This is a genomic window from Streptomyces sp. NRRL S-1813, assembly GCF_000719605.1.
Lineage (GTDB): Bacteria > Actinomycetota > Actinomycetes > Streptomycetales > Streptomycetaceae > Streptomyces > Streptomyces decoyicus.
This window is the reverse complement of the sequence record NZ_JOHB01000048.1, coordinates 1-42,935: the sequence shown is the minus strand read 5'-3', so window position 1 is coordinate 42,935 and position 42,935 is coordinate 1. Positions and strand designations below refer to the sequence as shown.

The following is a 42,935-nucleotide window of genomic DNA, read 5'->3' as shown; positions in this document are numbered from 1 at the left end:
GACCTGGCCGCCTACACCCACCAAGACGTCCCCTTCGAACGCCTCGTCGAACTCCTCAACCCCACCCGCTCCCTCGCACACAACCCCCTCTTCCAGGTGGTTCTGGGACTTGAGTCGGCTTCCGACGGTGAGTTCGCCATGCGGGGGCTGTCCGCCGAAAGCGCGGGCGTCGATACCGGTGTGGCCAAGGTCGACCTGGCCGTCAACCTCCTGGAGGTCTTCGGTGAGGGTGGTGAGGCCGTCGGCATACGGGGTGTGGTCGAGTTCGCGACCGACCTCTTCGACCGGCGGACCGCCGAGAGCATCGCGCTACGGCTGGAACGCCTGCTGCGTACCGCCGTCGACGACGCTTCGCGGCCGATCTCGGAGCTGGACATCCTCTCCGTGGAGGAGCGTGAGCTGCTGCTTCACGGCTGGAACGACACCGCACACGACGTTCCCGACGCCACCCTGCCCGAACTCTTCGAGGCCCAGGTGGCCCGTACCCCGGACGCGCCCGCCCTGGAGCACGAGGGCATCCGGCTCACCTACACCGAGCTGAACACCCGCGCCAACAGGCTCGCCCCTCACCTCATCGCCCAGGGCGCGGGGCCCGAAAAGTACGTTGCCGTCGCCCTGCCCCGCAGCATCGACTTCGTCGTGGCGATCCTCGCCATCGTCAAAGCGGGCGCTGCCTACGTCCCCCTCGACCCGGACTACCCCGCCGACCGCCTCACCCACATGCTCGACGACGCCCGGCCCACCCTCCTCGTCACCGACAAGAACACCGCGGCCGACCTGCCCGACACCGACCTGACCACCGTCATCCTCGACACCGGCACCGAGACCGGCAGCGACACCAGCCGTCCCGCCCCCCGCAACCCGGACAACTCCCACCGCACCACACCCCTGCTCACCACCCACCCTGCCTACCTCATCTACACCTCCGGCTCCACCGGTCAGCCCAAGGGCGTCGTCGTCTCCCACGGAGGAGTGGCCAACCTGTCGGCGCATCAGACGGCCCGGCTGGGTGCGGGACCGGGGTGCCGGGTCTCCCAGCTGGTCTCTCCGAGCTTCGACGTGTCCGTGGCGGAGCTGTGCATGGGCCTGTTGTCCGGGGCCTGTTTGGTACTGCCCCCTCGCCCCCTCGCCGGGGAGGAGCTCGCGGAGTTCCTGGCCGAGCGGGAGATCACGCACGCGCACATGCCGGCGTCGCTCCTGGTGGGCATGCCCCGTCGGGAGCTGCCCTCGCTGGCGTCGCTGATGGTGGGGGCCGAGGCGTGCCCGCCCGATGTCACGGCGTTCTGGTCGGCGGGGCGGCGCATGGTCAACGCCTATGGTCCGACCGAGGCCACGGTGGACACCTGCTTCGCGGTCTGCTGCCCTGAGCAGGGGACGGGCCCGACGCCGATCGGCCGGCCGGTGTTCAACACCCGGCTGTACGTCCTCGACTCGGCGCTCCAGCCGGTACCGGCGGGGGTGCCCGGGGAGCTCTACCTCTCCGGTCCGGGGCTGGCCCGGGGCTACCTCGGCCGTCCGGAGCTGACCGCCACCCGCTTCGTCGCCGACCCGTTCAGCGCCGGGGGCGGTCGCATGTACCGCACGGGTGACCTCGTCCGCCGCCGCGCCGACGGACAGCTGGAGTTCATCGGCCGGGTCGACCACCAGGTCAAGGTCCGCGGCTTCCGCATCGAGCTCGGCGAGATCGAGAACGTCCTCGCCGCCCAGCCTGCCGCCGAGCAGGTCGCGGTGATCGTGCGGGAGGACCGGCCCGGCGACCGGCGCATCGTCGCCTACGTCGTGCCCGCCGGGGCGAACGGCGCCGAGCTGGAGGGGGCGGAGCTGCGCAGCCGGGTGGCGGAGGTGCTGCCGGAGTACATGGTGCCCTCCGCGTTCGTCGCCCTGGACGCACTGCCCCTCACACCGAACGGCAAGCTCGACCGTACGGCGCTGCCCGCCCCGGAAGTCACCGGTGCCGCGGACGGCAGGGGCCCGCGCGACGCCCACGAGGAGAAGCTGTGCGCGATCTTCGCGGAGGTCCTCGGCGCGGACCGGGTCGGGATCGACGACAACTTCTTCGACCTGGGCGGCCACTCCCTGCTCGCGACCCGGCTCACCAGCCGGATCCGTGGTGAGTTCGGCGTCGAACTCACCGTGCGCGAGGTGTTCGGGGCGCCCACCGTCGCCGGTCTCGCCCGGCGGACCGGCGGGGGCGCCGGGGACGGGGGCCAGGACGACGGCCTGGACGTGCTGCTGCCGCTGCGCGCGTCCGGGGCCGGCACCCCGCTGTTCTGTGCGCACCCGTCTGTACCGCTGAGCTGGTGCTACACCGGCTTGTTGGGGGTGCTGGCCGCGGACACTCCCGTCTACGGCCTCCAGAGCCGTGGACTGGCCGGGGACGGCGCCCTCCCGGAGACCTTCGCGGAGATGGTCGTGGACTACACCGCGCAGATCCGGCGGGTCCAGCCGGCCGGCCCGTACCGCCTGCTGGGCTATTCCCTGGGCGGCAACATCGTGCACGCGATCGCCACCCGGCTCCAGGACCTGGGCGAGGAGGTGGAGCTGCTGGCCGTTCTCGACGCGTACCCCGGGGGTGACGTCGAGGCCGCACCGCTCGACGACGGTCAGGTGCTCGCCAGGTTCCATGCGGACCTGGGCCAGGGGAACGGCGAGGGGTACGACGAGGCGCGGCAGCGGGAGCGGGTGATCGACTCGCTGCGGACCGGGCTGCCGGGGAACTTCACCCCGGAGCAGCTCGCCCGGATTCTCGACGCGATGATCAACGGTGTCGGCAACAACAGCCGTTATGAGCCCGGAACGTTCAAGGGTGACCTGCTGCTCTTCACCACGACGGTCGGCCGGGCGGACCCCGCCGCGATGCCGGAGGCATGGAGCCGTGTGATCGCCGGTGGTATCGAGAATCACCGCATCGCCTGCCCGCACGATGATCTGCTGGAGGGCGATCCGCTGCGCGCGGTGGGCGCCGTCCTGTCCGAGCGGATGCGGGAACTGGACGCGCGCGGAGCGCTCCTGACGGGAGGCGGCGCGGCCTGAAACCCGGGTACCGGCCGGTCCGGGCGGCACGCCATCGCCGTGCCACCCGGACCCCGGCCGGCCGGGAGGGTGACCGCGCGGTTCGTGCCGCGGGTGAAGTTCCCGATAACGAAAGAGAATTGCGGCCTCGTACGGTCTCTGGCACCTGTTCACAGTGATTCAGAGAGCGAGACGATGGCCGGAAAACATCTTTCCGACATACCCGAGATACACCGTCGCCGACTGCTGGGGCTCGGAGCGGCGGTGGCCGCCCCGGCGATGCTGGGACTCGGCATGCCCCGGGCGCGGGCTGCCGTGGTACCCGACCGTGCCGCGCCCGCCCGCTCCCTGCTCGCCTCGCGCGGCGGACTGGCGGAAACCAGCATCACCGACCTGCTCAAGCAGCTCGCCGCCGGCAAGCTCACCTCGGTGCAGCTCACCCGGTTCTACCTGGACCGGATCGCCGAGCTGAACCTTGCGGGCCCCGCGCTGCACGCCGTCCTGGAGACGAATCCGGAGGCGCTGAAGCTGGCCGCGCAGCTGGACGCCGAGCGCAAGGCGGGCAAGCTCCGCGGCGTGCTGCACGGCATTCCGCTGCTGATCAAGGACAACATCGGCACCGCGGACAAGATGCACAGCACCAATGGCCTGCGTGCGCTGATGGGTGCCCGTCCGGCCCATGACGCCACGGTGGTCGCCCGGCTGCGGGCGGCCGGTGCCATCCCGCTGGGCAAGGCCAATCTGACCTCGCTGGTCAGCTCGTCGAGCGGGTACAGCCAGCGGGGCGGCCAGACCCGCAACCCGTACAAGCTGGACCGCTCGCCCAACGGTTCCAGCGCGGGCCCCGCCGCGGCCACGGCGGCCGGCCTGTGCGCGGGTGCCATCGGGACCGAGACGATCGGGTCCATCCTGGGCCCCTCGGGCGCCAACAGTGTGGTCGGTATCCGGCCCACCACCGGACTCACCAGCCGCACCGGCATGTTCCCGGGGGCCCGGAGCTTCGACACCATCGGCCCGATCTGCCGCACGGTGGCGGACGCCGCCCTGCTGCTCGGTGTGCTCACCGGGGTGGACCCCACCGACACGGCCACCGCGGCCAGTGCCGGCAAGTTCCACTCGGACTACACCCCCTTCCTGAAGCCGGGCGGGCTGAAGGGTGCCCGGATCGGCATCACCAGGGAGGTCTTCGCCGGCTACAGCGCGCACGCGGACGCCGTCGCACAGCAGGCCGTCGAGGTGCTGAAGAACGCCGGGGCGGTGGTCGTCGACAACGCCAACATCCCCACCGCGGAAAAGATGATGTCGGATCTGGACGCCGCCTTCATCGTCCAGATCACCGAGATGAAGCACGACATCGAGTCCTACCTCGCCCGGACTCCCGGAGATCACCCCCGCAGCATCGCCGAGCTCGTCGCGTACAACAAGGCGCACGCGGACACGGAGCTGGAGTACTTCGACCAGAACATCCTCCAGACCGTGGCCGATTACGCGGGCAAGCCCTCGGATGCCGAGTACAAGAAGGCGGTGGCCACGGTGCGCCGGGTCGCCCGGGACGAGGGCATCGACGCGGCACTGAAGAATCACCGGGTGGACGCCCTGATGATGCCGACGGGCGCGCCCACTTGGAAGATCGACCTGGTCAACGGTGATCCGCAGATCATGGGCAGCGCGATCCCCGTGGGCTACGCCGGCTATGCGGCCATCAACGTCCCCGCCGGGTTCGTGCACGGGCTGCCGGTCGGCATCACCTTCATGGGCACCGCCTGGAGCGAACCGCAGCTGATCCGCTTCGCACACGGCTTCGAGCAGGCTCACCCGGCGCGGCGCGCGCCGACGTTCACCCCGCCCGGCGTAGGCCTATAAGTTACGGGGGTTGGGGGTGTCCCGTCCCGCACGGTGACACCCCGACTCCGGGCGGTACACATCCCTCATCTCACTTCGACGCTCCGGCACCCCACTGCCCGCCCGCGCGGGGTCGCACAGCCCTCAGGGAGGATCTTCATGTTCCGTCGGTCTCGGCATCCCAGCTCCGGTCGGGCCGAGGGCGAGGAGAGTCCGGCACTCCCCGATGCCCGCCTCGGGGGACAACAGCCCCTGCCGGCCTCCGAGTACCTCCCGGGGGAACCCGCGGTGACGCTGCGGGACGTGCACAAACGGTACGGGCGCGGGAACAGCGCCGTGCACGCGCTGCGTGGGGTCAGCATCGCTTTACCCCGCGCCAGTTTCACCGCGGTGATGGGCCCGTCCGGATCGGGCAAGAGCACCTTCCTGCAATGCGCCGCGGGGCTCGACCGGCCGACCTCGGGCTCGGTGCTGCTCGGCGACACCGATCTGACGAAGCTGCGCGAGAGCAGACTGAGTGACCTGCGCCTGACCCGTCTGGGCTTCGTCTTCCAGCACTTCAACCTGCTGCCCGCACTGACGGTCCATCAGAATATCCGGCTGCCGCTGAAGTTGGCCGGCCGGCCCGTAGACCGGGGTGCCATCGAGCAGATGCTGGCCCGGGTCGGACTGCCCGACCGGGCGCGGCGCCGCCCGGGCGAACTCTCCGGCGGACAGCAGCAGCGCGTCGCCATCGCCCGTGCCCTGATCACCGACCCGGACGTCATCTTCGCCGACGAGCCCACCGGGGCACTGGACACCACCACGGCGGCGGAGGTGCTCACCCTGCTGCGGGAAGCGGTGGACAACCTGGGCGCGACCGTCGTCATGGTCACGCACGAGCCCAGCGCCGCCGCCTGGGCGGACCGGGTGCTGTTCCTGGTCGACGGAGAGGTCTCCGACGAACTGATGCTGGGCGACCCGGAGGAGATCTCGGCCCGTATGCGGGTGCTGACCTCGGCCACCGACCGCCCGCAGTCGGCGGCGCCCGGGATGCGGGGCAGGGGATGAGCAACGGCCTCGCCTTCGCACAGATCCGTTCCCGCCCTTCGGCGTTCCTCGGCACCTTCATCGCGCTGCTCTTCGGCGCCGTGGTGATCATCTCCAGCGGCACCCTGCTGCTGGCCGCGGCGACCGCGTCGCCGCAGCCGGTGCGCTATCGCCCGGCCCCCGTGGTCGTCGCCGCGGACCAGTTCGTGGGCGGGCAGCAGATCCCGGACCGGGTCCGTCTCGGCACCGGTCTCGCGGACCGGCTGGCCGCGCTGCCCGAGGTGTCGGATGCCGTGGCCGACACCGTCTTTCCGGCCACCGCCACCGCACCGGGCCGCACGGCGGTCACCCTGGACGGCCAGCCGGCCTCCTCGGCCCGGCTTCTGGCGGCCCGGGACGGCGCAGCGGGGAAAGTGACGCCGCGCCCGGGGCAGACGGTGCTGGACACGCGGACGGCCAAGGCGTTGGGGGTTTCCCGGGGCGACACCGTGACGCTGACGAGTCCGGCCGGGACCGCGTCCTTCGAGGTCGCCGGCGTGCTCACCGCCCGGACTCCCGGCGCCTGGTTCGAGAACGCCGAGGCCGGGCGGCTGTCCGGCCACCCGGGGAAGGCGGACGCGATCGCGGTGCTCCCCGAGGAGGGGGTGTCCACCGCGAAGCTCGCCGAGCGGGTGCGCGCGGCCGCGGGTTTTGCCAAGGTGTTCACGGGCGACGGGCGCGGCGAGGTGGAGAACCCGGGCTTCGCTCCGGCCCAGGAGAACACCGTCGGCATGTTCGGTGCCATGGGCGGACTGAGCATCTATGTCTCGGTCTTCGTGGTGGCCAACACCATGTCGCTGTCGATCTCGCAGCGCCGGCGGGAGACCGCGCTGCTGCGCGGCATCGGGGCCCGGCCGGGCCACATCCGGCGGATGGCCGCTGCCGAGGCCACGCTGGTGGCCGTGCTGGCGGTGGCGGCCGGCAGCGCCCCGGGCCATCTGCTGGCCCGGCTGGTGTTCGACGCCATGGATGCCCGCCATCTGCTGCCGCCGGGCACGGAGCTGACGTTCAGCTGGCTCCCGGTCGCCGCGGCCGCCCTCACCGGTCTGCTCGCCGCGGTGCCCGGCAGCCTGATCGCCTCCCACCGTGCCGCCCGCAGCCGCCCGGCCGAAGCCCTGAGCGAGTCGATGCTGCCCCGCCGCGGCATCGGTCCCCTGCGCCTGCTGCTCGGTCTGGTGGCGCTGGCCGGTGGTGCGGTGCTGGCCGTCCAGGTGCTCGCCCTGGGAGGCGCGACGGCCAACAAGGCCGCGCCCTTCGTCCTGTTGCTGTTCCTGGTCTCGGTGTCCCTGCTGGGGCCGTTGCTCGCCCGTGCCGCCACCGAGATTCTGGGGGTGCCGATGCGGCTCTTCGGCGCCACGGGGGAACTGGCGACCCTCAACGGCCGGGCCAGGGCGCGCCGTCTGTCCTCGGCGATCGTGCCGGTGGCGCTGGTGGTGGCCTTCGGCGTGACCAAGATCGGCCAGCAGACCACCCTGGCCCATGAGAGGAGCACGCAGAGCGCGGCGGCGCTCACAGCGGACCGCGTCATCGAGGCGCCGGGCGGCCTGCCCGGCCGGGTGGCCGACGAGGTCGCCCGGCTGCCCGGTGTGCGGGCCGCGACGGGAGTGACCGAGGTGGGACTGCTGGCCGGCCCGGGGCGTCCGGGCGCGAAGCCCGGTGACGGCACCGTCTCCGGCAGCGCCTTCTCCGGCACCGGTGAAACGCTGGCGCGGAACCTCGACCCGCAGGTCCGCTCCGGAGCTCTGTCCGGGGTCCGGGCCGGTGGCACCGCGGGTTCCGGGGACGGGACGGTGGCCGTCGACCAGCGGGTCGCCGACCGGGCGGAGACCGGCGTGGGCCGGCGGATCACGCTGTGGCTCGGTGACGGCACCGTGGTGCGGCCGGTGGTGGCGGCCACCTACAGCCGGGGGCTCGGCGTGGGCGAGGTACTGCTGCCGCGGGCCACCGTCGCCGGCCATTTGACCCACCAGCTCGACGACCGCATCCTCGTCCGTGCGGACTCCGGCGACGGGGGTGCGCGGCTCGATCAGGAGCTGCGCACCGTCGCCGGCGCCTCGCCGGGTGCCACGGTGCGGACCGACGCGGCGTTCGCCGAGGCCCGCAGTGCGGCGGACGAGTCGTTCACCTGGCTGGAGTTCATGGCGTTGAGCATGATCGCCGGCTTCGCGGGCATCACCGCTGCCAACACCCTCGCCATGGTCACTTTCGAGCAGCTGCGCGAGGTCTCGATGCTGCGGCTGATCGGCACGAGTGTGCGGACGGTGCGCCGGACCGTCCGGCTGGAGGCGTTGACGGTGGCGCTGACCGGTCTGGCCGCCGGTCTGACGATCGCTCTGGTGACCCTGACACCGCTGGTCGAGGACAGTACCGGGGCGGCGTTCCCGTATCTGCCACCGCAGTTGCTGCTCCTCGTCGCGGCCGGCACGGTCGCGCTGAGCCTGCTGGCCACCGGTATCCCCCTGCGGCTGCTGCTGCGGGTACGCCCGGTGGAAGGCGTCACCCGGCGGTCCTGAGGAAGGCGGCAGGCGCGCACACGGCGATCGGCCCCGGCAGCTGTGCCGGGGCCGATCGCGGCGGTGAGGCTGTGCGCCCGGGTGCCTCAGGAAGCCTTGTTGCGGCTGCGCCGTGAGTCGCCCTCGACGTGCTGGAAGGCCCTGCACAGCGCCACCAGCAGCAGGACGAACACGGGCACCCAGAGCAGGCGGACCAGGACCCAGGCCCAGGCGTCGGGTGCGGTGTGGAGGCCGAAGAGCGGGCCGGTGAGGGCCAGGGTGACCGCCGTCGTCGAGAGCATCGCGGTCTGGTGCCAGAGGAAGATCGTGATCACCGAGAGGTTCATCAGCGCCACGAGCGCCCAGGCGAACTGGCCCGGTGTGGCCGACCGCCGGCCGCCGGACGCGGGGGCGGCGGCGGACCGCGGCTGTCCGACGAGGCGGCGCAGCGGGCCGCTCAGCAGCAGGGCCGCGCCGCACTGGGCCAGACCGAAGGTGACGGCGGCGAGCGAGAGCGGGTTGAGGTTCGACATGGCGGCGCCGGGGACCCCGACCATACTGGCGGGATAGCCGCCCCACACGATCAGTGCGGCGGTGGCCAGGAGTCCGGCGACGAGCAGGAGGGCCGCGGGGCGGCGGCGGGCGAAACCGCCGGCGGCCCACACCGCGCCCAGGCAGTACGGAACCAGCCAGCCCGCGAGGACATTCACATTGCGGACCGTCTCGACCCAGGCGACCCCGCCGGTGGCGAAATGTGCCACGTCCAGCACGGCCACCACGGCACACGCCACGACGGCGATCCGTCCCGGCGCCCGCCGCACGAGGGGTGTGGCGGCGGTCAGCACGAGGAACACCAGCAGGAACCACAGGGGCGAGACCACCAGATTCAGCAGGGTGCTGATCGTCTCGTGAGCGACACCGGCGCCGGCCAGGCCGAGCACCACCAGCATCCACAGGAACAGCAGTGTTCCCACCGGCCGCAGCAGCCGGCGCAGCCGCTTGGCCAGCCAAGGGCCGTACTCCGGGCGTGCGGTCCGGGCCGTGGCATAGCCCTGGGCCGCGACCCGGCCGCCGACGAAGAAGAAGATCGCCAGGGGCTGGAGCACCCAGGAAACCGGCGTCAGGGCGGGCATGTGGCGCAGCGGGCTGTCCCCCATGAGGTGGCCGTCGGCCCGTAGCGTCACCGCGGTCACCAGCCAGTGGCCGAGTACGACGCCCACGACGGACAGGGCCCGCAGCACATCGATCGCCCGGTCGCGGTCGGCCGGGGTCGCCGCGTCGATCCGGAGTACCAGTGCGTGCAGCCGGCCGGCGATCCGCGGGCCGGTGGGCACGCGGGCGGGTATCGGGGCGCCGAGGGGTTCGACCGGGGGGCGCAGGCGTACGTCAGCCACGGGAGACCTCCGACGTCCGTCCCGCGGCGATCAGCGCGAGGTTGTGCAACGGAAGGCTGCCCGGCGCGAGATAGTCACTGTGCCCGCCGTTGCCCGCGGCGAACGGCTCGGCACCGAAGGACCCGGACACCGGATCGGCGCCGAAGCCCAGCGTCCCGCCGAACGCGGAGAGGCTGATGTGCGGAGCTCCCGCGATCCAGTCCCGCGCTCCCCGCCCGGCCCACACCGGGACGCCGGAGAGGTCGGCCGCGGACTCCACGCCCATGCCGGGGCTGCCGAAGACCGCGAGGCCGGCGAGGGAGGAGGAGGCCGCACGGTCCATGCCGCCGACGGCGCTGCCGCAGACCGCGGAGCCGTACGAGTGGCACAGGAGCGTCACCCGTGCCGCGGGGTGCACGGCCCGCAGCTCTTCCAGCAGGCGCTGCAACCGGCCGCCGCCTTCGGTGGCGCGTGCGGTGCTCACCACGTCCCGGCTCATCGTCCGGGGTGCGCGGTAGCCGTACCAGGCCACCACGGCCACCGGGGTACGCGAGACGCGGCGCAGTTCGTCGTGGAGCGCGCGGGCACCGCCGCCGAGCGAGGCCCGGCGCGAGCCGAGGTAGTCGAAGGTGTCGATGGTGGTGTCCGACCCCGGTACCAGGACCGCGATCCGGCGGGCGGCGGCGAGGTCCCCGAGGACCTCCACCGCCTGGCCGTCGCCATCGGCACGGAAGGAGAGGAAGTTCCTTCCGGGAGCGGCCAGTTCGTGCAGGTGGCGTTCCCGGTCGCGGTCGCCGATCCGGTGCGCGGCACGCGCGGACGCGGCGATGGAGGCGCGCATCACGGCGTAGCGTGCGTCCAGCGTGCCGGCCTTGACCGCGGGGAGACGTGGCGGGGCGGGGGTACCGGGGACGGCGGACCGGGCAGCGGCGCTGACCGACAACACGAGGGTTGCGGCAACGGCCACCAGCAGCCCACGTCTCCCCCATCTACGAGCTCGCATCGACAGCCGTTCCTTTCCCGTCATTCGCTCAACTGACGGGAAGGCTAGATTTCCGCGCCCGGGAAATCGTCACGCTGAGGCGCCAACTCCGTTTGTAGCTCTCAGGTATGACCGGGCGCCGGAAATCGGCATCAAGAGCTATCGCTCATCCGGCAGGCCCAGCACGACCGCCGAGATTTCCGTGGCTCCGTGGTGGACGTGCCGCAGCGTCAGTCCGGCGCCGCCGGCCAGCTCGGCCCACTCCTGCCGGGTCCGTTCCTGTCCTCCGGTCATGGCCATCATCCACATGTCGCCCATGCGACGCGTGTCCGGGCCGGAATCGGCCAGCACCCTTTCCAGCAGGATGAGTTCACTGCCCGGGATCATGGCATCCGCGCAACGGCGCAGAATCACCGCGGACTCGTCATCGGGCCAGTCGTGCAGCACACTTCCGAGCAGATAGGTGCCGTATCCCTGGGGAATTCCCTCCTGCATGTCGCCGGCCTCGACCGAGAATCGGTGGCCGTACCGTCGCAACAGGTCCGGCGGGACGAGTCCGATGACTTCGGGCAGGTCGGTGAGGGTGACCCGGAGGGTTTCGCTGCCCTCCAGCAGGAGTTCGCTGAGCCCGCCCGTACCACCCGCCAGGTCCACGACGTCCTCGGCGCAGCGCCGGAGGAGAAAGGGAAGCAGCGAGCGGTACATCTGCATGGCACGCATTCGCATGTGCTCGTGGAACGTTTCGAGCGCGTGGGCGTCGCCACTCATGCTGTCGAAGATTTTCGTGCCGTTGGCGATTTCGTAGCTGGGAAGGCCACCGCGCACCGTGTCGGCGAACGGGCCCCAGGAAGTGAAGAGGTCGTTGTCGGAGAATTCGGCGCGCAGACTTCCCGGCTGGTCCGACCGCAGCAGTGTTCCGGCCGGTGTGAGACGGACCGTGCCCGCCTCGTCCACCCGGAAGATTCCCAGTGATTCGGCGGCCCGCACGAGACGCGACAGGCGCCCGGCGTCCGTGCCGAGGGCAGCGGCGATCTTCTCCACGGCGATGCCCCCGGGCGGCACGCGGTCGGCAACACCCAGTGCGGAGACGGCGTACAGCACCCGGCTCGGCGCGATGTCGAAGATCTCGGCGAGCCGACGGCGTTCCTGGTCAAGCGTATTCACTGGCTTCCCTCTCCGCCTCGGCGCGGGCCGTCTCGTAGATCCGGCCCCACGGTCCGGCAGTCCCCTCGCCGAACAGCCCGTGCCATACCCGCAGATATGCGAGCCGTTCCTCCGCCGGAATCGCGGGGAAGGTCAGAAAGAGAATGTCGGTGACCACCATGGCACGGACGGCGAGCACCGGATGGGGGCTGACCAGGGGGCGGAACGTCTCGCTGTGAATTCCCGGCATCGGATGGCCGGGGTAGAATTCCCCCACCATCTTGCCGGCCTCGACGGCTTCGGCCTTCAATTCCTGCTGGACTTCGAGAATCCGCTCACGGCGCACCTCGGCGGATGCCCCCACCGGGACCATGACGAAGGCGTTGTACACGCTGTCGGGAGCACTGCGGTCCCCGAGCCGCGCCAAGGCGGAACGGGCGGTGGTCGCCAACCGTCCCGTTCCGCGCGGCCCGCTGATATCCACGGAACTGAGCGCGGTACGCCCGAGTTTCAAGGACTGCTCCATGAAGGGGCACACCGCACCCTTACGGCCGAGATCAGGATGCGCATGGGTGAGAAAGGAGCGAAGCCAGTGCGCGATCTCGGTAAGGATCTGCATGTCACCCTGCCCATGCGACTCCAGGACTATGTCCGACGGATCGTCGTGGCTGAGATACATACACCCCCACCTCCCTGTGCCCGGCGGAGCCGATACACCGATGAGAAATCCCGGGAATATCGGTCTCCGCGAATGAGAATGTCCTGCCCGTCGGTCCGGCGGTTCGAGGACCGGTGGCGGCCGGCGGACGGAGACCCTCGGCGAGGGCCGCGCGCGTCGAAGTCCGCGTCCCCGCGAACGGCACCGGGAGGCCGCAATGGCCGGACGCGTCGGACCACGGGAGCCACTGCTGACTTCACGCATCGCCGGGTGGACGCTAGGGGGCGGCCTTATCGCGGGACTATCACCCCTTTAGCGGGCGACGGCCCGCAGAGCCGACGCGCCCCCGGCCGGTCCTCCCGCGGGCGTCTTCCACCCCTCGGACGACGTCAGACGTCCGTAGGATGAGCCGGTGATACCGGACATCGAGAGCCCGCCGCAGCGTTCACCCCGCCGGACCGGCGGCGCGCGGCCCCTCTCCGCCGCCACGTTGCGGGCGCTGCGACACGACTTGTTCGCCCTCTCCTCCCTCTCCGCCCGCTCCGCGCCGTTCCTGCCCCGCGTGCGCCACCGTGTACTGCGCAAGCTCCCGTTCGTGCTCGCCGCGTTCTTCGCACTGGATCTGGCGGTACCCACCGCCCTGGCCGCCTCCGAGCGGCTGCATCTGGTCTGGGCGGGCGCCGCGGCCCTCGGCTGCGCCCAGGCCCTGCCGGTCGTGCTGGCGCTCCGGTGGCCCATCGCGGCCTGGTGGCTGTCGCTCGTGGCGATGCTGCCGTACGGGATCGGCCTGGCCGCCATGGGTGGTTCCGCACCGGCCGATGCCCCGTGGCCGTGGACGGAGACGGGGCTCATCGCGCATCTGACCGTCACCCTGCTCGTCGCCTGGCGGGCGAAGCCCCGGGTGTACCTCGCGCAGTGGCTGATCACCGTGCTGGCCGGCGGCCTGCTGACCGTTCTGCTCACCCCCGTGTCCGACGACAACGACCTCTTCCTCCTCGCCCTGCTCTCCGCGTTCGGGCTGGCGGTCATCGCGGTCGTCCGCGGGCGCAGCGAGGCCGAGCACAAGTTGCGGGAGCAGGAGGTCCTCACCGAGTTCGAGCGGACCCGGCGGGCGCTGCTGGAGGAGCGCACCCGCATCGCCCGCGAGCTCCATGACGTCGTCGCCCACCACATGTCCGTGATAGCCGTGCAGGCGGAAGCCGCACCGTACCGGGTGACGGATCCGCCCCAGGAGCTCAGCGACAGTTTCGCCAGCATCAGGGGGAACGCGCTGGCGGCCCTCACCGAGATGCGGCACATCCTGGGCATGCTGCGGTCACAGGAGCAGCCCTCGGACGGCCGGTACACACCCCAGCCCACCCTGGAGAACATCGAGGAGCTGGTGGCCAATGTCCGGGCGGCCGGACTGCGCATCGAGTCCGTCGTCTCCGGTGCCTCCCGGCCGCTGCCCAAGCGCGTGGAGCTGTCGGCGTTCCGGATCGTCCAGGAGGCACTGAGCAATGCCCTGCGCCATGCCCCGGGATGCCAGGTGGAGTTCGAGCTATCCTACGGCCGGGCCGATATCCGCCTACGCGTCTCCAACAGCCCGGCAACCGGTGCGCGACGTCAGGCGGGGAGGGGGCACGGCGTGTTGGGCATGAGGGAGCGGGCTTCCACGCTGGGCGGCACCCTTCGGATCGGGCCGCGGGAAGACGGCTGGTACGAAGTGACGGCTACTCTGCCCACGAACGAGGGGGAGGGTGTATGACCATCCGCGTACTGGTCGCCGATGACCAGACCATGATCCGGGAGAGCTTCGGCATCCTGCTCAATGCGCAGCCGGACATCGATGTCGTGGGCGAGGCGGTGAACGGCGAGGACGCGGTCCGCCAGGTCGGTGAACTCTCGCCGGACATCGTGCTGATGGATGTGCGGATGCCGGTTCTCAACGGGCTGGAGGCCACGCTCCGGATCACCGAGGACGATCCCGACGTCAAGATCATCATTCTCACCACCTTCGATTCGGACGAATACGTCTACGAGGCACTGCGGGTGGGCGCGAGCGGCTTCCTCCTCAAGGACTCGTCGGCCCATCAACTCGCGGACGCGGTACGGACCGTCGCGCGGGGCGGAGCCCTGCTGGCGCCGACGGTCACCAAGCGTCTGATCGAGGAGTTCTCGCGGATGCACACGCCCCGCCTGCGCAGCGAGCGCGTCGCGGACCTCAGCGAGCGCGAGACCGAGGTGCTCCGTCTGATAGCCCAGGGTCTGTCCAATGCGGAACTCGCCGCGCGCCTGGTCATCGCGGAGCAGACGGTGAAGACCCATGTCAGCCGCATTCTGGTGAAGCTCGGCCTGCGCGACCGTACGCAGGCGGCCGTCTTTGCCTACGAGGCCGGCCTGGTCGTCGCGGGGCAGTGAGGCCCGGCCCGTGGTGGCGGCCGGCAACGGGCCGTGGAATGCGGCCGATACGCAGGCGATAAGCGTGCTTCCTAGCATCGCCCGCACCGATGCTGCCGAGACTGTCCCGGGAAGGCGTTACATGCTCACCACTGGTCTTTCCACGGGGCCCGTACGTGCCGGCTCCGTCCGGGCCTCCCGATGACCGCCGCGATCCAGGTCGACGGCCTGGTCAAGGAGTTCGGCTCGTCCCGGGCCGTGGACGGGGTCACGATGGAGGTGCCGGCCGGCAGCGTGCTGGGACTTCTCGGGCCCAACGGAGCGGGGAAGACCACCATCGTCCGGATGCTGGCCACGCTCGCGCGTCCGGACGGCGGCCGGGCGCGGGTCGCGGGCTTCGATGTCGTCGAGGAGGCCCACCAGGTCCGTGGACGGATCGGCCTGACCGGCCAGTACGCGTCCGTGGACGAGACCATCCCGGGCTGGGACAACCTCTATATGATCGCCCGTCTCCACCGGCTGCCGTCCCGGCGCGCAAAAGCCCTGGCCGACGAGTTGCTGGAACGGTTCAGGCTGACCGATGCCGCCCGGAAGCTGCCGCGCGACTACTCGGGCGGTATGCGGCGCCGGCTCGATCTGGCCGCCAGTCTGGTCGGCGAGCCCGAGGTGCTCTATCTGGACGAGCCCACCACGGGCCTCGACCCGCGCAGCCGGAACCAACTGTGGGACATGGTACGGGCGTTGGTCGGCAAGGGGACCACGGTCCTGCTCACCACGCAGTACATGGAGGAAGCCGAAGCCCTCGCCGAGAACATCGTGGTGATCGACCACGGCCGGGTGATCGCCGAGGGGACGCCCGCCGAACTGCGGGGCCGGATCGGCGGTCAGGTGCTGCGCATCAGGCCGGACCGCGGCGCCGACCTCGCCGAGATGGCGCGGCAGCTGACCGGCACCGGCGGCCTCACCGCCGTCGCGGACCCGGTCGAAGGGCTGATCACGCTGCCGGTCGCCGGCCAGGCGGACCTGACGGCCGCGGTGCGGATGCTCGCCGCCTCCGGTGTGCCGGTCGACGGCATCGATACCCATACCCCCAGCCTCGACGAGGTCTTCCTCACCCTCACCGCGGGCGACCCGGCCGACGACACACGGAGAACGGCATGACCGCCGCACTGCTCGCCCCGCCCGGACCGGATGTGAAGCGGGGCCCCACCCGCTCCCGTGTCGACCTGCGGACCGCGGTGGGCCAGTCGCTGGCCATCGCCCGGCGCAACCTGATCCAGATCAAGCACGATCCCTCGCAGCTGCTCGACGCCACCCTGATGCCGATGGTGTTCACGCTGGTCTTTGTGTACGTCTTCGGCGGGGCGATCGGCAACGGCCAGGCGGACTACCGGCAGTACCTGATCCCCGGCATCATGGTGCAGACCGTCAGCTTCGCCGCGCAGGTCACGGGTACCGCTCTGAACCTGGACTTCAGCAAGGGAGTGATGGACCGCTTCCGGTCCATGCCCATCGCGCGCTCCGCCGTGCTCTCCGGCCGGATCCTCGCGGATGTGTGCCGGCTGGCCCTCGGGCAGGCCGTCATCCTCGCCTTCGCCTTCCTCATCGGATTCCGCGTCCGCACCGATGTGGCGGGCGTACTCGCCGCTGTGGGTCTGCTGGTGCTCTACGGAGTCGCCCTGTCGTCCATCGCCGCGTATATCGGTCTGGTGATCCGCAGTCCCCAGGCGGTCCAGTCGGTGGGCTTCCTCTGGATGATCCCGCTCCAGTTCGGCAGTTCGATGTTCGCCCCGCCGTCGACCATGCCGGGCTGGCTCCAGGCATTCGTCGAGGTCAATCCGACCACGCTGGTGGTCGATTCCTGCCGCGGACTGCTGGTGGGCGGCCCGGTGGCCGGGAATGTGGCCGGGTCGCTGCTCTGGATCGGCGGTGTGCTGCTGGTCTTCGTTCCGCTGGCGGTACGCCAGTACGGGCGCCGCGCGCTCTGAGGCTCCGCCCCCGGAGGACGCGCCCCGGTGCCGGCCGGTTCGCGACGGGCTACCGGCCGGCGGTCAGCGAGGTGTGCGGCCGGACGTCATCGGCGAAGTCACGGACGCGCCGCGACCGGAGAGCTCTGTGGAGCCGGAGGAGATGACCGATCTCGCGGCACATGGTGGAGTCGTCGGCCAGCCCCTGGGGCAACAGGCCCTTGTCGGCGCCGAGATGACGCTTGGGCACACCCGCCACCGCCTCCCGCCGCGTCGCCTCGATCCAGCATGCGGTGGCGGTCAGCCGCCGGTTCTCAGGGGCACCGGGGCCGGCGGCACACCGCCACGCCTCCTCCAGGAGCCGCGGTGACGCCCAGCCGTCGTGCAGATACGTGATGCTGTCACGGATGTCGATGACACGCTGGTGGAGCTGCTCCCAGGCGTGCGTGAGGTCGAGGAGGTCCGCACCGCGCGAGGGCGGTGGCACCACCATGAGTTCCGGGGTCGCCTGACGGAGCAGCAGCCACAGCGCGCGCAGCCGTTGTCTGCGGTGCCAGTGCAGGAGCGCCTTCATCGGCGGCTCCAGGGCGGCGAGCGAGCAGCCCAGCGCCACCAGGACGAAGCGCGCGAACGAGCACCAGAATCCGGTCAGGGCAAGCTCCGGCGTGCTGTCGGGAGTGATCCACCTGATCGTACGGACCACCAGATACGGCACTTCCGCACTGGTGCCGAGGGCGAGCGCCAGCACGCTCACGCGCAGGGCGGGGCTGCGCATGGTCAGGCCGTGTTTCCAGAACAGGGCCCCTGCTCCCACCGCCGTCAGCAGGCCGTAGGCGATCCAGGCGATCATGTAGCCGGTCCACCCTCCGCGGGCCTGCTCGCCGAAGCGCTCGGCGGCGGGCGTCACGGCGAAGAAGAACAGCGCGAGGGCGGCCATCGTGGCGCCGCTCGCCCACGGAGCGTGGCGCAGCCAGGCGGGGCCGGAGTACCCCGCCGTGTGCAGCCGTATCGCGAACCACCAGACGGCCGCGAAATCGGTCAGCGCCACCAGGGCGACGGCGAGTTCACCGGCCTTGGCGATGCCGGTCGTCGCGTCGATCCACCGGCCCACCGGGGCCTGGATGACCAGCGACCCCAGCGCCAAGGCGACCAGCACGTACCAGACAGGGCGCCGCCGCGGATGCCTCAGTGCCGGAATGCGCAGGATCAGTACGGACCACACGACGAGGAGGAGTACCCCGCGCGCCTTCTCGACGAGGTCAGGCGCGTCGAGCACAAGGGACCCCCAACAGCTCCTGTGCCCGGCTCTCCACGACGCCGACTCCCTTGTGCCGCATGCGGCCTGCCCGCTTCAGCACCATGGCGGAGAAGGTCTCCGCGATTTCCTCTTCGGTGTTGTGGCACTTCAGGACCTGGCCCTGCCCGCGGACGAAGGGGCCGGCGGAATGCGCGGCCGCGAGATCACGAGGTGCCACGCCGTGGCCGGCGAGCATATGGCAGATCTCGTGCAGGATGATGTGGTCCCGGTAATACCCGGAGACCGACGAGCCGTAAAAGATGTGGTCGCTTTCCCCGTCGCCGTACCAAAAGCCGGACGGCATAGCGGGTATGTCCACCGGATACAGCGTCAGGGAACGCCGCCGGGAGCGTTCCAGCGCGCGGCACAACTCCTCGACGTCCCACGGCTGGGGAAGATCCGGAAGTCGCAGGACGAGCTTCTTGGCGATCACTCGCACGTGCTTCCTGGCTATGGAATCGCTCCTTCCCCTCGACCGTGGGCACCGCCGGCTCATCGCTCCCCCATGGATGGTGTGACCGTGCGGCCCCGCCGGCTACCCGACTCCGCCGCCTCTTTCCTCCTTGACCATCTGGAGGGCCTTCTCGATCGCCGCCAGCTCGTCCGGCTGCAAGGAGGAGAAACGAAAGGCCAGGGCCTCCCACCGGCGCTGCCCACCCGCGCAGGAGTGCGCCGCGGGGGGAACGAAACGGGCGGGCGGCAGCCCGAAGAAGCGCGCGAGCATCTCCCGCGTCTTGTCCGTGATATTGGGTGCCTCACCCTTGAGGATGTTGTGAACGTGACTGTGCGAGATCGTGGCACTGTCATTCGCTTCACGAATAAGCTGAGTGAGCTTCCTGACGGAGGGGACATTCCCCTGTCCGTACTTGTCTTCCAAAAGGCCCCAGACCGCACTGGCAAGCCAGACCCCGGGAGCGTCATCCGACGCCGTGTTCATGCTCGGCGACCTCCCGTCAAGCCTCTGCATGTCAAGCCGAGTGTACATGCCAGATAAAGAGAGAGGAATAGCCCGATACTTCTGGAAAAATCAGGAAGGATCTTGATGCCTCCCCCGGCCGAGCGGGCAGGGGGCAGCGGCGTAAGCCCGAGGGGTCTTGCGGCAGTTGAGCGGGCAGACCGGGAACAGATGTCCGCGGCGGGCCCGGAGATGTCGCGGGCAGCGGCCGACGACCTCCAGGGGAGCGCCGCCCCTGGTCACGACGCCGGCCCACGCGCCGCCCCCGGCTCGATGCCGGTTGTGGACGGGCGCGTGGGCCGGAACGTCTCAGCTGCGCTGGCAGGCGACCGCCGGCCGGACCACCAGCTCGGTCAGCTCCCGGCTGAGGTCGTCCATACCGCACCGGGCGGCCTGGTCGATCACGGAGATCAGCGCGAGCCGCTCGGCCTCGAACCAACCGGACGGCGACGCCGTGAGCGTGTCGAGTTCGGCGGTGCCCATCGGGCCGGACGGCATCGAGGCACCGAAGAGCATCTGCTCGCCGTGGCCGGAGCCGAACTCCCGCCGGCGTGCCTGCTCGGCCACCGAGAGCCAGCCGCGGAACGCACGGTGGAGGGCCTCCCGCTGCTCCAGCGCGCTCCCCTCCTCCTTGGCCACCTCCCTCGCGTGGAGCCGCAGGAGGTTGCGGAATCCGTAGCGCGGCTGCCCCGTGGAATCAAAGCCCACCGTCTGGAGGAGGTGCGCATCGACCAGGCTCTCCATCAGCCCCTCGGCCTTGTGGGTGTCGGTGGCCAGCAGGGCCGCACCGACCCAGCCGGCGAAGTCCGGCGCATCCAGGAGGCCGAGCCTGCGGTACAGCAGGGCGACGTCGTGCGGCAGGGCGTGGTAGCTCAGCGCGAAGCTCGACCGGACCTGCGACTCCCCCGAGCTGAGCTCGTCGAGCCGGAGCTGTTCGTTGTCCAGCCGGGAGGCCAGATAGCCGATCGGCCACTGCGGCTTGGCGGCCAGCCGGGCCGCGGCGATCCGCACCGTCAGCGGCAGCCGGTCGCACAGCTCGACGAGCCGTTCGGCATCCGCCCTGGCGGCGTCGACCCGCTCCTCGCCGATGAACTGCGCCAGCAGGTCGGTCGCCTCCCGTCGGCGCAGCACGTCCAGGTGGATGCTGACCGCGCCGTGCCGGACCACCAGCTGCTCCAGCAGGCTGCGGCTGGTGAGGAGCACACAGCTGCGCGAGCTGCCCGGGATCAGGGCCCGCACCTGGTCGAAGGAGCGGACGTTGTCCAGCACGATCAGCACCCGGCGGTCGGCGAGCACGCTGCGGTACAGCGCCGCGCGCTCATGCGTCTCGGCCGGGATCTCCGCCTCCGGAACGCCGAGGGAACGCAGGAACCAGCCGAGTACGACGGCGGGATCGGCGGGCTCGTGGGCCTCGTCGTAACCCCACATGTCGGCGAAGAGGAGCCCGCCCGGGAACTCGTCGGCGACCTGGTGGGCCCAGTGGACTGCCAGGCCGGTCTTCCCGACGCCCGCGCCACCCGTGATTAAGCCCATGGTGAGCTGCCGGCCCTCGGCATGGCCGTCGACCAGGGTGTTCAGGCTGGCCAGCGGGGTGTCCCTGCCGACGAACGCCGGGATGTCGGCGGGCAGTTCCAGCGGCGCGGTCCGCGGAGTCTCCGGCGGCTTCTTCGGGACGACGACGGCCGAGGCCATCAGCGAGGGGTCGTCCCGCAGGATGGCGTCGTGCAGCTCGCGCAGTGCGGGGCCTGGTTCGAGGCCGAGCCCTTCGATGAACTGCGCCCGCCCCTCGCGGAAGGTCTCCATCGCCTCCGCGCGGCGCCCGACGCGGTACTGGGCGAGCATCAGGGCATAGCGGGAGCGTTCCCGCAGCGGATGGTCACGGACCACCGAGACCAAGCCGGGTATCAGGTCGCCGTGGTGGCCGAGTTCCAGCTGCGCGGCGACATAACCGTCGTAGCCGGCGAGCCGGAGCTCCTCCAGGCGCTCCATCTCGTCCTCCACCAGCGTTCCGGCCACTCCCGCCAGTGCGGGGCCGCGCCAGAGCGCCAGCGCCTCTTCGTGCAAGGCCGCCGCGTCGGACGTCCGTTGCTCCTTCGCCGCTTCCTGTGCCCGCAGCGTGAGGCGTTCGAACTCGACCGAGTCCACGTAGTGGTTCTCGAGGGCGAGCAGATAGCCGGGGTGCGCCGTGACGATGACTTCGTTGTCACACCCTTCGGCTTTGAACCTTTTCCGGAGTGCGGCGATGCAGATCGCCACCTGCGTACGCGCCGTGGCGGGCGGCCTGCCGTTCCACACCGTTTCCACCAGGGTGTCGACCGACACAATGCGCCCCGGATTGAGCAGCAGCAGCGCGAGAATGGTGCGCTGCCGGGCACCGCCGATGGCTATCCTCTGGTTCTCCTTGGTCACTTCCAAAGAACCCAGGATATGAAATCTGAGCTGGTCCCCCACTAATTCCCCCCGCACTGAAAGACCGTGCCTAACAATGAATGGGGAGTCACCGGCCGGGCAGGTATGCCCTGACGATGTGACGAGCGGACGGCTTGAAAGGCAGTCCCCAACCCCCGACCGGGTCCGCCGGTTCCCTCCGGCATCCACGGCAATGTGCTACACGGTTCGCCGCGAGCCCATGACAGACGGATCCGATGGGGCCTGTCACGGCCGGACGAACATCAACTGGCAGGCCCATCCCGCCGTATGCCGGCGGCTGCCGCGCCGGGCGCTCCCGCGCGACGACGGCGAAGGCACCGGGGACAGGGACGTCTTAGCTGGTCAACGCGTCCTTCGCCGGATCCCGGCCCGTCCCCCGTCCCGCGGCACACCCCCGCCCCCGGACCCCCGTGGACCCGTTGGCCGTCAGGCCTGACCGCCCACCAGACCGCGGCTCACCTCACGGGAACGCATTCTTGGTCTTCATCGCCCACTCAAATTCAGCATGGATCGCGCCGCATCTTCCTTCAGCACCGTTCGCGCGATTGCTTTCGTTCCTCACAGCGGGACGATCACGGAAGTGCAGCACGTTCGCACCGTTGCGAACCCCGGTGGCAAAATAGGTTCCCCCCATACCCCCCGGGTCGCGATGACGTGGTTAACGCTATGGGAACGGCTGTTCTCCGTCAAGTTTGCTGGACATTTGAGTGGACATTTAAAGGCCCAGTTCACCGGCCGCCATCCCGGCGTCACGATCCGGCCAATGCGGAAGGGGAAGTCCCGCTTCGGCCGGCGCCCCGCCCGCCGGCTCCTCGGACGAGTTTCGTCCTCCCCGCGACGCCTGTTTTCCCCTCCCCGCAACGCAGAGGGGGAGGGCACCTTCCCCGCGACGCGATCCGGTTCGGGGGTGAACCGGTCGGCGCGGGCGAAGGCGCCCTCCGACACCGCTTTCTGCCGTGCCGCTACGCGCGCGACCACGGGCCCGGGGTGATCCGGAGAACACGCTCTAGTCGAGCACGTGGCCGTCACCGTCCCGGTGTCCTCGGGAGCGGCGCAGGTCGGTGAGGACGAAGGTGCGCTGAAGCCAGCGGTCCTGTCCGTCATACCGGGGACGGAAGGACGTACGGCCGTGTACGGTCACGCGGTTGTCGACGATCGCCAGATCGCCGGGGACCAGCCGGACGGTCTGCGCGGTCCGGTCGAACAGCTCCTGGAGTTCGGCCATGGCCTCCTTGGCCCGCTGGGTCCTCGGCTCGGTGGCCGCCAGGTCCACGCAGATGTCCGGGTCCTCGACGGCGCCGTAGAGCACCGCGTGCGGTTCGGCCCCCATGCCGTCCATACCGAACGAGGGCGGCGGCGCGGTGACGAACTCCTCGCTGAACAGCGCCTGCCGGGCCTCCTCGGTCAGCAGCGGCAGCACCTCCCGGATGCACGCCGTCCGCAGGCCCGCCACACCCTCGTGGTCGGCGCGCAGACACAGCAGCATCACGAAGTCCGGACGGTGCGCGTGGAACGCGTTCTCGGTGTGGAACGTGAGCAGCACCGACCCCGCGTTGCTCTGGTAGTCCTCCTGGCCGGGCACCGGGACCACGTCCTGCACGATCGCGCCGGTCTTCTCCGGGCGGTAGGCGGCGGGATCCCCCAGACCGCTCGCGACCATGGCCAGGACCGCCGCGGACACGCCGGCCTCGCGCTGCACCGAACCGGGCCGGTTGGGGGTCGGCGGCAGCGTCGCCCCGCCGACCGGCAGACCGTGTATCAGCATCGTGCCCGTGCGTCCGGAGTCCTTGCGGAACTCCCGCAGCCCGCCGGTCAGTCCGGCCGGCAGCTCGGACCATGCCCTGCGCGCCCGCGCCAGCCAGGCGGGGTCGTCCACCATGCCGCCCGGTGCGGCCAGTTCCGCGGCCACCCGCTCCGTCAGCAGCGCCTCGCCGGTGTCCACCGTCAGGGTCACCGGCTGTGCGCCGGTCTCCACCGTCACCGTCATGCCGTGGAGCCCATCGCCTCGACGACACTGCGCGGGCGCATGTCGGTCCAGTGTTCGGAAATGTAGGCGAGGCTCTCTTCGTGCCCTGCCTCCTCGTTGGCCACCCGCCAGCCGGCCGGCACCTGGGCGAAGGCCGGCCACAGGGAGTACTGGTCCTCGTCGTTGACCAGGACCAGGTAGCGGCCTTCGGGATTCTCGAACGGATTGGTCATCGCCTGTCTCTTTCTGCTGTACCGGTTCCGCTGCGGCGCGGAGGAGGGAGGAGCCGACGGAGTGTCACGCCGGTTCGGCGATCGCGGATTCGTCCACGTCGATCGCCTCGGGTCCGTACATGTGACGGACCCAGTTGGACTGGTAGACCGTGTCCAGATAGCGCTCGCCCAGGTCGGGGGAGATGGCCACGGCGGTGATCCCCCCGTGGTCGGGGGCGTGTTCGGCGAGCCATTGCGAGGCGCCGGCGACGACCGTCCCGGTGGAGCCGCCGAAGAGGAATCCCTGGCCGACCAGCCGGCGGCAGGCCCGTACGGTGTCGGTCTCCCGGACCAGGACCACGTGGTCCACGAAGGACTCGTCCAGCAGCGGCGGGCGCACCCCGGCCCCGAGGCCGGGGATCATCCGGGGCTGAGCCGGACCGCCGAAGGTGACCGAGCCGACGCTGTCGACCGCGACGATCCGCACCGCGGGCCGGTGCTCGCGGAACCAGCGTGCGCACCCCATCAGCGTTCCGGTGGTACCGGCTCCGACGAAGAGCACATCGAGCTCGGGGAACCGTGCCGCGATGTGCGGAGCGGTCAGCCGGTGGTGTGCCCGCCAGTTGTTGGCGTTGAGGTACTGGTTGAGCCAGACGTACCGCTTGTCGCTCGCACAGAGCCGCTGGACGTGCGCGAGCCGTGCGCCGAGGAACCCGCCCTCGGGGTCCGGCTCGTTGAGGGTGTGCACCTCGGCGCCGAGCGCTTCCATCATCTGCTTGGTGGCCAGATTGCAGCGGCTGTCCGTGACGCACACGAACCGGTAGCCCTTGCTCGCCGCGATCGTGCTGAGCGCGACCCCGAGGTTGCCCGAGGAGGATTCCACGAGGATCGAGCCACTGGTGAGCAGGCCCGACCGCTCGGCCGCCTCGACCATTTCCAGGGCGGCCTTCAGTTTGACGGAACCGGCGAAGTTGAATCCTTCGCACTTGAGGTAGAGGGGTACCCCGATGGAGGACCGCAGATCTACGTAGAGATCGTCCTCATTGAACTCTTGCGGAGCCGAGATAATCGGCACAGTACCTCCCGCATAGCGCGCTGTTGGAGGATGCGGACCGCTCAGCCGTATCGACGCATCTCATGGAAGAAGTCCTCGACGACCGGCAGTTCCCCGGCGGCATTCACGGTGTCGTAGACGTGCTTGCCGACGGCCAGGTCGAGCACCCCGAGTCCGAACGGAGAAAAGATCACCGGGCGGTCGGCGGCCGGGGTGAGGCGTCCGGTGAGCACGTCGTCGAGGGTCCCGTCGACGAAGTCCCGGTGGCCGACGCGCTGTTCGGCCAGATGGAGCGAGGTGTCCGCCTTCAGGCAGTGCTCCACGTCATCGACGACGTTGGTCGCCGAGAGCACCACGTCGACGGACACGTCGCGCAGTGACACATGGAGCACGACCGGGTTGTGCGAGAACCAGTCGGGGTCGGTGACGTGCGGGGTGCCGGCGGTCGTCGCGAAGACCAGCAGATCGCTGTTGCGGACCAGGTCCTCGGCGCTCTCGTGCACGGTGACCCGCCCGGCGCCGTCCGTCGCGTCCTTGAGATACGTGGCGAACCCGCCGGCGTACTCGGCGGACAGGTCGAACACGCCCAGCTCGTCGAAGGCCCAGTCGGTGCCCGCGAGGTACTGGTGCACATAGCGGGCGATGAGCCCGACGCCGAAGAAGCCGATCCGCCGCGGGCGCACGCGTTGGGCGGTGAGCCGGTCGGCGGCCAGCGCCGCGGAGGCCGCGGTGCGGGTGGCGCTGATGATGGAGCTCTCCAGGCACGCCAGGGGATAGCCGGTGTCGTGGTCGTTGAGGATGAGGACGGCGGAGGCCCGGGGGATGCCGGCGGCCACGTTCTCGGGGAAGCTGGAGATCCACTTCATCCCGTCCACCCGCACCTCGCCGCCGATCGACGCCGGCAGGGCGATGATGCGGGAGGCGGGGCGGTCCGGGAAGCGCAGGAAGTAGGAGGGCGGGTTGACGGTGTCACCCGCGCCATGGGTGCGGTAGGCGGCTTCGATCAGGTCGACGACCTCGCGGTGCCGGCCCTCGAGGGCACGGTGCACCTGGCCGCCGGAGATCACGGCGAACGAGGGCGCCGGGGCGGAACGGGACATCAGGACTCCACAGTTCGAGAGGTCAGGGACGGACGTGCCCGGCGAGCCGGACCGGGTTGCCGAAAATCACCACGATGTCGCGGGCGCCCTGGTACGGCTCGCGGCTGTGTGCCATCCGCAGGTTGTCGACCAGCAGGACGTCTCCGTCCTGCCACGGCTCGCCCACGGTGGCGTCGCGGTAGGCGGCGTTGATCGTCTCGACGGTCTCCCCGGTGAGGGGCGTTCCGTCGCCGTACGCGGTGTTGAAGGGCAGGCCCTCGGGGCCGTACACGTCGACGAGGTAGTCGCGGATCATCGGATCGAGGGTCCGCTCGTTCAGGAAGGCCACCTGGTTGAACCAGACCGGGAGGCCGGTGCGCGGGTGGTCGACCACGGCGGAGCGGTGCTGCCGGGTGCGCAGCCGGCCGTCCGGCAGCCACTCGTGCTCCAGGCCCGCCCGTGCGCAGTACGCATCGACCTCGGCGCGGTCCTCGGTGCCGAACGCCTCCGTCCAGGAGACGCCGATGTCGTGGTACATGCGGGTGAGCAGCCAGCCGTCGCGGGCGAAGGGCGCCACCAGGCCGGCGGGCAGCGCCTTGAGGACCTGCTGCGAGTCGGCGACCGCGGTGCGGCCGCCCTCGGCCGGAGCCGTCAGGCAGCCGAAGAGCAGCAGGCCGGGTACCTCGGTGGCGTAACTCAGCTCGTGATGCATGCACATCGGCTCGTCCGCGGGCCATTCGGAGGACGAGTAGACGCCTTCGGCATGGGCGTACCGCGGGGCGAACCGCTCCCGCTCGGTCATCCGTGCCACGCCGAGAGCGGTCGCGATCGCCGCCACCTCGTCGGGCGAGCCGACGCCCAGGCCGCGCAGCAGCACGGCGCCGTGCTCGGCGACCAGGTCGTGGACGGCGCTTCGGTGGTCCTGCGCCCAGCCGGCCGCGGTGCCGTCTCCGGGCGTCGCCCGGAGGACCGGCAGACCGGCGGGGTGCGGGGCCGGGCCGGCGGCGGGCGTGCCGTCGGCGGCCGTGACGGGTGAGGCGTGCACGGTGGGGGAACTCATCTTCTCTGTCTCTCTCGGTGGTTTCCTCGCGGGGCGGGCGCGGACGGTGGTGTGTTCAGCCGGCGCTGCCGGTGCCGTGCGGCTCCTTGTCCGGCCGCTCGGCCGCCTTCCGCTCCAGCAGCGCGGCCACGTCGGCGACGGTCGGCGTATGGGCGAGTTCCTTGACCGACACCACCCGGTCCAGGGCGATGGCCAGCCGGATCGCCGTCAGCGAGGTGCCGCCGAGGTCGGCGAACCGCGATCCGCGGCCGATGCGCTCCAGCGGCACCTTGAGGAGGCCGGCCCACAGAGCGGCGACCCGCCGTTCGGCAGCGGTCTCCGGAGCCCGGAACCCGGTGCTGCCCGCGGCCTGTTCCGCCTCGGCCGCCATCCGGGCCAGCGCCTTCTTGTCGATCTTCCCGTTGGCGGTGAGGGGCAGTTCGGTGCCGTGGTGCAGATGCTGCGGCACCATGTATCCGGGCAGCACCCCGGCCAGCGCCTCCCGCACGACTTCGGGGCGCACGTCCGCGGCGCCGGTGTAGTAGCCGACCAGATAGGGGCGTTCTGCGGTTCCGGCGGTCACCACCGCTCCGTCGCGGACACCCGGAACCTGGAGCAGCCGGTTCTCGATCTCGCCGATCTCGATCCGGAACCCGCTGATCTTCACCTGTGAGTCCCGGCGGCCGAGGAACTCCAGCGTGCCGCCGGGCAGCCACCGCCCGAAGTCGCCGGAGCGGTACAGCCGCTCCCCCGGCCGGTGCGGATCCTGCCCGAAGGCCGCCTTGGTGCGTGCTTCGTCGTTGATGTAGCCGCGGCCGACACAGACCCCGGAGAAGACGATCTCGCCGGGGACGCCCAGCGGTACCGGCGAGAGCCGCTCGTCGACCACATACACCCGCACATTGCGGATCGGCTTGCCGAGCGGCACCGAGCGGTGGCCGGGGACCCGGTCCATCACCTCGTGGTTGGTGTCGTCCGAGGTCTCGGTGAGCCCGTACGCGTTGGCCAGCAGCACGCCGGGGAAGGCGGTGAACCAGCGCTGGACGAGTTCCTTCTTGAGGGCTTCACCGGTGACGGAGACACAGCGCAGGCCGGGCAGTTCCCTGGGCCGCTCCTCCAGGGCGGACAGCACCACTTCCAGGTAGGAGGGAACCAGCTGGACCACCTGGACGGCCCCGTCGGCCAGGGTGTCGAGGAATCTGCGGACGTCCAGGACGACTTCCTGCCCGATGATGCGGGTGGTGCCGCCGACCAGCAGCGCGGAGACCAGCTGCCACAGGGAGATGTCGAAGCACTGGGGGGCGGTCTGCGCCACCACCTCGCCCTCGCCGATGCCGAGGTCCTCGATCTTGGCCAGGAGGTGGTTGAGGAAGCCGTTGTGCTCGCACATCGCCCCCTTCGGCTCGCCGGTGGAGCCGGAGGTGAAGTAGATGTAGGCGAGCTGGTCGGCGGCCACCGCGAGACCGAGGTCGTCCTCCGGCCCGTCCTGCGTCAGCAGGTCGTCGAGGTAGGACAGTTCGATGCCGTCCCGGCCGGCCAGCGCCCGGTCCAGGTGGGGCACACCGCGCTCGGCGAGCACCCACCGGCTCCCGCTGCGGGTCAGGACGGTGGCGATCCGGTCGGCGGGGAAGTGCGGTTCGAGCGGCAGGTAGCAGCCGCCCGCCTTGAACACGCCGATCACGGCGGCCAGCCACTCCAGGCTGCGCTCGGTGACCACGGCGACCACGTCCTCGCCGTGCAGCCCCCTCCGGTGCAGCGACCAGGCGATCTTGTTGGCGTGGCGGTTCAGTTCCCGGTAGCTCCACCGGCGGTCCCCCAGGACGGCGGCGACCGCGTCGGGGTGACGGCGTACCCGCTCCTCGAACAGCTCGTGGAACCGGCGGTCCGGGAGGGGACGGACGGGCCCGGAGAAGTCCTCCAGCTGGAGGGAGAGTTCGGCCGGCGAGAGCAGGCTGCGCGCGTGGTGCGCATCGTCCGGGTCCCGGGTCAGCGCGCGCAGCGCCGTGAGCACATAGCCGGCGACCCGCTCGGCGCCCACCTGGTCCTGGGCGCCGACGCCCTGCCACGCCCGGAGGGCCTCGGCCCGGCCCGGGTCGGTGGCCACCCGGCCGATCACCTGGCGCCAGGTGCCCTCGCCGGCCGACGACTCGTGGAAGCCGGCGACCACCCCCGCCACGATGGACTGAGCCGCGAGCATGACGGCCCCGGCGTCGGCCCCGCACTCCTCGGCCACCCGCTCGACGGCGTCGGCGACGTCCGCGGGCACGACCGGGAGATACCCGGCCATCGGTTTGCCGTCGCCCTGACTTCCTGCGCTGCCCACCACGAGCGTTGCACCCCACACCGGATGTCCGTCGGATCATGAAATCGGCGGCCGATCTCATGCTTGGTGGAATGGAAGCTAGGACGTCTCTATATCGATGGATTATCGAGCCCCTTTGCTCACACCAATACCTGGCGCCTCACCAGCACTGGGAGCACCACCCGGCGCACCGAGTGGATCAAGGAGCATCTCCGCGGCACGGAAGGCGAGTTCGAGCGACTGCCGGTGGTTCAGGCGCGGGTCACAGGCGGTCTCGTACCGTCGGTGGAGGTCCTCCACCAGGACGTCGTCGCCGCCGACGCACTCGGTGACATCGTCACCGGTGAGTTCGACATGGAGCCCGCCCGCATGTGTGCCCAGCGCGCGGTGCACCTGGAAGAAGCCCTGGACCTCGTCCATGATGTCGCCGAAGCGGCGGGTCTTGTGGCCGCTGGGCGCCACGAAGGTATTGCCGTGCATCGGGTCGCAGACCCAGGCGACCACCGCGCCGGCCGCCCTGACCTTCTCGACCAGGACGGGCAGCCGGTCGCGGACCCGCTCGGCTCCCATCCTGACCACGAAGGTCAACCGGCCCGGCTCGTTACGGGGGTTGAGCTCGGCCGCATAGCCCAGGGCCTCGTCGGCGGTGGCGCCGGGGCCGAGTTTCACGGCGATGGGGTTGCGGACGCGGGCGAAGTGGGCGACGTGTGCACCGTCCAGGTCGCGGGTCCGCTCGCCGATCCACAGCAGGTGGCCGCTGCCCGCATAGGCGTGCCCGGTCCGCGGGTCGGTGCGGGTCAGCGCCTTTTCGTAGTCGAGCAGCAGACCCTCGTGGCTGACGAAGAACTCGACGGCGTGCAGCTGCTGGGAGGTGACCCCGCAGGCTTCCATGAAGCGCAGCGAGCGGTCGATGTCGTCGGCCAGTTCCTCGTAGCGGCGGCCGGCGGGTGAGTCGGTGATGAAGGCCCGGTTCCAGTCCCGTGCGTGGTGCAGGCCGGCGTAGCCGCCGGTGGAGAAGGCGCGCACGAGGTTGAGGGTCGCCGCGGAGGACTCGTACATGCGCAGCAGCCGCCGCGGATCGGGGCGGCGTTCGGCCGGTGTGAAGCCCAGTCCGTTGACCGCGTCACCGCGGTAGGCGGGCAGGGTGACCCCGCCGCGGGTCTCGGTCGGCTGCGAGCGCGGCTTGGCGTACTGACCGGCCAACCGGCCGATCTTGACCACGGGTACGGACGCGCCATAGGTCAGCACCACGGCCATCTGGAGCAGCGTCCGCAGCTTGCCGTTGATCGCGTCGGCGGTGACACCGGCGAACGTCTCGGCACAGTCGCCGCCCTGGAGCACGAAGGCCTCGCCACGGGCCACGGCGCCCATCCGCTCCCGCAGCCGGTCGCACTCCTCGGCGAAGACGAGTTCGGGCAGCCGGGACAGCTCGGCTGTGACCTCGCCCAGCAGTTCCGGATCGGGCCAGGCGGGCTGCTGGGCGGCCGGCCGGGAATTCCCGGTATCGGAGCGGCGGGATTCCGTCATCAAAGGGAGATGCATCGCGGCCTTTCGCGGAGAGAGGGATGCCGCGGACCCGGCACCCGGGGCACAGGGTCCGCGCAGAGAATTCCAACCGTCTGCGCGGAATGCGGTCAAGGTTCGGCGGAATGGTCTGCTCGGCGGTTCTCCAATTGGTCTGGTCGCCGTCGGCTCCCCGGTGTTTTTCTTGCCGACGTCGCGCCGCGGCCGGAATGCGATCCGGAACCGAGCGGACAACGCGCGAGCCCGGACAGTACGGAGAAGGAATGCAGATGCCACCAACGACGCGAGGCAATGCCGGTACGGAGGCGCGGACAGGCACGCCGCTGCGCGTGCGTGTCACCGAATCGGCGCTGCCGTGGCACGATCCGCTCCAGCTCTACACCGGCCTGCTCGGGGAACTGGGGCAGCAGGAGGTCTTCCTCTTCGAGAGCCTGGCGGGTCCGGAGCGGGACCGCGGCCCGGCGGTGGTCGGCTACGGACGGCTCGCCGAAGTGTGCGTGTTCGCCGGCCACATCGAGGTCAGCGGCACGCCGGCGCTGTGCGCCGCCCTGCTGGCGGCGGCCGGCGAGGCGGGGATGACCGACGACCCGGCCGCCCCGGAGGGCTCGCCGGAGCGCCGCCGGTTCGTGGATTCCGGGCAGGTCTGGGACCTGATGAGGCGGTCCCAGCGGCTCTTCGACGTGGCGAGCGGCCGCCCGCAGGACACCTACGCCTTCGGCTTCCTGGCCGGCCTGGGCTACGAGGCGGCCTGGCACATGGACGAGCTGCCGGACCGGAAGACCCCCTCCCGGGGCCCCGACATGACGTTCACGCTGTTCAGCGACACCGTCTGGTACGACCCGGGGGCGGTGCATGCCCGGCATCTGACCGCCCGCGCGGACGCGTTCCCCGCCGGCCGTGTCCCGGACCTCGATGCCCTGGTGGAAGCGGCTGCCGCCCGTACCGTCGCGGACGGCGGCGGAACGTGTCCCGAGGCGCCCGCGCCCCGGTCGGTACGGGACACCGTGGCCCGTGACACCTTCCTGGAGTGGGCCGGCCGCTGCCTGGAGCACATCCGGGTCGGGGACATCTACCAGATCCAGATCGGCCACCGCATCGATGTCGACACGGAGTTGACCCCCGTCGAGGTCTACCGGCGGCTGCGGTCCCGTAACCCGTCGCCGTACATGTATCTGGTGCCGCGCACGGGCGAGACCCTCATCGGCGCCAGCCCCGAACTGTTCTTCCGCACCGAGGGCGACGAGATCGTCATGCGGCCGATCGCCGGCACCACCCGGCAGGCGGACACCGCGGAGGAGAACGAGCGCCGGGTCAAGGAGATGCTGGCGAGCACCAAGGAGCAGGCCGAACACGTGATGCTGGTCGACCTGTGCCGCAACGACATCGGGCGGGTCTGCCGGCCGCGGTCCCTGTCGGTGGCGGACCTGATGACGGTGGAGGCGTACTCCCATGTCTTCCACATCGTCTCGACGGTGACCGGACGGCTGGAGCCGGGCGCCGACGTGTGGGAGTCGCTGTGCGCCACCTTCCCCGCGGGCACGATGACCGGTGCGCCCAAGCTGCGCGCCATGGAGATCATCGACGGGATCGAGCACGAGCCGCGCGGGAGCTACGCGGGGGCGGTCGGTCTGATCGACGTACGCGGCTGGAGCAGCCTCGCGCTGTGCATCCGCACGATCGTGCACGACGGCCGGACCTACTCCACACAGAGTTCGGCGGGCATCGTCGCGGAGTCCGTGCCCGAGGCCGAGTGGGACGAGACGCTGGCGAAGATGGGCGCCGCCTACTGGGCGCTGACCGGTGAGGAACTGCTGTCATGAAGATTCTGCTCGTGGACGCGTACGACAGTTTTGTACACATCATCGACCAGTACCTGCGCACTCTCGGCGTCACCACCGAGGTGGTGCGCTCCCGCACCCGCACCCCGGAGGAGCTGGCGGCAGGGCGGCCCGACGCGGTGGTGCTGGGGCCGGGCCCGGGGCATCCCGCCGCCTCCGGACACGTCGAGCTGGTACGCCGGTTCGCCGGGCAGGTGCCGCTGCTGGGGGTGTGCCTGGGCCACCAGGCGATCGCCCTGGCGTTCGGCGGCCGGGTGGCGGTCGCCGACCACTTGATGCACGGGCGGACGAGCCCGGTACGGCACGACGGCCAGGGACTCTTCCAGGGGCTGGGGAACAGCACGGTGGCCACGCGCTACCACTCACTGATCGTCTCCCGGGCGCTGCCGGACGAACTGGAGGAGACGGCGACGGCCGAGGACGACGGCTACGTGATGGGGGTACGGCACCGCACACTGCCCGTGGCGGGCGTGCAGTTCCACCCCGAGAGCATCATGACCGAGGGCGGCCTCCAGCTCTTCGAGAACTTCCTGGCCGGCGCGGTGCGGTGACGCCGGTCCGGCTCCGGCGTCCGGCCCGCGGCCATCCGGCGGGCACCGCCCGCCAGGAGGGGCCCCGCGCATGACGTACTCCCCGGAGCGCCTCGGGCGGAGGGCTTCAGGCGCACCGCTCGGCACGGCCGGCCGCGGGCAGCCCCGCGTAGGCGGCGCCCAGCTCCCTGACCGCCTCCGCGATACCGGTGCGCGGCACCGCGGTGTAGCCCACCACCAGGGCGGGCGCGGCCCGTTCGGGGCGGGCGTGATAGCGCCGCCCGCCGGGCACCAGCACCGAACGCTCCAGCGCCCGCCCGACCAGCGCGGTCTCGTCGACCCGGTGCGGCAGCCGTACATAGGCGTGCAGCCCCGCCGCCGAGCCGATGAGGCGCGCACCGGGCAGGAACCGGCGTACGGACTGCTCCAGGCACTCGCGTCGCATGCGGTAGTGGGCCCGCCGGAAGCGCAAGTGGCGGTCGAAGTATCCGGACCGCAGGAGTTCGGCGAACGCGAGCTGGGTGAGGACGTCGGAGCCCAGGTCGCGACGGGAGCGGGTGCGCTCCAATGCGGCGAGCAGCCGGGCCGGCACCGCCAGCCAGCCGAAGCGCAGGCCGGGGGCGAGCGACTTGCTCGCCGTGCCCCCGTAGACGACGCGTTCGGGGGCCAGGCGCTGAAGGGCCAGGGGGCGCGCACCCCGCTCCAGCCACAGATCACCGTCATAGTCGTCCTCGATCACCCAGGCACCGGTGTCGCGCGCCCAGCGGACCAGGGCCTCCCGGCGCGACGGTGACAGGGTCACGCCGGTGGGGAACTGGTGGGCGGGGGTGACGAGTACGGCCCGTACGCCGGTCGCGGCGAGCGCCTCGACGTCGATGCCCTCGTCGTCCACGGGGACCGGCACGGGCCGCAGGCCCACTTCCCGGATGAACTGCCGCTGACGGTGGTGGCAGGGGTCCTCCATCGCGATCCGGTCGATGCCGGAGCCGGACAGCACGGTGCACAGCAGCCCGAGCGCCTGCGCGAAGCCGGACACCACCATGACCTGCCCGGGGGTGGTCAGCACACCGCGCGCCCGGCCGAGGTACCGGGCCAGCTCCTCGCGCAGCCCCTCGGCTCCGGACACCGGCGGGTAGTCGAGGTCGCCCGGGTCGATCGACTGAAGGGCGCGCTGGTAGGAGGCGAGCCACTCGCGGTGCGGGAAACCGGCGACCTGCGGCGTACCGGTGCGCAGGTCCCAGCGCGCCGGAGGCGCCACGCCGTCGTCGAGCAGGGTCGGCAGGGCGGGAGCGGTCAGATGCTCGGCCACGCGGGTGCCGGAGCCCTGGACGGCCTCCAGATACCCCTCGGCGATCAGCCTGCCGTAGGCCTCCACCACCACACTCCGGGAGACCCCCACGTCCTCGGCGAGTTGCCGGCTGGACGGCAGCCGGGTGCCCGGATGCAGCACCCCCGCGGAAATCTCACCTCTGATCCTGCCCTCGATCTGGGCGGTCAGCGGTTCTTCGGATTCTCTCGACACATCGATCAACGCGTGCCAGGTCATGCTTTTCCCTCTCCGGGAAAGTGGACTGGAGTCACTGGAGACAATTGGTCTGGCCGACGCTCCGCGCCGGATCGCAGAATTACCCCGAGCCGAGCCTGCCGCAGCTGCCGAACAGGCCGAGAAAAGGGGATGCCGCGTGACCGTGACACATCGGGAAAAGTCATGGCCGGTTATTCTCACGGCGCTGCTGGCGGGAAATGACCTTCCGGCGGACGACACGGCCTGGGCAATGGACCAGGTGATGCGGGGCTCCGCGACACCGGCACAACTGGCCGGTCTGCTGGTGGCCCTGCGCGCCAAGGGCGAGACCGTGGCGGAGGTCGAAGGGCTCGTCCGGGCCATGTACGAGCACGCCGTGGCCCTCGACGTCCCGGGCCCGGCACTCGACATCGTCGGCACCGGCGGCGACCGGTCCCACAGCGTCAACATCTCCACGATGTCCGCGATCGTCGCGGCGGGGGCCGGGGCCCGGGTCGTCAAGCACGGCAACCGCTCCGCGTCCTCCGCGTCCGGCTCGGCCGATGTGCTCGAACAGCTCGGTGTGGCCCTGAATCTGCCGGTCGCCGATGTCGCCGGGCTGGTCCCGGAGGTCGGCATCACCTTCTGTTTCGCCCCGCTGTTCCACCCGTCCGTACGTCATGCCGTCACGCCCCGGAAGGAGCTGGGCATCCCGACGGTCTTCAACGTGCTCGGCCCGCTGACCAATCCGGCCCGTCCGACCGCGCAGGCCGTCGGTGTGGCGGACGCCGGGATGGCGCCGCTGATCGCCGGTGTGCTGGCCCGGCGCGGGGTCGGCGCGCTGGTCTTCCGCGGCGACGACGGCCTCGACGAACTGACGGTCACCACCACCTCCACGGTCTGGTCGGTCCTCGAAGGACGGGTACGCAAGGAGGTGTTCGACCCGCGCGACATCGGTGTCCCGTACGCCCCGCCCCAGGCACTGCGCGGTGGCGACGCCGCGCACAACGCGGAGGTGGCCCGCGCGCTCCTGCGCGGCGAGCGCGGACCGGTGCGCGATGCCGTGCTGCTGTCGACCGCCGCCGGACTCGCGGCGCTCGACCCCTCCGACCGGCCGGTCACCGCGCGCCTCGCGGCCGGGATGGAGCGCGGCGCGCGGGCGATCGACACCGGAGCGGCCGCGGCGGTCCTGGAGCGCTGGGCGGCCGTCTCCACCAAGCTCGCCTCGTCGGGCTGAGCCGGTCGGCGCCCCACGGGCCGGGCCCTGCCGGGGCCCGCCCCGGTGCCGCGCGGGACGCCGCCCTGCGGCCCGCTCAGCGCCGCCCCGCTTCCCGCAGGGCGGTCAGCATCGGGCCGGGACCGCACTGCCCCGTGACGAGAGCCTCGCCCACCAGCACGGCATCCGCACCCTGGGCGCCCAGCGCGGACACGTCCTGCGGCCCCCGGATGCCGGACTCCGCAATACGCACCACGCCCTCCGGGACGAGAGGCGCGAGCCGTGCGAAGGTGCCGCGGTCGACCTCCAGAGTCTTCAGGTTGCGGGCGTTGATGCCGATCACGGAGGCGTTCACGGCGAGCGCGCGCTCGATCTCCTGCTCGTCATGGACCTCCGTCAGCACGGTGAGCCCCAACTCCCCCGCCAGCTGCGTCAGCTCGGAGAGCTCGTGCTGCTCCAGCGCCGCCACGATCAGCAGCGCCAGGTCCGCGCCGTGCGCCCGCGCCTCCCACAGCTGATACGGCGTCACGACAAAGTCCTTGCGCAGCACGGGAATCCGGACCGCGGCGCGCACGGCGTCGAGGTCGGCGAGCGAACCGTGGAACCGTCGCTGCTCGGTGAGCACACTGACGGCAGCGGCACCGGATCCCTCGTAGACCCGGGCCAGCTCCACCGGGTCGGCGATGTCGGCCAGCGGCCCCTTGGACGGGCTGGCCCGCTTGACCTCGGCGATGACCTGCACCCCCTCGGCCGAGCGCAGCACCGCGGCGGCGTCCAGCGCGGGTGGCACATCCGCCACACGAGCGCGCAACTCCCCCTCGGGTAGCCGCCGTTGGCGCGCCGCCAGGTCTTCGCGTACGCCGCCGATAATCTCGTCCAGCACGGTCATGACGGTCATGGAGCTCAGTTCCTTCCGGTGTGCAAGCAGAGGGAAACGCCGCGCGCCGCAGGGGGGATGGTCCACGGCGCGGGCGCTTCCGGTTCGATGGGTAACGGGCGCCTCAGGAGGCGATGCGCACCACCAGGGGGTTCGCCAGTGCGCGGTAGTCCGCGGCGGCAAGGGCGACGGACAGATCCAGGCGCGCGGCGTTGAAGTACAGCGTGGGCTGGTCGAACAGCCCGGGATCGGCCAGCACCGACAGATCATCGTGGAACGAGAACGGGATGATGCTCCCGCTCACACAGCCCGACAGCCGCTCGGCCAGCGCCCGGTCCGCCAGCCGGGCCCGCAGCCCGCCGCACTCCCGGGCAACCCCGTCCAGGTCCACCCGCCGGTCCCCAGGAACCACCGCGAGCACCTGCCGTTCACCGCTCACCCCGCCGGCCACGGTGACGATCATGCACTTGGCCGCTGCCGCGAGCGGATGCCCGCGCAGCGCACTGGCCCGCACGGTCTGCCCCTCGGGCGGATGCTCCAGCAGGCCGAAGCGAGCTCCGCCCTCCTCCAGCAGCCGCAGCAGCCGCACCGACGCGACATTCCCGCCCGCCGGCACCTCCCCTGCGACCGTGGCCGTGCCCGTGGCCGTCTCAGCAGCCTGCGCCCGCCCGCTCATACGGAGCCCACCCGCCGGCCCGGACCGCCCGGGACGCCCGGCCGCATGCGGAGACAGCGATCGCCCATACCGCCGGCCGCGCCTCCGGCCACGCCATCCGCCGTGCCTCCGGCTGCGTCTTCGGCCGCGTCTTCGGCTATGCCTGAGTTCGGCATTTCCGTTCTCCTTCTGAAGGCGGCCGGTGCAGGCACCGGCACCGGCGCCTGCACCTGCGCTTGGAAATGGACCTGCATCTGCACCTGGCCCCGGAACCGGCAATGGCACTGGCACTGGCACTGGCGATGGCACTGGCACTGGCGATGGCTGTGAACCTGGGCCGTGCGCCCGTTGGCCTTCCGCGGCCCTGACGCGGTCCTGACGCGGTCCGGCTCGGTGTTCCCGGCCGGACGTCAGGCGCGGCGTGAAAGCGTCGGTGGTTTCACGCTTGGCGGACACGACGCTAGGAGGTCCGTTTATCGCTGGATTATCGAGCCCTTAGAGAAACGGCCCGGCGTCCCATCAGGTGAGAACGGCGACGGGTGCCCGGCCCCGGTGGTGACGATCACGACCGGTGGTGATGGATCGACGGTGGTGGTGACGGTCACAGTCGCGAGGGCGGTAGCGGTCACAGTCACCGTCACGGCGTTGACACAGCGCTCCCGACACGCAACCCGCCGCCGGCAAGAAAGCACCCAACACACCACAAACCCGGCACCATCACCCCGCCCAGCACCCCCCTTCACCGCGCCGCCGTGACCACGAGCCCGGCCACGGCACCCCACACAGGCGACACCGATTGAATGATCAAAGCAGCGGCGAGCTAGCATATGAGCACCGCCTAGCTCGAAAGATAAGCCTGTGACTGTCAATGACGACTCGTTCACCAACTGGAAAAACCGCGAGGAGATCGCGGAGTCGATGATCCCGATCATCGGGAAGCTGCACCGCGAGCGGGACATCACGGTCCTGCTGCACAGCCGCTCCTTGGTGAACAAGTCGGTGGTCAGCATCCTCAAGACCCACCGGTTCGCCCGGCAGATCGCCGGTGAGGAACTCTCGGTCACCGAGACGCTGCCGTTCTTGCAGGCTCTCACCACGCTCGATCTCGGCCCTTCCCAGATCGACATCGCCCTGCTGGCCGAGACGTACCGGACCGACGACCGCGGTCTGTCGGTGGAGGAGTTCACCGCCGAGGCCGTCGCCGGCGCCACCGGTGCCGGCAAGATCGAGCGCCGCGAGCCGCGCGATGTCGTCCTCTACGGGTTCGGCCGGATCGGCCGCCTCGTCGCCCGCCTGCTCATCGAGAAGGCCGGTTCCGGCAACGGCCTGCGGCTGCGCGCCATCGTCGTCCGCCAGGGCGGCGAGCAGGACATCGTCAAGCGCGCCTCGCTGCTGCGCCGCGACTCCATCCACGGGCAGTTCCAGGGCACGATCACCGTCGACGAGGCGAACAGCACGATCATCGCCAACGGCAACGAGATCAAGGTGATCTACGCCAACGACCCGTCCGAGGTCGACTACACGGCGTACGGCATCAAGGCCGCGATCCTCGTCGACAACACCGGCAAGTGGCGCGACCGCGAGGGCCTGTCGAAGCACCTCCGCCCCGGCATCGACAAGGTCGTCCTGACCGCGCCGGGCAAGGGCGACGTCCCCAATGTCGTCCATGGCGTCAATCACGAGACGATCAAGCCGGACGAGCAGATCCTGTCCTGCGCGTCCTGCACCACCAACGCGATCGTCCCGCCGCTGAAGGCGATGGCGGACGAGTACGGTGTGCTGCGCGGCCACGTGGAGACCGTCCACTCGTTCACCAACGACCAGAACCTGCTGGACAACTACCACAAGGCCGACCGTCGCGGCCGTTCGGCGCCGCTCAACATGGTCATCACCGAGACCGGTGCCGCCTCGGCCGTCGCCAAGGCACTGCCCGATCTCGATGCACCGATCACCGGCAGCTCGATCCGCGTTCCGGTGCCGGACGTCTCGATCGCGATCCTCAGCCTGCGGCTCGGTCGCGAGACCACCCGCGAGGAGGTCCTCGACTACCTCCGCAATGTGTCGCTGACCTCACCGCTCAAGCGCCAGATCGACTTCACCAGCGCCCCCGACGCGGTCTCCAACGACTTCATCGGCTCGCGCCACGCCTCGATCGTCGACGCCGGCGCCACCAAGGTCGACGGCGACAACGCGATCCTCTACCTCTGGTACGACAACGAGTTCGGCTACTCCTGCCAGGTCATCCGCGTCGTCCAGTACGTCTCCGGCGTGGAGTACCCGACCTACCCGGCCCCGGCGGTCTGATCCCGGCGGACTCTCCGATCCGGTGCCCCGGCGGGCGGGGCACCGGTGGGGGAGCAACCGATCCCGACCGGATCCGGTTGCTCTCCCACCGCCCCCGCCGGCCGGGTCCGGCCACGCGGCACCGGCAATCGGCAATCGGCAATCGGCAATCGGCATAAGTCTCACACTCAGCTCTCACCGACCGACTGACCTCAGGTAGCGACACCGCCCCTGACGCAGGCGCCCACGGAAACACACTCGTACGGCCGCCCAGCCACTCCATACAGCTCGTCAGGCCTGCGTTCCGGGGTATTCCTCGTCCGTAACGTGCTCGCCCCACAGGGTCTCGGGAGTGTCGTCGCCGGGGCCCTCCCACAGGGCGAGGTGAGTCATGAAGTGCTCGGGGGCGGCACCGTGCCAGTGCCACTCGCCGGGCGGTGTGTGAACGGTGTCGCCGGGGCGCATCACGACGACCTCGCCGCCGCGGGACTGCACCAGCCCGATCCCCTCGGTGACATGCAGCGTCTGCCCCATGGCGTGGGTATGCCAGGCGGTGCGGGCACAGGGCGCAAAGCGCACCATGTTCGCCCGCATGCGGGACGGCTCCTGGCCGGCCTGGATGACGTCGAACCACACGTCACCGGTGAACATCTCGTCCGGGCCCTTGACCGAGGGCTTCTTCCCCAACTTTTCCATGCCGGTTCCTCCATGCTGGTGCTGTGCCGTGCTGCGTTATGCCGCGTCGTGTCGTGTCGTGCTGTACGGGCCGCGGACGAGGGGGGATACACCCCCGGCCGGCAAGAGGATCAGCCAGTGAGTGCGTCGTGGGCGAGGTCCATACCCAGTTCACGGGAGGCCTCGGCCTGCGCCAGCAGTTCCCTGGCCTTGGCCTCGGCGGCGGGGATGGCGTCCGCGCCGGCGACGAAGCGCAGCGGCGGCTCCTGCCGTCCGACGATGGTCAGCAGGGCGCCGGCGAGCCTGGCCGGGTCGCCGGCCTGCTTGCCGTTCTGGGCCTGCCACGCCGGGATCATCTCGGCAGTACGCGGGGCGTAGTCGTCGATGGACAGCTCGGGCCAGGTCGTCGAGGCGTCCACGAGCAGCTCGGTACGGAAGAAGCCGGGCTCGACGATGGTGGTGTGGATCCCGTAGGGCGCCACGTCGAACCGCAGCGACTCCATCCAGCCCTCCACGCCGAACTTGGCCGCCGAGTAGGCGGCACAGACTCCTGTCCGACCACACCTGCGATGGAGGAGAGGGCGATGATGTGCCCCGCGCGCTGCTTCCGCAGAACGGGCAGGACAGCCCGCGTGACGTTCATCGGGCCGAACAGGTTGGTCTCGATCTGCCGGCGCATCTGCGCGGGCGAGACCTCCTCGAAGGATCCGGCGAAGAAGTTGGCGGCGTTGTTGACCAGTACGTCGATGCGGCCGAACCTCTCGACAGCGGCCCGCGCCGCGGCGTGGGCTTCCTCAAGGCTGGTGATGTCGAGCTCAGTCACCAGGAGGTTGTCCTGCGGGCCGCCCAGCGCCTTGACGACGTCCTCGGGGCGGCGGCCGGTCGCGACGACCTGATGGCCGGCGGACAGCGCCGCCTGCGCGAGGTCGGTGCCCAGGCCACGTCCGGCGCCGGTGATGAAAAGGACCTTGCTCATGGTGGGGTTCTCCAGTGGGGCCCGTGTGCGGGCGACGCGAACGCGCCGCCCCGACACGCGGCCGGTGAATCGTTGGTGAAACGGCGGGCGTCCATCCCGCCAGGACATCGGGGTCAGCTGCCGCCGACCCCAGCTGCGCTCTTCAGCTGCTGCATCGCGGACATGGCCTTGGGCCGCCCTGCGTAAAACGCGAGGTGGGTGATGGCCTCAACCAGTTCGCGTCCCGGGCTGACGCATATACCGGAAATCCTGAACGGCATTCCGTTGGCCACGCCATCGAAAGTCGCACGCACACATGCGCCCGCAAAGAGGAGAGTTCTTTCCTGGATCAGAACATCCCGGGAGGAAGTTATCCCCCTCACACCGCAGTCGGCCGGTGCGAGACTGGGGCACATGACCCGCGACGCGCACCTCAATGAGCTGGGGGAATTCCTCAAGGCCCGGCGAGCCGAGCTCAGCCCCCGCACCGTGGGGCTGCCCGACAGCGGAACACCGCGGCGGGTACCGGGGCTGCGGCGCGAGGAAGTGGCCCAGCTGGCTGCGATCAGCACCGACTACTACACCCGTTTGGAACAGGGACGCATCAAGGCGTCAGCGCCCGTGCTGGCCTCTCTCGCCCGCGTCCTGCACCTCGACGACGACCAGCACGACTATCTCTTCGGACTGGCCGGAAAAAGCCCGACGCGGCCCCGGCAACGCACCCGGCAAAAAGTCCAGCCACAATTGCAACGACTCCTAGACGATCTCACCGCCACTCCGGCACTCGTCATGGGCCGCCGCATGGACATTCTCGCCTCGAATACACTCGCCGCCGCTCTTGTCACCAATTTCGGCCAGATCCCGGAAAAGCAGCGCAACTACGTCCGGCTGGTCTTCACCGACCCCGCCATGAGGACGCTGTACGCGGACTGGGAGACCGTTGCCCGCACCTGCGTCGCCCAACTGCGCATGGAAGCCGCCAAATACCCCGACGACCCACGCCTGACAGCTCTGGTGGGCGAACTCTCGGTCCAGGACCCACACTTCCGCCAGTGGTGGGCCGCCCACCACGTCGCCACCAAGGTCCTCCACCACTCCGTCGCCGACGACCTCACCCTCGACTGGGACACCCTCACCGCCACCACCGACCCCGACCAGCAACTCGTCATCTGGACCGCCGAACCCGGCACCCCCACCCACGACGGCCTGCGCATCCTCGCCTCCTGGGCCACAGCCACAGCCCACCCAAACGCCGCCTCAAACAGCACCCACTGACCAGCACACGCGCGAGCGCACCACTGAAACACCCTCCGAAACAGCAAAACCCCCGGAAGATCCGGGCCCACACGCACACGGAACAGCCCAGAGAGCCCGAGCCACGCCAGCAAGAGCGGCTGGCGCGGTAGGCCCGCGCCCTCAGGAGCCCCTCCATGCGCCCAGAATTCCTATCCGGCCCGTCCCTCCGACAGACTCGACGGATGAACCCGCAGCCGGCGCAGGCGACCGGCACATGGAAGAGGGCGAACGGACCCGGAACGCAGAAAAGCCCCGCACCATAAGGTGCGGGGCTTCCCACAAAGATTGTTCGGCGGCGTCCTACTCTCCCACAGGGTCCCCCCTGCAGTACC

The 42,935-nt window shown here is 70.7% G+C and carries 32 protein-coding genes and 2 pseudogenes; 13 read left to right on the top strand and 21 right to left on the bottom strand.

From position 1 onward, the window contains the following. The 4 genes from IF67_RS0136235 to IF67_RS0136220 all read left to right on the top strand — a co-directional run. Positions 1-3,033: non-ribosomal peptide synthetase (locus tag IF67_RS0136235; protein ID WP_037840276.1), on the top strand; the 3,033-nt coding region annotated here is incomplete at its 5' end. 174 nt (positions 3,034-3,207) lie between these two features. Beyond that, entirely contained in the window at positions 3,208-4,875 is a 1,668-nt protein-coding gene (locus IF67_RS0136230) for an amidase family protein (RefSeq protein WP_051818994.1), read from the top strand. A gap of 138 nt (positions 4,876-5,013) precedes the next feature. After that, a complete protein-coding gene (locus tag IF67_RS0136225) occupies positions 5,014-5,904 on the top strand; it encodes an ABC transporter ATP-binding protein (protein WP_078889855.1) in 891 nt (296 codons plus the stop codon). Then, entirely contained in the window at positions 5,901-8,435 is a 2,535-nt protein-coding gene (locus tag IF67_RS0136220; protein ID WP_030992970.1) for an ABC transporter permease, read from the top strand. The genes IF67_RS0136225 and IF67_RS0136220 overlap by 4 nt, the downstream gene beginning before the upstream one ends. 86 nt (positions 8,436-8,521) lie before the next feature. Here IF67_RS0136220 and IF67_RS0136215 read toward each other — a convergent pair whose 3' ends face one another. The 4 genes from IF67_RS0136215 to IF67_RS0136200 form a co-directional block, all read right to left on the bottom strand. Further along, the gene (locus IF67_RS0136215; protein ID WP_078889854.1) at positions 8,522-9,808 is read right to left on the bottom strand and encodes an acyltransferase family protein; all 1,287 of its coding nucleotides are present in this window, start codon (positions 9,806-9,808) and stop codon (positions 8,522-8,524) included. After that, entirely contained in the window at positions 9,801-10,790 is a 990-nt protein-coding gene (locus IF67_RS0136210) for an alpha/beta hydrolase (protein ID WP_030992965.1), read from the bottom strand. The genes IF67_RS0136215 and IF67_RS0136210 overlap by 8 nt, the downstream gene beginning before the upstream one ends. Positions 10,791-10,928: 138 nt before the next feature. Further along, on the bottom strand, positions 10,929-11,933 hold the full coding sequence (locus IF67_RS0136205; protein ID WP_030992963.1) for a methyltransferase: 1,005 nt from the start codon (positions 11,931-11,933) through the stop codon (positions 10,929-10,931). After that, positions 11,920-12,591, bottom strand: a complete 672-nt coding sequence (locus tag IF67_RS0136200; protein ID WP_051818993.1) for a DUF6875 domain-containing protein — start codon at positions 12,589-12,591, stop codon at positions 11,920-11,922. Before IF67_RS0136200 ends, IF67_RS0136205 begins: the two co-directional genes overlap by 14 nt. Before the next feature lie 391 nt (positions 12,592-12,982). Here IF67_RS0136200 and IF67_RS0136195 point away from each other — a divergent pair, with 391 nt between their 5' ends. The 4 genes from IF67_RS0136195 to IF67_RS0136180 all read left to right on the top strand — a co-directional run bounded on the left by IF67_RS0136195 (position 12,983) and on the right by IF67_RS0136180 (position 16,937). Continuing rightward, positions 12,983-14,317 (top strand): sensor histidine kinase, encoded by a 1,335-nt coding sequence (locus IF67_RS0136195; protein ID WP_030992959.1) that lies wholly within the window; start codon positions 12,983-12,985, stop codon positions 14,315-14,317. After that, on the top strand, positions 14,314-14,970 hold the full coding sequence (locus tag IF67_RS0136190) for a response regulator (RefSeq protein WP_030992957.1): 657 nt from the start codon (positions 14,314-14,316) through the stop codon (positions 14,968-14,970). Before IF67_RS0136195 ends, IF67_RS0136190 begins: the two co-directional genes overlap by 4 nt. 180 nt (positions 14,971-15,150) lie before the next feature. After that, the gene (locus IF67_RS0136185) at positions 15,151-16,110 is read left to right on the top strand and encodes a daunorubicin resistance protein DrrA family ABC transporter ATP-binding protein (RefSeq protein WP_030992956.1); all 960 of its coding nucleotides are present in this window, start codon (positions 15,151-15,153) and stop codon (positions 16,108-16,110) included. Beyond that, positions 16,107-16,937: an ABC transporter permease gene (locus IF67_RS0136180; protein WP_030992954.1), complete on the top strand. Its 831-nt coding sequence runs from the start codon at positions 16,107-16,109 to the stop codon at positions 16,935-16,937. The genes IF67_RS0136185 and IF67_RS0136180 overlap by 4 nt, the downstream gene beginning before the upstream one ends. 49 nt (positions 16,938-16,986) lie before the next feature. Here IF67_RS0136180 and IF67_RS0136175 read toward each other — a convergent pair whose 3' ends face one another. From IF67_RS0136175 to IF67_RS0136125, 11 genes are all read right to left on the bottom strand, one after another. Continuing rightward, on the bottom strand, positions 16,987-18,192 hold the full coding sequence (locus IF67_RS0136175; protein ID WP_199812845.1) for a DUF6545 domain-containing protein: 1,206 nt from the start codon (positions 18,190-18,192) through the stop codon (positions 16,987-16,989). Beyond that, entirely contained in the window at positions 18,176-18,652 is a 477-nt protein-coding gene (locus IF67_RS0136170; RefSeq protein ID WP_030992951.1) for a hypothetical protein, read from the bottom strand. The genes IF67_RS0136175 and IF67_RS0136170 overlap by 17 nt, the downstream gene beginning before the upstream one ends. A 96-nt stretch (positions 18,653-18,748) precedes the next feature. Next, entirely contained in the window at positions 18,749-19,150 is a 402-nt protein-coding gene (locus IF67_RS0136165) for a hypothetical protein (RefSeq protein ID WP_030992949.1), read from the bottom strand. A 327-nt stretch (positions 19,151-19,477) separates the two neighbouring features. Next, a complete protein-coding gene (locus tag IF67_RS0136160) occupies positions 19,478-21,577 on the bottom strand; it encodes an AfsR/SARP family transcriptional regulator (protein ID WP_051818990.1) in 2,100 nt (699 codons plus the stop codon). Between the two features lie 1,027 nt (positions 21,578-22,604). Beyond that, positions 22,605-23,585 carry a clavaminate synthase family protein gene (locus IF67_RS0136155; protein ID WP_030992945.1) on the bottom strand — a complete coding sequence of 327 codons (981 nt, stop codon included), beginning with the start codon at positions 23,583-23,585 and terminating at the stop codon, positions 22,605-22,607. After that, on the bottom strand, positions 23,582-23,797 hold the full coding sequence (locus tag IF67_RS0136150) for an MbtH family protein (protein WP_030084042.1): 216 nt from the start codon (positions 23,795-23,797) through the stop codon (positions 23,582-23,584). Before IF67_RS0136150 ends, IF67_RS0136155 begins: the two co-directional genes overlap by 4 nt. A 64-nt stretch (positions 23,798-23,861) precedes the next feature. After that, positions 23,862-24,851 carry a 2,3-diaminopropionate biosynthesis protein SbnA gene (gene sbnA / locus IF67_RS0136145; RefSeq protein WP_030992943.1) on the bottom strand — a complete coding sequence of 330 codons (990 nt, stop codon included), beginning with the start codon at positions 24,849-24,851 and terminating at the stop codon, positions 23,862-23,864. Between the two features lie 41 nt (positions 24,852-24,892). Next, positions 24,893-25,930, bottom strand: a complete 1,038-nt coding sequence (gene sbnB, locus IF67_RS0136140) for a 2,3-diaminopropionate biosynthesis protein SbnB (protein ID WP_030992942.1) — start codon at positions 25,928-25,930, stop codon at positions 24,893-24,895. Positions 25,931-25,952: 22 nt separating this feature from the next. Further along, positions 25,953-26,969, bottom strand: a complete 1,017-nt coding sequence (locus tag IF67_RS0136135) for a TauD/TfdA family dioxygenase (protein ID WP_030992941.1) — start codon at positions 26,967-26,969, stop codon at positions 25,953-25,955. Positions 26,970-27,024: 55 nt separating this feature from the next. Further along, complete coding sequence (locus tag IF67_RS0136130; RefSeq protein ID WP_234341578.1) at positions 27,025-29,145, bottom strand: non-ribosomal peptide synthetase; 2,121 nt, start codon at positions 29,143-29,145, stop codon at positions 27,025-27,027. Between the two features lie 228 nt (positions 29,146-29,373). Beyond that, the gene (locus tag IF67_RS0136125; RefSeq protein WP_078889856.1) at positions 29,374-30,777 is read right to left on the bottom strand and encodes a class II 3-deoxy-7-phosphoheptulonate synthase; all 1,404 of its coding nucleotides are present in this window, start codon (positions 30,775-30,777) and stop codon (positions 29,374-29,376) included. Between the two features lie 266 nt (positions 30,778-31,043). Between IF67_RS0136125 and IF67_RS0136120 the strand changes: the two genes are divergently transcribed. Both IF67_RS0136120 and IF67_RS0136115 read left to right on the top strand, forming a co-directional pair. Then, positions 31,044-32,594 (top strand): anthranilate synthase component I family protein, encoded by a 1,551-nt coding sequence (locus IF67_RS0136120; protein WP_030992935.1) that lies wholly within the window; start codon positions 31,044-31,046, stop codon positions 32,592-32,594. After that, positions 32,591-33,163 carry an anthranilate synthase component II gene (locus IF67_RS0136115; RefSeq protein WP_030992934.1) on the top strand — a complete coding sequence of 191 codons (573 nt, stop codon included), beginning with the start codon at positions 32,591-32,593 and terminating at the stop codon, positions 33,161-33,163. Before IF67_RS0136120 ends, IF67_RS0136115 begins: the two co-directional genes overlap by 4 nt. A 106-nt stretch (positions 33,164-33,269) precedes the next feature. Here the strand turns inward: IF67_RS0136115 and IF67_RS0136110 are convergent, their stop codons facing one another. Next, positions 33,270-34,688, bottom strand: coding sequence for a PLP-dependent aminotransferase family protein (locus IF67_RS0136110; protein ID WP_030992932.1), 1,419 nt, complete (start codon positions 34,686-34,688; stop codon positions 33,270-33,272). A gap of 136 nt (positions 34,689-34,824) precedes the next feature. Between IF67_RS0136110 and trpD the strand changes: the two genes are divergently transcribed. Beyond that, a complete protein-coding gene (trpD, locus tag IF67_RS0136105; protein ID WP_030992930.1) occupies positions 34,825-35,883 on the top strand; it encodes an anthranilate phosphoribosyltransferase in 1,059 nt (352 codons plus the stop codon). Positions 35,884-35,959: 76 nt separating this feature from the next. Here trpD and trpC read toward each other — a convergent pair whose 3' ends face one another. Further along, on the bottom strand, positions 35,960-36,751 hold the full coding sequence (gene trpC, locus IF67_RS0136100) for an indole-3-glycerol phosphate synthase TrpC (RefSeq protein ID WP_030992928.1): 792 nt from the start codon (positions 36,749-36,751) through the stop codon (positions 35,960-35,962). Positions 36,752-36,863: 112 nt separating this feature from the next. Further along, a complete protein-coding gene (locus IF67_RS0136095) occupies positions 36,864-37,415 on the bottom strand; it encodes a YbaK/EbsC family protein (protein WP_078889849.1) in 552 nt (183 codons plus the stop codon). An 837-nt stretch (positions 37,416-38,252) separates the two neighbouring features. On the opposite strand from IF67_RS0136095, the gene IF67_RS0136085 reads away from it, so the two are divergent. Beyond that, positions 38,253-39,698, top strand: a complete 1,446-nt coding sequence (locus tag IF67_RS0136085) for a glyceraldehyde-3-phosphate dehydrogenase (protein WP_030992923.1) — start codon at positions 38,253-38,255, stop codon at positions 39,696-39,698. Positions 39,699-39,968: 270 nt separating this feature from the next. Here the strand turns inward: IF67_RS0136085 and IF67_RS0136080 are convergent, their stop codons facing one another. From IF67_RS0136080 to IF67_RS46440, 3 genes and pseudogenes are all read right to left on the bottom strand, one after another. Continuing rightward, complete coding sequence (locus IF67_RS0136080) at positions 39,969-40,373, bottom strand: cupin domain-containing protein (protein ID WP_030992921.1); 405 nt, start codon at positions 40,371-40,373, stop codon at positions 39,969-39,971. Between the two features lie 110 nt (positions 40,374-40,483). Beyond that, a pseudogene (locus IF67_RS39870) lies at positions 40,484-41,328 on the bottom strand (SDR family oxidoreductase). A gap of 113 nt (positions 41,329-41,441) precedes the next feature. Then, positions 41,442-41,546, bottom strand: a pseudogene (locus IF67_RS46440) (carboxymuconolactone decarboxylase family protein); the annotation flags it as partial. 175 nt (positions 41,547-41,721) lie between these two features. On the opposite strand from IF67_RS46440, the gene IF67_RS0136065 reads away from it, so the two are divergent. Further along, on the top strand, positions 41,722-42,582 hold the full coding sequence (locus tag IF67_RS0136065) for a helix-turn-helix domain-containing protein (protein WP_030992918.1): 861 nt from the start codon (positions 41,722-41,724) through the stop codon (positions 42,580-42,582). Positions 42,583-42,935: the final 353 nt, after the last annotated feature.

Excerpts from the sequence above, each read along its gene's own strand:
- IF67_RS0136225 (WP_078889855.1), top strand. The coding sequence starts at position 5,014 with ATGTTCCGTCGGTCTCGGCATCCCAGCTCCGGTCGGGCCGAGGGCGAG.
- IF67_RS0136095 (WP_078889849.1), bottom strand. The coding sequence starts at position 37,415 with ATGAGCGGGCGGGCGCAGGCTGCTGAGACGGCCACGGGCACGGCCACG.
- IF67_RS0136200 (WP_051818993.1), bottom strand. The coding sequence starts at position 12,591 with ATGTATCTCAGCCACGACGATCCGTCGGACATAGTCCTGGAGTCGCAT.
- IF67_RS0136150 (WP_030084042.1), bottom strand. The coding sequence starts at position 23,797 with ATGACCAATCCGTTCGAGAATCCCGAAGGCCGCTACCTGGTCCTGGTC.
- IF67_RS0136135 (WP_030992941.1), bottom strand. The coding sequence starts at position 26,969 with ATGAGTTCCCCCACCGTGCACGCCTCACCCGTCACGGCCGCCGACGGC.
- IF67_RS0136190 (WP_030992957.1), top strand. The coding sequence starts at position 14,314 with ATGACCATCCGCGTACTGGTCGCCGATGACCAGACCATGATCCGGGAG.
- IF67_RS0136110 (WP_030992932.1), bottom strand. The coding sequence starts at position 34,688 with ATGACCTGGCACGCGTTGATCGATGTGTCGAGAGAATCCGAAGAACCG.
- IF67_RS0136165 (WP_030992949.1), bottom strand. The coding sequence starts at position 19,150 with ATGAACACGGCGTCGGATGACGCTCCCGGGGTCTGGCTTGCCAGTGCG.
- IF67_RS0136180 (WP_030992954.1), top strand. The coding sequence starts at position 16,107 with ATGACCGCCGCACTGCTCGCCCCGCCCGGACCGGATGTGAAGCGGGGC.
- IF67_RS0136130 (WP_234341578.1), bottom strand. The coding sequence starts at position 29,145 with ATGCTCGCGGCTCAGTCCATCGTGGCGGGGGTGGTCGCCGGCTTCCAC.
- IF67_RS0136210 (WP_030992965.1), bottom strand. The coding sequence starts at position 10,790 with ATGCGAGCTCGTAGATGGGGGAGACGTGGGCTGCTGGTGGCCGTTGCC.
- IF67_RS0136155 (WP_030992945.1), bottom strand. The coding sequence starts at position 23,585 with ATGACGGTGACGGTGGAGACCGGCGCACAGCCGGTGACCCTGACGGTG.
- sbnB (WP_030992942.1), bottom strand. The coding sequence starts at position 25,930 with ATGTCCCGTTCCGCCCCGGCGCCCTCGTTCGCCGTGATCTCCGGCGGC.
- IF67_RS0136080 (WP_030992921.1), bottom strand. The coding sequence starts at position 40,373 with ATGGAAAAGTTGGGGAAGAAGCCCTCGGTCAAGGGCCCGGACGAGATG.
- IF67_RS0136115 (WP_030992934.1), top strand. The coding sequence starts at position 32,591 with ATGAAGATTCTGCTCGTGGACGCGTACGACAGTTTTGTACACATCATC.
- trpC (WP_030992928.1), bottom strand. The coding sequence starts at position 36,751 with ATGACCGTGCTGGACGAGATTATCGGCGGCGTACGCGAAGACCTGGCG.
- IF67_RS0136230 (WP_051818994.1), top strand. The coding sequence starts at position 3,208 with ATGGCCGGAAAACATCTTTCCGACATACCCGAGATACACCGTCGCCGA.
- IF67_RS0136065 (WP_030992918.1), top strand. The coding sequence starts at position 41,722 with ATGACCCGCGACGCGCACCTCAATGAGCTGGGGGAATTCCTCAAGGCC.
- IF67_RS0136120 (WP_030992935.1), top strand. The coding sequence starts at position 31,044 with ATGCCACCAACGACGCGAGGCAATGCCGGTACGGAGGCGCGGACAGGC.
- IF67_RS0136125 (WP_078889856.1), bottom strand. The coding sequence starts at position 30,777 with ATGACGGAATCCCGCCGCTCCGATACCGGGAATTCCCGGCCGGCCGCC.
- IF67_RS0136185 (WP_030992956.1), top strand. The coding sequence starts at position 15,151 with ATGACCGCCGCGATCCAGGTCGACGGCCTGGTCAAGGAGTTCGGCTCG.
- IF67_RS0136220 (WP_030992970.1), top strand. The coding sequence starts at position 5,901 with ATGAGCAACGGCCTCGCCTTCGCACAGATCCGTTCCCGCCCTTCGGCG.